Genomic DNA, 55,098 nt, shown 5'->3' on the forward strand with positions numbered 1-55,098 from the left:
CCAGCCCGCGATACGTGACGACGCGCGATCGCCCCTCAAGATCGAGCCGGGATGGCTGACACATACGACAAATCCGAATTTCGGTAAAGCGGAATATTTTTGAGGCGACGGATTGACAGCCTCGCAGCTGTTTTGCCCGACAGGCAATCCCGATCGGGATCAAGCCAGTGCGACCGCACAAACGGTGCCAGGCGGTGATTTGAATTTCAGAGAATGCCGTGGAAGCAAGGCGATCCAGACAACGCCGCCGCAAGACCTGGATCGCCCGCCCTTCCTTCCGTTCCTCAATCGAGTCGAATCCGACGTGACCTCTCGCGCGGCCGCGGAGCGGTCGCGCTGAACGCAGTCGAGCAGTCGTCGTCGTTCTCGCCGTCGAGCATCGGAGCACCACAGTGCCGGCACAGGCGTGCCGACATCGACGCCGCCTTGCCGCTCGTCATCGCCTGACGATAGTTCGCCAGATCAATGACGTTGCGGAGCGACGTTATGTGTTTTTCAACCATGGCTATTCCTCGCGGCTAACATGCTGCTTATCGCAGACAAGTTTCGCGCAAACGTTCAGCCCACCGCTCAAATTTTACCGGAGGAATTGGGGCAGCGGGCACACATCACCGCGCGGCCGCAATCCCGCTCTATTCTGCGACACCAACCATCGTGTCTCTGCGACCAGTGTAAGGTCTCGGTAGTATTACAGCCACTTCTTGAACTTGAAGATCCAGTAAGGGACGATGGCCGCGATCAGCATCATCACCAGCGCCATCGGATAGCCGTGGACCCATTCGAGTTCCGGCATCACCTTGAAGTTCATGCCGTAGATCGAGGCGATCAGGGTCGGCGGCATCAGGACAACGGCCATGACCGAAAACAGCTTGATGATGTTGTTCTGCTCGAGATTGACGACGCCGAGCATGGCGTCGAGCACGAAGGTGATCTTGCTGGAGAGATAGGAGGCGTGGTCGGTCAGTGAGGCCACGTCGCGCTGCATGGTCTTGAGCTGCTCGCGCATGTCCTTCGACCATTTCACGCCTTCGACCACCGCGGACAGGAACGTCACGACGCGGCCGATCGACACCAGGCTCTCGCGAACCTTGGAGGTCAGATCGCCCTTGCGGCCGATCGAGATCAGGATCTGGGAATATTGCTTGGCGTGGCCGTGGCGCTCGCTCTCGGGCTCGAAGATGTCGTGGCTGACCTGGTCGATCTCCATGCCGCAGCGTTCCAGAATGTCGGCGCAGCGGTCGATCACGGCGTCCAGGAGCTCCATCAGCACCATCTCGCCGGTGATCGCAGGGGTGCAGGACCGCGCCAGCTTGGCCTCGACCAGGGCGAACGGCTTGGGCTGGTCATAGCGCACCGTGACCAGGCGGTGGTCGCCGAGAATGAAGGTCACCGCCGTGGTCCGGGGCATGTCGGTATCGGAGTGGCACATCAGCGTCGCGGTCATATAGCGCGCGCTGTTCTCGATATAGAGGCGGCTGGAGATCTCGATCTCCTGCATGTCCTCCCTGGTCGGGATCGCGATCCCCAGCAGCCGTTCCACTGCCTTGTCCTCAGCCGCGGTCGGGTTGACCAGATCGACCCACACCGCGTGGTCGGGCACTGCAGAGAGATCGTCGACGACGGCCTTCTTCAGGGAGGAGTCGGTGGGAACGAACACAGAAAACATGAACAACTCCGGGAGAGGCCTGCGGCAGAATGACAGCCCTTAGAGCCTTTCCCGTCCCGATGAAATCGGAACGGGGCTCCAAGGTTCTTGTTTTGACGCGTTTTCTTGACGCGAACCGGTATCCACTTCGCTCGCAAACGCTCCTAGCGCGATTCTGACAAGTTCATGATGACAAGCACATTAACGGAGCGTTTGCATTTGTGGCGGCACTGTGGCCCGGAATCGACAGGTTCAGCCTGCTTTGCCTCGAAACCGGCTTTCGGCCGCAAAATTTGCGGCAAAAAAGCCACAGCTAGGGTCTCGCAGCGCGGGAGAAGCTCCGAAATGCTGGAATTGTGGCAGATTTCAACGATAATAGGCTCATCGGAATCGTGGTTTTGGGCTCGGCTCAAGCTCCACGAAAGCTTGCTGTTGTCGATTGGAACCAGATCATGTCGTCGCTGAAAGTTATGCTGGGTGTTTTGGCCGCGGGCCTGATGCTGTCGGGCTGCATGCAGGCCACGCATTTTGAGGCGACCGACACCAAGTCGTTCAAGCCGAAGGACAAGGAACTCCTCGCCAAGGTCCGCTACGAGAACACCCCGGTGGCCGAGCCGTTCCGCCGCGCCATCGTCGATTACCACCGCAAGGAAGCGCCGGGCTCGATCGTCGTCGATTCCGACAACCACTACCTCTATTACGTGATGGATGGCGGCAAGGCGATCCGCTACGGCATCACCGTCGGCGAAGAAGCCATGGCCTGGTCGGGCATTGCCAAGGTCGGCAGCATGACCGAATGGCCGGCCTGGCATCCGACCCCCGGCGAGATCTCGCGCCTTGGCGTTCCGACCTATGTCGCGCCGGGTCCGGACAATCCGATGGGCTCCCGCGCGATGTATCTCTACTCGGGCGGCAAAGACACGCTGTTCCGCATCCACGGCACCAATCAGCCGGAATATATCGGCGCCTCGATCTCGTCGGGCTGCATCCGCCTGACCAACGAGGACGCGATCGACCTCTACAGCCGCGTCAAGGTCGGCACGATCGTGGTCGTGCTCGAGCCGAAGCATGGCGACTCGCCCTACAATTCGCGCCTTGCGCTGCAAGGTGGCGGAACCGGCCAAGCGGGCAGCTACTGATCGCCCTGTCATCTCAGACATTCAAAAGCGCCGGTTTTACCGGCGCTTTTTTGTTGCCGGCTTGTGCGGCTGGGCCTTGTTGCCATCAGGCTTCTCCGCCGGCGCGGCGGACTTCTCCGTGGCCTCGTCCTCAGCGCCCTCTTTTGCTTCGGGCTTGGCCGCGACCTCGCGCGGCGGCGCCTCCTCGGGCCGTTCGGCCGGCAGGAGCGGCGCGACCTGCGGCAGGGGATCCCAGACGTTCCACTGGCAGATCCGGTAGTCGTTGCGCCGCTGCGCGAGATCGAGGTGGATGTGGTCCTCGTGGTACCAGTCCGAGCCGGGCCCGAGCACCGTGGAGAAGCGCGCGCAAACCGAATGCAGCACCCGCTCGCGCACGTCGCGCGACATGGTGCGGTCGGTCAGGCCAATCGACTGGCCGTTGGCGAGCTTGATGGCGCGGACGTCGAGCGCGTTGGCCTTGCCGTGCTCGGACAGCATCGCCCCGACCACACGGTTGCGACCGCGGCACTCGAAACTGTCGAAATTGTCGAGATCGCTGATGGTCGTGCCGAGGCTGGCGGCTAGCGGCACCATGTCCTTGCGCACCCAGTCGGCGATTGCAGAGGCCATGGGGCAGCGGAGGATCGCCGCGGGCTTGACCGCCACCTTGCGCTTGTCCGGCAGCACGATGGCCTCCAGCCGCACCAGATCCTCGCCACCGCAGGCGCCGGGGCCGCGGATGTCGGGGATCGACGGTGCGATCGCGATCTCCTCGGTGAGCGCAACGCGGCAGGCCGAAAGCTGCTTCTCCGGCGGCGGCGCGGCTTCGGCTGGCTTGCCGCCGTCGGGCTTGTTGTCTGCGGAAGGCTTCCCCTCAGCCTCCGGGGCGACCTCGTCCGTTGCTTTGGGAGCCTCCTCCGGGCGGGGCTTTGGTAGCGGTATCCTTGCGGAGTGAACCGTCGTGCGCGGCCGTGGTGTACCAAGACCAAAGATATCGAGCGGCGCAGCATGTTTTCGCGCCTCTGCCCGATCCGCGAGCACGAGCGAGAGCCCAAGCGCAGCGGTAACCATTGCCGCGCCCGTGGACATATAGCCGCGACAAGACCATTTGCGGCGAAAGTCCGGCAGGCTAAAAGTCATGACAATTCTTTGGCCCAACGCTGAGAGCGACAACCCGCCCAGCGAATTCTCGGAGGAACGTCGGAATGCTTGGTTTGATGCAAGACTGGCCCCTGCTCTGCCACCGGATCATCGAACACGCCGCCAGGATTCATGGCAAGCAGGAGGTCGTCACGCGATCGGTCGAAGGACCGATCCACCGCACCACCTATGGCGAAATCCACAAGCGCGCGCTCAAGGTCTCGCAGATGCTGGAGCGGGACGGCATCAAGCTCGGCGATCGCGTCGCGACGATCGCCTGGAACACCTGGCGCCATCTCGAAGTCTGGTACGGCATCATGGGCATCGGTGCCATCTGCCATACCGTCAATCCCCGCCTTTTCCCCGAGCAGATCGCCTGGATCATCAACCATGCGCAGGACCGCATCGTGATGACCGACCTCACCTTCGTTCCGATCCTGGAGAAGATCGCCGACAAGCTGCCAAGCGTGGAGCGCTACGTCGTGCTCACCGACAAGGCGCATATGCCCGAGACCACGCTCAAGAATGCGGTGGCCTACGAGGACTGGATCGCGCAGGCCGACGGCAAATTCAAATGGAAGGATTTTGACGAGAACACGGCGGCCGCGATGTGCTACACATCAGGTACCACGGGCGATCCGAAGGGTGTGCTGTATTCGCATCGCTCCAACGTGCTGCACGCGCTGATGGCCAACAATGTCGACGCGCTCGGCACCAGCGCCTCCGAGACAATGCTGCCGGTGGTTCCGCTGTTCCATGCCAACAGCTGGGGCATCGCCTTCTCCGCGCCTTCGCAGGGCACCAAGCTGGTGATGCCCGGCGCCAAGCTCGACGGCGCCTCGGTCTATGAGCTGCTCTCGACCGAGAAGGTGACGCACACCGCCGGCGTGCCCACGGTGTGGCTGATGCTGCTGCAGCACATGGCCGCCAATAACCTCAAGCTGCCGGACCTGAAGATGGTGATCTGCGGCGGCTCGGCGATGCCGCGCTCGATGATCAAGGCCTTCCTCGACATGGGCTCGAACGTGCGCCACGCCTGGGGCATGACCGAGATGAGCCCGATCGGCAGCGTCGCGGCGCTGAAGCCGCCGTTCCAGCACGCGACCGGCGAGGCCAGGCTCGACGTTCTCCAGATGCAGGGCTATGCGCCCTTCGCGGTCGAGATGAAGATCACCGACGATGCCGGCAAGGAGCTGCCCTGGGACGGCAAGACCTTCGGCCGCCTCAAGGTCTCCGGCCCCGCGGTCGCCAAGGCCTATTACCGCGTCGATGCCAATATCCTCGACGAGGAGGGCTTCTTCGACACCGGCGACGTCGCGACCATCGACGAGGCCGGCTACATGCGGATCACCGACCGCTCCAAGGACGTCATCAAGTCCGGCGGCGAGTGGATCTCCTCGATCGATCTCGAGAACCTTGCCGTCGGTCATCCCGCCGTGGCGGAGGCGGCCGTTATCGGCGTCTATCATCCCAAATGGGACGAACGGCCGCTGCTGATCGTGCAGCTCAAGCAGGGTCAACAGGCGAGCCGCGAGGACATCCTGAAATTCATGGACGGCAAGATCGCCAAATGGTGGATGCCCGACGACGTCGCATTCGTCGACGGCATCCCGCATACCGCCACGGGCAAGATCCTGAAGACGGCGCTGCGCGACCAGTTCAGAGATTATCGCTTCCCGAACGCGGCGGCGTAGGTCAGTCGTAACCAGACGTCATGCCCGGGCCTGTCCCGGGCATCCACGTCTCGGCCGCTGGGAAATAAAGGCGTGGATGGCCGGGTCAAGCCCGGCCATGACGGTCCCGGCTCTTTCGGAACTCTTGAATTTGCCCCCGGGCCGTGGTCTCAACGACCCATCGTCGCGCCAGATCGGCCGGCACCGCCCCAAAAGATTCCGGCAGAGCTCACCCGATGGCCCGCAGGTTTTCCGCTCCCTATCAGACGGAGCCCGTGTCCAGCCTCGCGAACTGGGCGCGCAATCTGGCGGTGTTCGCGGTGGTGGCGGTGGTGGTGTCGATCATCATCGTCCGCTTCGACTTCCTGGAGATGAAACCGGCGCTGGCCACCTTCTTCGGCGGGCTCGCCATTGCCGGCCTTTCCATCCTGTTCGGTCTGGCCGGCTTTGCCGCGATCTGGCAGAACGGCTCGCGCGGCATGGCGCGCATCCTGCTCGCCTTCCTGATCGACGGGGCCATCCTCGCCTATCCCGCGTATCAGGCCCTGCTCTACCGCAAGCTGCCTCATATCTACGACATCACCACCGACCCGATCGACCCGCCGCGCTTCGACGCGCTGTCGCGCCTGCGCACGGGCGACGGCACCAACACCGCGGTCTATGCCGGCCTCTATTCGGCCGAGCAGCAGCGCCAGTTCTATCCTGACATCGAGCCGATCGAACTGGAGATCCCCGTCGACCGCGCCTATGCAATCACGCGCCAGCTCGTCATCAAGCGCAAATGGACCGTCATCGACGAACGCGAGCCGCAGCCGCCGCGCCGCATCGGCCGTATCGAGGCGGTGGCACGCACGCCGATCATGGGTTTTCGCGAGGATATCTCGATCAGGGTCGTGCCTGACGGGGACGATTCCCGCGTCGATATCCGCTCCGCCTCGCGCTATTTCGACAGCGATCTCGGCAGCAATGCCGCGCGTGTGAAGAAATTCATCGACGACCTCAACACGGCGGCGGACGCCGATGCGCTGAAGCCAGTGAAGAAGACGCCGGTTGCGCCGCCGAAGGCGCCGGCGAAGACGGTAAAGAAGTGACGGCGGGCTAGGCGCCCGCCATCCGGTACGTCCCGCCGATTACGGGATCGCCGTCCGTCGCGACCACGCCGCGGGCGACCAGATCTTCCAGATGCGCCAGCACGGAATAGCCGGCGGCCGTGGTCAGGCGCGGGTCGATGCCGATATAGATCGCGCGCACCATGGTCGGGATGTCGGTTTCGCCCTTGGCGAGGCGGTGCAGGATCGAAGCCTCGCGCGCCTTGCGGTGGCGGATCAGGAAGCGCACGAAGCGCTGGCCCTCCGGGATCTCCGGGCCGTGGCCGGAGAAATAAAGGTCCTCCTCGCGCGCGGCGAGGCGGTCGAGCGAGTCCATGTAGTCGATCATCGAGCCGTCGGGCGGCGCCACGATCGAGGTCGACCAGCCCATCACGTGGTCGCCGACGAAGTTGAACTTCCGCTCGGGCCAGGCGAAGGCGAGATGGTTGGCGGTGTGGCCGGGCGTCGCCACGGCCTCCAGGCGCCAGCCGTCGCCTTCGACGACGTCGCCATGGGCGACCCTGATGTCGGGCACGAAGTCGCGGTCGGAGCCGGACTCCGGATTGTGCTTCTCGCTCTCGAAGCGGGGACGCGAGGCACGGTGCGGGCCTTCGGCATAGACCGGCGCGCCGGTCGCCTGCTTGATCCGCCCGGTATTCGGCGAATGATCGCGGTGGGTGTGGGTGACGAAGATGTGCGTGACGGTCTCACCGCGCACGGCGTCCAGCAGCACGGCCGCATGTGACGCATCGTCCGGACCGGGATCGATGATCGCGACCTTGCCGGTGCCGACGATGTAGCTGACCGTGCCGGTGAAGGTGAACGGGCTCGGATTGTTGCAGAGCACGCGCCGCACGCCGGGGCGGACTTCCTCGACGACGCCGGCTTTCAGCGGGAAATTGCGGTTGAACGGGACGTCGTCGTTGTCGGACATGGGACTTCCTGTGCACTGCCGCCCCCCTCACCGTCATACCCCGCGAAAGCGGGGTATCCAGTACGCCGCGGCGTCTGTGGCGAAGGCGAGGTCTCTGGGGTACTGGATCGTCCGCTCTAGTGCGCATTGCGCACAGGGCGGACGATGACAGCGGAGCAAAGCAACCGGCAGCGAAGCCGGCTCAGAAAAACGCCTGAATGCCCGTGATGGCGCGGCCGAGGATCAGGGCGTGGACGTCGTGGGTGCCCTCGTAGGTGTTGACCGTCTCGAGGTTATGGACGTGGCGCATGACGTGGAATTCGGCCGAGATGCCGTTGCCGCCGTGCATGTCACGCGCGGCGCGGGCGATGTCGAGGGCCTTGCCGCAATTGTTGCGCTTCATGATCGAGATCATCTCGGGCGCGAACTTGCCCTCGTCCATCAGGCGGCCGACGCGAAGCGAGCCCTGCAGGCCGAGCGCGATCTCGGTCTCCATGTCGGCGAGCTTCTTCTGCACCAATTGGGTCGCGGCGAGCGGCTTGCCGAACTGCTTGCGGTCGAGCGTGTACTGGCGGGCGCGGTGCATGCAGTCCTCGGCGGCGCCGATGGCGCCCCAGGAGATGCCGTAGCGGGCGCGGTTGAGGCAGCCGAACGGGCCCTTGAGGCCCGAAACGTTCGGCAGCAGCGCGCTTTCGGGCACCACGACGCCGTCCATCACGACCTCGCCGGTGATCGAGGCGCGAAGCGACAGCTTGCTGCCGATCTTCGGCGCGGAGAGGCCCTTCATGCCCTTCTCCAGCACGAAGCCGCGAATCTGGTTGTCGTGCGCGGCCGACTTGGCCCAGATCACGAATACGTCGGCTATCGGCGCGTTCGAGATCCACATCTTGCTGCCGGTCAGGCGGTAGCCGTCCGAGACCTTTTCCGCACGGGTCTTCATGCCGGCCGGGTCGGAACCGGCATCGGGCTCGGTGAGGCCGAAGCAGCCGACCCACTCGCCGCTGGCGAGCTTCGGCAGGTATTTCTTGCGCTGGTTCTCGTCGCCATAGGCGTAGATCGGATACATCACCAGCGAGGACTGCACCGAGTTCATCGAGCGATAGCCGGAATCGACCCGCTCGATCTCGCGCGCGACGAGGCCATAGGCGACGTAGCTCGCATTGGCGCAGCCATATTCCTCAGGCAGCGTGATGCCGATCAGGCCGAGTTCGCCCATCTCGTTGAAAATCTCGCGATCGGTGTTCTCTTCGAGATAGGCCTTGGTGACGCGCGGCAGCAGCTTGTCCTGGGCATAGGCGCGCGCGGTGTCGCGCACCATGCGCTCGTCTTCGGTCAGCTGCTCGTCCAGCAGGAACGGATCGTCCCACTGGAAAGAAGCCGCAGCCGGCTTGTCCTTGGCCTGAGGGCGCACGCTCATGAAACGTCCTTTCGTCTGGTTCCGTCTGAATTTGCCCGACAAACTAAAGCGCCGCGGCAACAAGTGCAATTGCGTTGCAGCCGTGGAGCCTTGCGTGAATTCCGGGGACACGTCTCGTGCCCCGGAATGACAAGCGCTAACTCTCGAGCTGCTCGTTGGCGACGATCTCGATGCCGAAGCCCGACAGGCCCTTGTAGTCATGCACCGAGGAGGTGAGATGGCGGATCGAGGTGACGCCGAGATCGCGCAGGATCTGCGCGCCGACGCCGACCTCGCGCCACTGGCGGTTGCGGTCGGCCTCCGTCGCCGTCTCGTCCGGCAATGCCGACACGGGAACGCCGGCCGCACCGTCGCGCAAATAGACCAGCACGCCGCGGCCGGACTTCTTGAAGTGCTCGAGCACCGCCGCCATGCGCTTGTGGCCGGTGAAGATGTCCTTGACGATGTTCGGCTTGTGGAAGCGCGTCAGCACGTTCTTGCCGTCGCCGACGCCGTTATAGACGAAGGCGACGTGGGCGATGGAATCGAACGGCGAGCGGTAGGCATAGCCCTGAAGCGGTCCGATCGGGCTCTCGGTGGTGAAGGTCGAGACCCGCTCGATCAGCTTTTCGCGCGCCTGGCGATAGGCGATCATGTCGGCGATGGTGACGTGCTTGAGCTTGTGCCTGGCCGCGAACTGCGCGACCTGCTCGCCCTTCATCACGCTGCCGTCGTCGTTCATCAGTTCGCTGATGACGCCGACCGGCGGCAGGCCGGAGAGCTTGCAGAGGTCGACCGCGGCCTCGGTATGGCCGGAACGCAGCAGCACGCCGCCGTCCTTGGCGATCAGCGGGAAGATGTGGCCGGGGCGGGCAAAATCGTTGGCGCCGGCATTCGGATTGGACAGCGCGCGGCAGCACGAGGCGCGCTCCTCGGCGGAGATGCCGGTGCCGCCGTCCGGCTTGTAGTCGATCGACACCGTGAAGGCGGTGGTGTGGGCGGAATCGTTATGGGCCACCATCGGATCGAGCCGCAGCCGGCGCGCGTCCTCGGTGGTCACGGGCGCACAGACGATGCCGGAGGTGTGGCGGATGATGAAGGCCATCTTCTCGGCGGTGCAGAGCGAGGCGGCGACGATCAGATCGCCCTCGCCCTCGCGATCATCGTCGTCGGTGACGACGACGAGTTCGCCTCTGGCAAAGGCCTGCAAGACTTCCTGGACGCTATCGGGCATGTCCCAATCTCTATCGGTTATGGCCGGGAGGCTTAGCCGGACTCTTGACGGGGCGCTAGTCTCCCTGGCGCAACCACATATGCCGGACCGCAGGCCCGCCAGAGGGCTTGCACCGGACATACCAGGGGATATAGGCGCGGGCGGCTCCGGAAGAAGGCTGCCGGCCCCTCAGGGCAGCACTTCCCGCCGTTCGCCGAGCCGCAGATCGAGCTCGGCCCGCTTGTCGGCCAAGAGGCCGGCCTGGGCGGCTTCAATCACGGTAAACAGCTCATGAGCGTCGCTGAGCCGGGTCACGGTGACATAGCTGGCGCCGGCCTCGTAGAGCTCGCTCACGTCCGAAAGAAGGTCAGCCGTGGCGACGATCATAGCGGTCGGGTTGAGGGTGCGGACGTGACGGACCAGCTTCTCGTTGCTGGCGCCCTTCAGCAGCGCATCCGGCACGCTGAGGATGATCATCTCGGACTTGCCGATGCCGGCATGGAGCAGCGTGTCGGCGCTGCTGATGTCGCCATAGATCACGTGCAGGCCGCGCGACAGCAGCGTCTGGTACACATTGGGGTTGAAGTCGATCACCGTGATCTGCTCGAGCAGCACCGGAGCCTGCCGTTCGATCTCGGCCAAGAGCGCACTCGCCGCGCGGAAAAAGCCGAGGATGACGATGCGGCGGGCCTCGCCATGGCCGCCCTCGTGCCCCTCCTCGGCATGGCCGTTGCCATGGTCGAGATCCTTCAGGCCGATCCGCTTCAACGGGCCGATTGCCCAGCGGGTGATCTCGTCGCTGCGGCTCATCGCGAAGGTCGAGAGCACCGCCAGCACCACGAAGGCGAAGGAGGCCGCATTGGCGGTCTCGGCCGCGATATGGTGATCGTTGACGCCGGTCTGGATCACTACGAGCGAGAATTCCGAGATTTGCGCGAGGTTCAGGGCCGGCAACAGGCTGGCGCGCAGGCCCTGCTTCATCAAATAGAGCGGGGTGAAGGTGGTGACGAGACGGCTCACCACCGTGAAGGCCGCGATCATCAGCGCGAGCCCGATCACGGAGAGACCGGGCACGGGAATGGTCATGCCCAGCGCCACGAAGAACAGCGTGATGAAGAAATCCCGCAGCGTCGTGACCTTGGCGGTGACGTCGAGCGCGTAGGGAAAGGTCGAGAGCGAGACGCCGGCGATCAGCGCGCCCATCTCGCGCGACAGCGACAGCCGCTCGGCGGTCTCGGCGACGAGGAAGCACCAGGCCAGCGCCCCGAGCAGGATCAGCTCGGGCCGCCGCGCGATCTGATGGAACAGGCGCGGCAGCACATAGCGGCTGACCAGCAGTGCCGCGGCGACCAGCACCGCGACGCGGCCGATCGAGAGCAGGATGACGCTCATTTGCAGATTGGCGAGGCTCGGCTGCACCGCCAGGAACAGGATGGCGAAGATATCCTGAAGCACCAGCACGCCGAGCGTGATGCGGCCGGGCAGCGTGTCGAGCTCGCGCTTCTCGTAGAGCACCTTGACGATGATGACGGTGCTCGACAGCGCACAGGCGACGCAGAGATAGACCGCGTCGAAATGCCCGCCACCGAGCGACAGGCCGATGCCGACGAAGAACGCTACGCCGAGCAGGCAGCCGCCGAGCAGCTGGCCGCCGGCCGCGAACAGGATCACCTTGCCGGCCCGCACGATCTTCTTCAGGTCGATCTCGAGGCCGATCATGAACAGCATGAAGATCAGGCCGAGCTCGGAGATAACGCTGATCGATTCCTGCGACTTGACCCAGCCGGCGCCGAATGGACCTATGCAAAAGCCGGCGATAAGGTAGGCCAGGATCAGGGGTTGCCGGGAGAAATGGGCCAAGAGGCCCAGCATCCAGGCAAACAGAATACAGAGAGTGATGTCGCGAATGAGCTCGTGCATGCCGAATTGGTCCGTTTTGCCGCACCCTAGTGACCGAGTGCGACGCGGCAAGCGAGCAATTCGTCACATGCGGATCGTGCTCTGGCTGATCATCCTGCTGGTCCCCCTCGCACTCGGACCGGTGGCTGCGCAGCCCAAGGTCAATATCGAACAAAGCTTTGCCGATTCGCTCACGGCGCTGCCGAAGGAGGAACTCACCGTGTCCGGCGGGTTCTACGTGCCGGCCTATTCCAGCGTTGCGATGAGCCAGGGCAAGCTGCGCGTCGACTTCTCGGTGACCTTGAGCGTGCACAACGCCTCGGAGACGCAAGCGCTGGTGCTCAAACGCATCGCCTATTTCGACACCGCAGGCAAGCAGGTCGAGAGCTATCTGAAGGCGCCGGTGGCGCTCAAGCCCCTCGCCACGGTCTCGATCTTCATCCCGACCGACGACGTGCGCGGCGGCACCGGCGCCAATTTCCTCGTCGACTGGGCTGCAACAGGCGAGATCGCCGAGCCCGTGGTCGAGGCCCTGATGGTTGGCGGCGTCGCCAATTCGCATTACGCTTTCATCAGCCAGGGCCGCCCGACCAGGACGGCCGGCAAGAAGTAAGGCCCGTCCGACCAAGTCGATCGGCAAGACGTAAGGCGGACCGGCGCAACGCCGGCTGCTCAACAAGAACAAAACGAGGAACGCTCCCATGACGTCCAGCTTCGATTTCGCGCCTCTGTTCCCCGCAGGGCTGCCGGCTCCGACTGCCCGCTGGACCGGGCTTGCCAAATACAGCTTTGTCGGCGGCAACAACGATCCTGAGCAAGTGCCGCTTGACGAGCTGATCGAGGCGGCCAACGCGGTGCTGCGGCGCGAAGGCCGCTCGCTCGCCACTTACGGGCTGGCACATGGTCCGCAAGGTTATCTGCCCCTGCGCGAATTCCTGGTGACCAAGCTGAAGCGCGATGCCGGCATCAATTGCACGGTCGACGATCTCCTGATCGTCTCCGGCTCGCTCCAGGCGCTCGACCTCGTCAACGCGACGCTGCTGACGCGCGGCGATACCGTGATCTTCGAGCAGGACAGCTATCAGGGCTCACTGACCCGCCTCGCGCGGCTCGGCGTCAACGTCACAGGCATCCCGCTCGACGAGGACGGCATGCGCGTGGACGCGCTGGCCTCGGCGCTGGCCGACCTCAAAAGCCACGGCATCCGTCCCAAATACATCTACACCATTCCGACCGTGCAGAACCCGACCGGCAGCATCATGCCCGAAAACCGCCGCGCCGAGCTGGTGCGCCTCGCGGGCGACTATGGCGTGCCCATCTTCGAGGACGATTGCTACGCCGACCTGGTCTGGTCAGGACAGCGCCCGCCCGCGATCTACGCGATGAGCCCGAACGGTGGGGTGATCCATATCGGCTCGTTCTCGAAATCGATCGCGCCGGCGCTGCGCGTCGGCTTCATCGTCGCGCCCTGGGATGTGATGTCGCGAATGCTGTCGCTGAAGACCGATGCCGGCTCCGGCGCGCTGGAGCAGATGGTGCTGGCGGCCTATTGCAAGGCGCATTTTGCGACCCACGTGCCGGCGCTGACGAAAGCGCTGCGCACCAAGCTCGACACGCTGATGGAGGCGCTGAACGAGCAGTTCGGGACGGCGGCCGAATTCGAGGAGCCCAAGGGCGGCATCTTCCTCTGGGTCAAGCTGCCCGACCAGGTCGATACGCTGAAGCTGTACCAGGCCGCGCTCGCCGCCGGCGTCTCGATCAATCCGGGGCCGGAATGGTCGACCAGCAAGCCCCATTCCAGCTCCCGGCTGCGACTGTGCTTTGCCAGCCCCTCGCATCAGCAGATTCGCGAGGGAGTCGCCGTGCTGGCCGAGGTCTGCCGCAAGGAGTTCGGCGTGCCGGCCCGCAGCGCCAACGTGGAGAAGCGGGCTTAGGGCGCGACGGAATCAGGCTCGATCGACGTGCGGGATCACCTCTCCCTGACAGGGAGAGGTGATCGAGCCCCGGCTGGCATTGATTTAACCAAGGCAGGTTTCGTATCAGCGGCACATCAAGCCGCTTGTGGCTGGCTGCCGTGAATCGCGGAGGCCAGCCGCAGCAGCAGCACGATCGAGACATTGCCCTTCCCGGCCTCGATCTGGGCGATATAGCGCTCGGATATCCCGGAGCGGCGGGCCAGCTCCCGGCGCGACAGGTCGCAGCGGGCACGCGAGGTCCTCAGGCGCTCGCCCAACTCGGCCAGAAACGCGGCCTCGGAATAGGGCGGCGCGGCACAGCTCCCCGGCAGCACTTCGCCCGCAAAATCCATGACTTGATTCAGCATCGCTCTATCCACGTTCGCCTTCGGGACCGTCATCCTACCCCTGATGCAGCCGGCCTCATTGACGCGGATCAAATTCGCGCGCGACCGGCGGCTGCCGTGGACGGCCACGGGCGGGATGCTACACTTTGGAATTCTTCGAGGCGGGGGTTCTTACGGATATGGTGCGTTGTCCAGGCCGCGGGATCGCGGCTGCGATGGTGTGGGTCGCGTTCACGTCCGCCGCCGGTGCCGAGACGCTTGCCGCGACGGTCGAGCAATGGGGCCTGCTCGGCTCATGGGCGGTCGACTGCTCCGCCCGGCCCGACCGCGACAAGGGCGCGCTGTTGACTTATGAAATCCGGAAGGACGGCCGCGTCATGTACGGGCGCAATTTCGGCGACGCCAAGGACGAGAACGAGGTGGTGTCTGCCACCGTCAATGCCGAAGGCCTGCTCAACGTGATGGTGTATTTCCCGTCGCTGCAGCAGACGCGTGAGTTCGGCCTGCTGCTCACGCAAGAAGGCAGCCTGCGCGCGATCTACAATCGCAACGAGCGCGGCGTGTACACGATCAAGGACGGCAAATACGTCGCGACCGGCGCGCCGACGCCGCCGCAGCAACGCTGCGATTAACGATCGCTGATTCTGAATGTCCATTCAGAATTCTCTTCGCGTTCCTCCGGAACGTTCATCCGAATGCGCGGTTTAGATTTGCATTCGATTGGAGGAGGACATCATGAAGAAACTTGGTTATGTCGTTGCCGCTCTGGGTGCGCTCGCGGTTGCGGCGCCGACGATGGCGAGTGCCGAGACGGTGGTGATCAAGCGTGGTCATCATCACGGCTACGGCGCCCGCGCCGAATTCCGCGAGCATCGCGACCACGGCTGGCATCGCGGCTGGCGCCATCACGACCGGGTCGTGGTGGTCAAGCGCGGCCATCACCACCACTGGGATTAATGCGCAACGCAACATGGAAATGGCCCCTCGCGGGCCATTTCTTTGCGCTCTCTTGTAGGGTGGGCAAAGCGAAGCGTGCCCACGAATTCTTTCCATCGCGAGAGATCGTGGGCACGGCGCGAAGGCGCGCCTTTGCCCACCTACGATTCTTTTCCTTCTCCCCTTGTGGGAGAAGGTGAAATAGCGCCCGCGTCGAAGTATCAATCCCAATCCGGCGCAAAAGCCGGATTGACGCAGCGCTTGTCCTTGGGCAGCGCGGCGATCTTGTTGCGGTCGGCATCGTCGAGCGTGATCTTCAGCGCATCGAGATTGGCCTGCTGGCTCTCGCGGCGCGAGGCCTTGGGGATCGCGGCGACGCCGTCCTGATCGAGCAGCCACTTCAGCGCGACTTGCGCGGCGCTCGCATTGTGCTTGGCGCCGATCTCGGCCAGCACCGGATCTGACGCCACGCGTCCCTGCGCCAGCGGACAATAGGCGACCAGCGGGATCGACTTGGCGTTCAGATAAGCCAGCATCTTCGATTGATCGAGCATGGCGTGATATTCGATCTGGTTGCAGGCGATCGGCGCCTTGATGTCCTCGACGGCGATCTTGAGCAGCGCGGTGGTGAAATTGGCAACGCCAATGGCCCGCGTCCGCCCCTCCTCCTTCAGCTTCATGAGGGTCTCGAACACCGCGCCCCAGTTCGCCGACTTCGACGGCCAATGCACGAGATAGAGGTCGACATGGTCGAGCCTGAGCTTGGTCAGGCTGGCGTCGAAGGCACGGCGAATCGCATCAGGGGCCAGGTTCTCGTGCCAGACCTTCGTGGTGACGTGTAGCTCGCCGCGCGGCAAGCGGGCCGCGGCGAGCGCAGAGCCGATGGCCTCCTCGTTGGCGTACATCTCGGCGGTGTCGATGTGGCGATAGCCGATCGACAGCGCGCTCTCGACCGCGGCGCGGCAGGCATCGCCCTGCATGCGGAAGGTGCCGAGGCCGAGCTTGGGCATGCTGATGCCCTGCGTCTTCAGATGATCCATGGCTCAACTCCTGACGTATCTCATATAGCCGAACACGCGGTGGGGCCGCGAAGGCAGGCTCGTTGGTGATGGAAAAGAAGTGGCGGGAAAGATCAATATAGCGCGAATGGCGCAGGGCCGCCAATCAAGATCGGGTTAGGTTTGGGACGCACGATGCATCCCCATCGTCATGGCCGGGCCTGTCCCGGCCATCCACGCCTGGCGGCACGAAGATCGTGGATGCTCGGGACAAGCCCGGGCATGACAACGGAGAGACCGCCGTCCCTCACGAATGCTGCGCCACCACGGCCGGGCCGGGCCTGCGGCTGCGGCACGATGTCGACCGACCAGAGGTCGCGGTTGTCGACGTCCTTCAGGGTGACCGTCATCACGCCACTGCGGCCGTCGATATCGACGCGGCCGAAGAACTGAAGGCCGAAGCACGGCGCGAGGTTCTCGCCCTGCGCGGCGCTGCATCCGTTCTGATACATCGCGACCGGCCCAAAGGTGTTGTCGAGCTCGCCCGGGCCCCAGGTGCCGGCATGCAGCGGGCCGGAGACGAACTCCCAGAACGGCTCGAACTCCTGAAACTGTGCCTGGTTCGGGTCGTAATAATGCGCGGCGGTGTAGTGCATGTCGGCGGTGAGCCAGACGATGTTGCGCACGCCTGCGCGCTTGATCGAGCCGAGCAGATCGGCGATCTCGTGCTCGCGCCGGTCCGGTGCGCCGTTGCCGAGCGCGACGGCGTCCAGGCTGACGAGGCCGATCGGCAGGTCGGCCGCGATCACCTTCCAGGTCGCGCGCGAAGCCGCGAGCTCCCGTTTCAGCCAGGCGAGCTGCTCGGCCCCGAGGATCCAGCCGCGGTGGTCGTCGCCCTTGTTCCAGCTGTCATCGCGATAGCTGCGCATGTCGATCATGAAGACGTCGAGCAGCGGACCGTAGGCGATCTTGCGATAGACCCGGCCCTGCCGGGCGCCGAGATCGCGGATCGGCATGAATTCGAAAAAGGCGCGGCGGGCGCGCGCGACCAGGCGCGGGGTGCCGTCGTCCTCATAGCCGGCCTCGTCGTAGCTGGCGATCGGCGACCAGTCATTGGTGACCTCGTGGTCGTCCCATTGCGCGAGCATCGGCACCTCCGCGTGGAACGCACGAAAGTGCTCGTCGAGATGGTTGTATTTGTAGTTGCCGCGAAACTGCGCCAGCGTGTGCGCGACCTCGGCCTTCTCCTCGGTCACGAGGTTGCGCCAGGTCTCGCCGTTCGGCAGCGTCTGCTCGTACGGGATCGTGCAGTCGGCGTAGATATGATCGCCGGAGTGGATGAAGAAGTCCGGGCGATTGTCGAGCATGGTGCGATAGCTGCGGTAGCCGCCACGCGCGAGGTCGATGCCCCAGCCCTGACCTGCCACGTCGCCCGACCACAGGAACGAGATCGACTGGCCGGCCGACGGCGCGGTGCGGAAATGACCGACGCGGCTTTCGCCGGCAATGCCGGTCGCGATGTCGTCGAAGCGCACGCGGTAAAAGATGTCCTGCCCCGGCGGCAGATCGTCGAGCTGCAGCTTTGCGGTGAAGTCGGCCTCGGGCAGCGCGTCGCGCGATGCCGATGCAATGATGGTCTTGAAGCTTTCGACGGTCGAATACTCGACCTGCATCCGTGCAGGCCGGTCGGCGCGGGCCCAGACCATTGCGGAGCGATCCGAGACATCGCCGGACTGGATGCCGCCTGCGATCTGCGGGCGGGCGGCGGCACGGCTGATGTACGGCGTTGCGAACGTGCCTAGCGAAGCAACGGCAAGGCTGGAGGTCGAGCGGACCAGGAACTGTCGCCGGGTCCATGCGCGCGTGGCGCGGAGCGATACCATTCAGGATACCTTCGTCGAATCGCGACGGAAGGTGCCTGCGCCGTTTGACTCCTATCCTTACGGTTTCTTGACCCGGGGCCTACGGTTTTGCGACGTGGGGATGACGAGCAAGACCGCAGCCGCGGGGAAGGTGCGCTCCCTCGCCCCGCTTGCGAGGCCGCGACGAGCTCCGCTCGCGCTGAGAGGGTTGGGGTGAAGGGCCTCTATCCGCGCGTGAGATCGTCGAGGGACCTGTACCCCCTCACCCGCCGCGCTTTGCGCGTCGACCTCTCCCCGCAAGCGGGGCGAGGTAAAGGAAGCGCGTCGTGTCGCTCAGCGCTTCCAGTTGCAGATGCCGCCTGTGCGGCACGGCCAGGTCTGGATACGCGTGTCCATCGCCTGCGCGTCGAGCGGGTTGCCGTGGCGATGGGCAAGCTTCGCACGTGCGGCGCCGCGCGGCTGCGCGGGCTTGACGTGTGCGACCTTCGGCTCGGCTACGCGCACGCGCTCAGCGGCGACCTTCTTCGGCACGTCGACCGGCTCGGCACGGGCCTGCGCCTCGTTGCCACCGCGTGCCTCGAGTGCAACCGGCGCGAACTGCGTTTCAGGGCCGAGCCGCTTCGGCGACAGCACCGCCTTGGAGAGATCGAGGCCGAGATATTCGTCAGGCTTGTAGTCGTCAGCGCGCGCGATACCGCCGCATGCGAGTACGAGGGCGACGGCAACTGCGAAATGAACGCTCTTCAGGACCACGGACGCCTCCTGAAATGGATTATCAAAGGGGTAATTTATCCCTATTTAGGAGGCGTCGCGCGCAATTCCAGCGGTCAGTTCCCGCATTGGTTAAGAAGTTTGGCGGTGTCAGGCGACCTTTTTCGCCATCGCCGCTCCATCGAGGAACCCCATGAGGCGGCTGCGGATGATGGTTTCCGCCTCGCCCATGATGCGATCGATGAGTTCCTTGCAGGTGGGGATGTCGTGGATCAGGCCGGCGACCATGCCGCAGCTCCAGGCGCCCGCATCCATTTGGCCATCCAGCATGACCCTGGGATAGACGCCCGCGACCTGGTCGTGGATGTCGTCGATGGTCAGCTTCGCGCCCTTCTCGCGCTCGATCTCGAGCAGGCGATCGACATTGGCGTTCTTCAGCACGCGCTCGGTGTTGCGCAGCGCGCGCATGATGAGGCGGGTGTCGAGTTCGGTCGCGGCAACGAGGGCATTCTTCACGTTCTGATGGACCGGCGCTTCCTTGGTGGCGATGAAGCGCGTGCCCATGTTCATGCCGGCCGCCCCCAACGATAGCGCCGCGACGAGGCTGCGCCCGTCGGCCATGCCGCCGGAAGCGACGAACGGGATCTTCAGCTCCTCCGCCGCGCGCGGCAGCAGGATCATGTTGGGAATGTCGTCCTCGCCGGGATGACCGCCGCACTCGAAGCCGTCGACGCTGACGGCGTCGCAGCCGATCCGCTCGGCCTTGAGGGAGTGGCGCACCGACGTGCATTTGTGGATCACCTTGATGCCGGCAGCCTTGAGCGCGGGCATATAGGCTTCCGGACTTCTGCCCGCGGTCTCCACCGCCTTGATGCCGCCTTCGACGATGGCTGCGATGTATTCCGGATAAGGCGGCGCCGAGAAGGTCGGCAGGAAGGTGAGGTTCACGCCGAACGGCTTGTCGGTCATGTCGCGGCAGCGCGCGATTTCTTTTGCGAGCAGCTCCGGCGTCTTCTGCGTGAGACCGGTGATGATGCCGAGCCCGCCGGCATTGGAGACGGCAGCCGCCAGTTCGGCAAAGCCGACGAAATGCATGCCGCCCTGGATGATGGGATGCTCGATGCCGAATAGTTCGGTGATCGCGGTCTTCACGTCAGCTTCCTCCGGGATTTTCGGTTTGTATGGGAATCAGTCTAGCCGCAGTCTTGAGCCGCGGTCACCATTTCTCTCCGAACGGGCGGATCTCCATCTCGAAGGTCCAGGCGCTTTTGGGCTGCTGGTAGAGCTGCCAATAGGAGTCGGCCACAGCCGACGGCGGCATCAGCAGATCGGGGTTGTCGAGCGCATTGGGTCCAAGCGCTTCGAGCCGGCGCTGACGCACCCATTCGGTGTCGACGCCGGAATCGATGATGAGATGGGCGACATGAATGTTCTTCGGACCAAGCTCGCGCGCCATCGCCTGCGCGACGGCACGGAGACCGAACTTGGCGCTGGCAAAAGCGGCAAAGCCGCTGCCACCGCGCAAGCTCGCGGTCGCGCCGGTAAAGAAGATGTTGCCGCCGCCGCGCGGCAGCATCAGCCGCGCCGCCTCACGGCCGGCGAGGAAGCCGGAATAGCACGCCATCTCCCAGACTTTTCGGAACACGCGCTCGGTGGTGTCGAGGATCGGGAAGTTGACGTTGGCACCGACGTTGAAGATGCAGACTTGCAGCGGTGCGTGCTTGTCGGCGTCATTGAGGAAGGCGATGACCTCTTCCTCCTTGCGCGCATCGAGGGAGCGCGCGTGGATCTCGCCGCCGGCAGCCTCGATGTCCTTCACCAGCGGCGCCAGCTTGTCGCCGTTGCGGCGGCCGGCGTAGATCGAAAAACCCTCCGCGGCGAATTTCTTGGCGATCTCCGAGCCGATGAAATCGCCGGCCCCGATCACGGCCGCTGTCGCGTTTCGCTTGGGCAAGGTCTCCTCCTCCGCGGTGATCCGCTTCCTGATATGATGACCGTCAGGCTATAACGGGGGGATGGCGCTGTCAAAGCACCCGGCGATCACCAGGTGTTGCGACGTTGCAGTCCGGACAAGGCCTCAATGCCCCCGCGCCGGCGCGCCCAGCTTGATCGGACGCAGCACCGCTGCCGTGGGGATCATCAGCACCGCGATGATCGCCAGCGTCCAGAACACGTCGATATAGGCGAGGAAATCGACCTGCTGCTGCAAGGTGCGGCCGACCCAGGCGACTGCCTGCGCCGCGGCGTCACTGGCATTCGAGCCCTGCGCCTGGAAGTAGCGCGTCATCGCGTCGATGGTCTGCTGATAGCCGAGATCGGACGGCGCGGCGTGCTCGACCAGGCGGCTCTGATGGAATTGCTGGCGCTGCGCAAGAATCGTCTGCGCCAGCGCGACGCCCATCGAGCCGCCAATATTGCGGGCGACGTTGATCAAGGCGGAAGCCTGGTTGGTCTTGTCGGGCGGCACGCCGTCATAGGACGCGGTCGTCACCGGCAGGAACAGGAACGGCAGACCGAGCGCCAGGAATATGCGCGCCCAAGCGGCGTAGCCGTACGTGATGTCGCCGGTGAGCCCGGTGAGATGCCACATCGAGAACGCGACAATGGCGGCGCCGAACATGATGAGGTATTTCGGTTGCACCGAGCCGACGAGGCGGCCGACCACCGGCATCAGCATCAGCGTTGCGATGCCGCCGGGCGACAACGCAAGGCCGGCCAGCATGGCCGTGTAGTTCAGCTCGGTCTGCAGCAGCTGCGGCAGGAGCTGCGTCGTCGAGATCAGCACCGCGCCGGTGCCGAGCATCACCAGGAAGCAGGCCGCGAACTGGCGGCGTCCGAGCAGACGCAGATCGACGATGGGATCCTCGCGCGTCAGCTCCCACGGGATCAGCGCGAGCAGGGAGACGCCCGACATCACCGCGAATACGACGATCATGTTGGAGCCGAACCAGTCGTTGCGCTGGCCTTCGTCGAGCACGTATTCGAGCGAGCCGAGGCCGATCGCGACCAGCAGGAAGCCGACATAGTCCACCCGCAGGCCCTTGCTCAGCAGTTTCTCCCGCTCCTCCTCGGCGCCCGACGGCTCCTTGACCAGCGTGCCGACCAGGAACAGCGACAGCAGGCCCATCGGCACGTTGATCAGGAACACCCAGTGCCAGGTGTAGGTGTCGGTGATCCAGCCGCCGAGTGTCGGGCCGATGACGGGCGCGACGACGACGGCGACGCCGTAGATGGCAAAAGCCTGGCCTCGCTTGTGCGGCGGAAAGGAGTCGGCGAGGATCGCTTGCTCGCTCGTCGCCATGCCACCCCCGCCCAAACCCTGAATGATGCGGAAGAGCACCAGTGACTGCAAATTCCAGGCGAAGCCGCAAAGCAGCGAGGCGAATGTGAAGGTCGCCACGCACATCATGTAGAAACGCTTGCGGCCGATCACGGTCGAGAGCCAGCCCGAGATCGACAGCACGATGGCGTTGGCGACGAGATAGCTGGTGATGACATAGGTGCTCTCGTCGATGCCGACGGCGAGGCTGCCTGCGATGTGGCGTAGCGCGACGTTGGCGATGGTGGTGTCGAGCACCTCCATGAAGGTCGCGATCGAAACGACGAAGGCGATCAGATAGGGATTGTGCCCGCCAGCCGCCGAGCGCTCCGGCGACCAGCCGGATGCGCCGTCTTGTGTCGCATCCGTCATCGCACTTTGGTCCAGGGCACGACCGACATGCCGGGACCGACCGGCAGATCGGCCGGCCAGCTGTCGACCACGATCTTCACCGGCACGCGCTGGACCACCTTGACGTAATTGCCGGTGGCATTCTCCGCGGGCAGAAGACTGAAGGCCGTGCCCGAGCCGGGCTGCACGGAATCGACGCGGCCGGTCAGCTTGCGCCCGGGATAGGCATCGATGCGGATCTCGACCGGCTGGCCGGGCCGCATGTCATTGAGCTGGGTTTCTTTGTAATTGGCGACGATCCAGACCTCGTCCGGCACGAACATCATCAGGCTCTGTCCGGCCGTGACGAAAGTGCCTTTGGCGCCCGAGAGCTTGACGACGCGGCCGGATTGGGCCGCGACGACATTGGTGTACTGTAGATTGAGCTTGGCCTGATCGAGCTGCGCCCGCGATTGCGCGAGTTGCGCCCTGGCGCCTTCGAGCTGCGCCTGCAGCGTCTTGATGCCGACCTGTGCGGCGCTGACCGCCGTCTTCGCGCGCTCGGTGTTGGCCTGCTGCGCCTGAAGATCGGAACGGGTCTGCTGCTGGCGCTGCACGGTGCCGGCGCCCTTTTGGACCAGATCCTCGGCGCGATTGAACTCCTCCTGCGCGAACTGGAGCTGGGCCTGCGCCTGTTCGAGCTGGGCCTCGGCCTGCTTGATCTGCTCCTGTTGCGAGACGATCTGGGCTTCGACGTTGTCGATGTTGGCCTGCGAGACCGCGACCTGCGCGTTGGCTTGGTCGACGGCGATGCGATAGTCGCGTTCGTCGATCTTGGCGATGAGATCGCCGGCATTGACATGCTGGTTGTCCGTGACAGGCACGTCCGTCACATAGCCGCCGACCTTCGAAGCCACGGAGAAGCTGCGCGCCGCGATGAAGGCATCGTCGGTGGATTCATAGTGCCGGACCTCGAGCCAATAGAGCAGGCCGCCGACCAACGCTGCGACCAGCGCGATAGCGCCGACGGTTGCGAGCAGCCAGTGCTCGGCAAGCCGCTCGCGCAATGTCGGAGTTTTGTCCGGCTTCCCGCGCTGGTCCTTCGCGTCGTGATTGGGATCTGGCGACTTCTTTGGAGCTTCCACCCGCTGCGGCTGCTCCGCGGACGGCCCACGCTCCCGGGTTTGAGCATCCACTGCCAACACCTCGATCAGGATTACGGCTACGGCGAATGGCTTTCAGCCCCGCACGCATGCCGGGAGCCTAACCACAGCACCGGAGCATGGTTCCCAGAGACGGGAGCACGGCTGTCATTCGTGACTGCATCGCGCAAAAATGAAGCGCGGCCCTGGCGGTACTGCGCTTCACGCAAGGCTTGCGCAAGTGGTCAGTGCGTCTTCGTCTCGTGCCACTTCTCCAGATCGGGCTTCACCTTGTCCGACCCTTGTTCTTTTTCCGGTGTGCCCTTCCAGGGCGTATCCGTCTGCCTGTGCGAACCCCAGTCGGTCTGATTCCGGGGATCGTCGGTCGGCCGTTCCTTGCTCATCGATGACCCTTTCTGCAAACGCTCAAGCGAAGGGAACACCGTAATAGGCATTGATGCCGCGCATGGCGGCCTCGTCGCCCCAGTTCCAATCGCTGCGCTCGCCGTATTTCGGCGCGCCTTCCAGTGCCTTCGCGGTGATCCCGGTGACATAGCCGCCGAGCTCGGTGTCGTATTTCAACGACTGCCACGGCAGCGGGTAGTGATCGTTGCCGAGCCCTAAAAATCCGCCGAAGCCGAGTACGGCGTAGGACACGCGCCCGCTGATCTTGTCGATCATCAACCGCTCGATCGAGCCGATCTTGTTGCGGTCGGCACCATAGACCGATGTTCCCTCGACCTTGTCGCTGCCGATCAGGCGGCCCATCTCGTCGCGGTCCAGTTCGCCTTGATTCAACATCGCTATTCTCCACTCAGCCGATGTACAGACCAACCTCTTCCGATCGTGATCGTTCCAGATGACGTCCGGCAGAGCCTTCAGGAACATCGCTGGAATCGCGCGGTTCTCCAGTTCTCGACAGCAGAAAGCCGGAGCCACCCTCAATGTCCCAAACCGTTTCCGATTTCATCGTCGAGCGTCTGCATCAATGGGGCGTGCGCCACATTTTCGGCTACCCCGGCGACGGCATTAACGGCGTGTTCGGCGCGATGAACCGGGCCGACGGCAAGATCGGTTTCGTGCAGGCGCGGCACGAGGAGATGGCGGCCTTCATGGCGAGCGCCTACGCGAAATTCTCTGGGCAGCTCGGCGTCTGCATCGCCACCTCCGGCCCCGGCGCCTCGCATCTCGTCACCGGCCTCTATGACGCCCTGCTCGACCACCAGCCGGTGCTCGCGATCGTCGGTCAGCAGGCGCGCAATGCACTCGGAGGAAGCTATCAACAGGAACTCGACCTCACCTCGATGTTCAAGGACGTCGCCGGCGCCTATGTCGTGCAGGCCTCTTCGCCCGCGCAAGTGCGCCACCTGATCGATCGCGCGGTGCGGACCGCGCTTGCGCGGCGAACCCCGACTGCAATCATCCTGCCCAACGATCTCCAGGAAGAGCCTTACGAAAGCCCGCCCCGCGCGCACGGCACGCTCCATTCCGGGGTCGGCTACAGCGCTCCGCGTATCACGCCGCGCGAGAGCGAGCTCGACCGGGCCGCGGAGGTGCTCAACGCCGGCAAGAAGGTCGCAATCCTCGTCGGCGCCGGAGCGCTGCAGGCCACCGACGAAGTGATCGCCGTCGCCGATCGGCTGTCGGCCGGCTGCGCCAAGGCGCTGCTGGGCAAGGCGGTCCTTCCCGATGATCTGACGTGGGTCACGGGCTCGATCGGCCTGCTCGGCACCGAGCCCAGCTACGACATGATGATGGATTGCGACACGCTGCTGATGATCGGCTCTGCCTTTCCCTATGCCGAATTCCTGCCGAAGGAAGGAAGCTGCCGCGGCGTGCAGATCGACATCGATGCCAGCATGATGTCGCTCCGCTTTCCCATGGAGGTCGGTCTCGTCGGCGACGCTGCCGAGACATTGCGTGCGCTGTTGCCGCGTCTCGCCCCCAAGGCAGACGGCGCCTGGCGCAAGGGTATCGAAGATGGCGTCGCCAAATGGTGGAAGACGCTGGATGATCGCGCGCACCAACCGGCCGCGCCCGTCAATCCGCAGCTCGTCGCCTGGGAATTGTCGCCCCGCCTGCCCGACCGTGCCGTGATCGCCAGCGATTCCGGCTCCTGCGCCAATTGGTTTGCGCGCGACCTGAAGATCCGCCGCGGCATGACGGCCTCGCTCTCCGGCGGCCTCGCCTCGATGGGCGCTGCGGTGCCCTATGCGCTTGCCGCGAAATATGCCCAGCCGGACCGGCCGGTGATCGCATTGGTCGGCGACGGTGCCATGCAGATGAACAACATGGCCGAGCTGATCACGGCCGCGAAATACTGGCGCGACTGGCGCGATCCGCGCTTCATTGTCTGCGTTTTCAACAATGAGGACCTCAACCAGGTCACGTGGGAGCAGCGCATCATCAACGGCGATCCCAAGTTCGAGGCGTCGCAGCGCATTCCGAACGTGTCCTATTCACGTTTTGCCGAGCTGATCGGCCTGCGCGGCATCTATGTCGACAGCCCCCAATCGCTCGGATCGGCCTGGGAGCAGGCGCTCGCGAGCGAAATGCCCGTGGTGCTCGAGGTGAAGACCGACCCCGAGGTGCCACCGCTGCCGCCGCATATCACCTTGCAGCAGGCCAGGAACTTCTCGCTGGCGCTGATGAAGGGCGATCCGAACGCGAGCAGCGTCATCAAGGGCGCAGCACGGCAGGTGCTGGAATCGATCCTGCCTGGAAAGGAGTGAACCATGAGCGATTTCCGGGATACCCAACATGGTGTCAACGATCCCGTCGACGGGGTCGACGTAAAACGGCACTTCAACGACAGCAAGACACCGCACGAGCGCGCGCAACGTCATGCCGATGTGCGCGCTGAGCCGTCCGCCTCGCCCGACGAGCCGTTCCTGCCGGAGCGACTTCGGCGCAGACCGACCGATCCGATCAACCCGCGCACGGGCCGTCATCCGACGGATTAGGAACATCGGACCCTCGCCTGTGTTGGTTGGCGCAAGACCGCGCGGCAAGCGGCCGCGCCGCCAATTCAGAGGGACCGAACCATGAAACGTACCGCTATCGCCATTGCCTGCGTGCTGCTTGCAGGCCCCGCACTCGCCCAGTCGCTGGGCGAAAAGACCGGTGTCAATTCGGCGCTGGGCGTCGCGCCCGCCACGGCCGATTTCGTCAAGGAGGTCGCGATTAGCGACATGTTCGAGATCGAGTCGAGCAAGCTCGCCCAGCAGAAGGGCAACGCGCAGGAGAAGAGCTTTGCGCAGCAGATGATCACCGATCACACCAAGACCAGCACCGAGCTCAAGGGCCTGGTCGGGGAGAAGAAGATCCAGGCAACGCTCCCGACGGAGCTCGACAGCGCGCACCAAAGCAAGCTCGACAAGCTCAAGAACGCGAACGGCAAGGATTTCAGCTCGGACTACAATTCCTATCAGGTCAGCGCCCATGAGGACGCCGTTTCGCTGTTCGAGCGTTACGCCAACGGCGGCGACAATGCCGAGCTGAAAAATTGGGCCGGCAAGACGCTGCCCGCGCTCAAGCACCATCTCGACATGGCCAAGGAGCTCGGCAAGGCCCCGAGCGTCGGCCAATCCAACAAGTAACGTATTGCTGAAGGACGCCGGCCTGCCCGGCGTCCTTCGCTTAGCAACATCGATCGTCTCTGCGGATTGAATCGCAAACGCGGAGATCATCATGGCACAGCACGACAAAACCACTCTCACCCGCCGGCACGTCGTCCACGCCGCGAGCGCCACGCTCGCGGCGGCTTCGCTGGCGTCGTCAACAGCGAAGGGAGACACCCCGATGGCCGAGCAGACGCTGATCGACCCCGTCAGCCGCTATCCGAAGCCGCCGTTCAAGAAGCAGTCGCAGCCCTGGCCGGGCCTTGCCAACAAGATGGAGCCGCCGCCGGACCACGGTGAAACCAGCTACAGGGGCTCCGGCCGCCTCGCCGGCCGCAAGGCGCTGATCACCGGCGGCGATTCAGGCATGGGCCGCGCCGCCGCGATCGCCTATGCGCGTGAGGGCGCAGACGTCGCCATCAACTATTTCCCGACAGAGGAGCCTGATGCGCAGGAGGTGATTGCGCTGATCCAAAAGGAAGGACGCACCGGCCTCGCCATTCCTGGTGATCTCCGCGACGAAGCTTTCTGCAGGCAGCTGGTCGAAAGGGCCATCCAAGGGTTGGGCGGTCTCGACATCGTGGTCTGCAACGCCGCGCGACAGCAGAGCCGCGAGTCGATCCTCGACGTCTCCTCCGAGGATTTCGACGCGACGATGAAGACAAACATCTACGCCCCGTTCTGGATCATCAAGGCGGCGCTGCCGCATCTGAAACCGGGCTCCTGCATCATCGGCACGACGTCCGAACAGGCTTACGATCCGTCTCCGGAGCTCTATGATTACGCGCAGACCAAGGCTGCGACGATGAACTACGTCAAGTCGCTCGCCAAGCAGCTGGGTCCGAAAGGCATCCGCGTCAACGGCGTTGCGCCTGGTCCGATCTGGACGCCGCTTCAGGTGTCAGGCGGTGCCTCCATGGAGAAGCTGGAGAAGTTCGGCGGCATGACACCGCTCAAGCGCCCCGGCCAGCCTGCCGAGCTCGCTTCGATCTACGTGCAGCTCGCCGCGGCTGATGCCAGCTATGCGACCGGCCAAGTGTACGGCTCGTCCGGCGGATCGGGACAGCCGTAAACTCATCGCGCTTGGGAACCCGACCGGGTTCCCAAGCTTTACAAAACTGTTATGGAGAACCCTTTCGCCGACCCCGAACCGATGGCGCCCGTAACAGTCAAACCGACACGGATCGATACGGCGATTGCCGATGAGATCGCAGCCCACACAAACTCCGGGCTCGAGGATGCCGCAGAAGCGCTGACCTGGGGCGCAGATGAGCACGTGCTCCTCGCGCTCGCCGCGGCGGGCTGGCTATATGTCCGGCTTCGGCGGCCGCAGAAGCTGCCAATGGCCAACCACATTCTGGCGGTTTCGCTGACGACGGCAGTGTTGCCGCATTTTCTTAAGTCTGTCTTTGACCAGACCCGGCCCGACCGGCTGACGATCATCGGCCATGGACGTGGCATCCCCGTCTCAGGAAAGTCTCGCGATGCCTTTCCGTCAGGTCATGCCGTCCACATGGGGGCGCTGGCGTCCGCTGCCGGCCTGCTGCCGCCGGGGCGACGTCGCGCGGTACGCTCGATCGCGGTGGCACTTTCGCTGACGCGCGTGGCGCTGCTTGCGCATTGGGCCAGCGATGTCGTCGCCGGCTTCGCTCTCGGCGCCGCAATTGAGCGATTCTTGCGCCCATGGACGTTGACCAGATCAGAGCGCAGGCCACAGGCGACACGATGAGCGAGTATATCCTGCGCTTCATCGCCGGCGGTGCAATCGTCTCGGTGTTTTCGATCCTCGGCGACATGCTCAGGCCCAAGAGCTTCGCAGGTCTCTTGGGCGCGGCACCTTCGGTCGCCCTCGCCACGCTAGGCATCGCCGTGGTCCAGCACGGCCCCGCCTATGCCGCGGCCGACAGCTGGACCATGATCTACGGCGCCATCGCGCTCGCCTGCTATAGCGTGGTTGTCTGCCACTTGCTGATAAGGCTCCACTTCGCCGCATTGCCAGCCACGGTCGTTGCGCTCGTCGCGTGGCTTGCCGTTGCTTTCGGCCTGCTCGCGATCTTCGGTGGAGCCGCCTAATGCTGGTCAAACTGTCACCATCTGCCCTGAAGCAAACGCGCTGGTATGAATACGGCGTTCGCTTCATGCTCGGCGGATTAGCGACGGTATTCGCCGGGCTTATGGGCTCGCGCTTGGGGGTCTCGATCGGCGGGCTCTTCCTCGCCCTACCCGCGATCTTCTGTGCCAGTGCAACGCTGATCGAAAGCCACGAGCGTCGGCGCAAGGAGAAGGCCGGGCTCAGCGGCACGCGACGTGGGCAAGAGGCAGCTGCGCTCGACGCCGCGGGCGCAGCATTGGGAAGCGTCGGACTTGCGGCGTTCGCAGCCGTTTTCTACGTCACCGTCCGGACAAGCATCGGCGGAGCATTCATTGCCGCGATCGCAGCATGGACGATCGTCTCTGTCGCGGCGTGGTGGCTGAGGCGAAAGTTTCGGATCGTCTCCCGTCACCCACGACGCTGACGCGATCCCTGATCAGCGAGGCGCCGGAGTCCCCCTTAGCTTCAGAAATTCGAACATCTCGGCGGCGGACTGGAGCTGCTCGATGCGGGCCGCGACGGACTCGCGCTGCGCGCCGACCGGGAGGCTCGCCAGCTCATGCTCCAGCCGCAACCGCTGCTCGTCGAGACGCTGTTCGAATGTGTGGGGCTCAGATCGTCTTCGCATCATCCGTCCTCGGGGGCTTCCTTGGGGGTTGCAGGCCCGGGCTGTTGGCCCAGCGCTCGACCTGGTCGATGATCTTCTGGTGGCTCGGCCGAACCGGCTTGGGCGCCTCGGGTTCTTCGGAAAGCTTGCGGGGTAACCTGACGTCGTCTGTCATGGCCAATCTCCCTTTGAAGAAGAATGCGCCAATGGCCGAGTCGTTTCAACAATAACTTACTGATTTTGTTCAGTATTTTTACTCATTTGGCTGACCTTCAGATTCTTGTGGAACCCACGTCGAGTTGGCCCGTTGAGTAATTTACTCAAACCACTCAATCGCGTGATCGACATGAACGACCTTCGCGCCGAGCGGCTTCAGGTCATGCTCTCGCCGGAAGAGTTGGCCGCCGTTGACGATTTCCGGTTCAAGCATCGCATGCCGACACGGGCGGCAGCGGTTCGAGAGTTGCTCAAATTCGGACTGGCAGCCGCCGACGTCGATGCCGGTGCCGGCCTGAAGTCGAGCAGCTTCGGCGTGTTCGGCCGCGGGCCGGATGGACACGTTCAGGGGGACCCTGAAAGCGGCAATGAAGGCTGATCCCAACGCGCGTCCCACAAAGCAAACGACCCCGGCACAGGGGGGTGCCAGGGCCGTCCTTGGAGATTGCTTCCGGATCACCGGGGGCATGACTACCGGAAGCAATCTGTCGACTCCTCGCGATGAGAATCGTTCCTCGCGAGAACTAAAGCGCGATGAGATTGGGATGAATCGTCATAGCGCTTTAGGTTGTTGTTTGAGCATGATCTTTTCGGAAAACCGCTTCGCATTTTTCCGGATCATGCTTTAGCCCGTCGGGGCATCGCCGGAATCGTCCGGCATCACGCCGGAGCCCGGTGTTTTGTTGTGGTCGTTGAGCTTGGGATCGCGCGTCGCCTCACGCGACGGCGAACCTTTCTCATCGGTCTTGTGCACCGTCTGAGCACGCTGCTTGTCGCGCGGCTGATCTTCGCCCCGCTTGTCCCTGACAATGCCTTGGTCAGAATTCGCCATAATGTCCTCTCGCCTCTCCGATCGTGTCGAGGCGGTTACGCGCCGGCGCAACGAATGTTCCAGTGCGCAAGGGGCACAGCGCTAACTATGCGCTGCGTGAATGGTGGCCGGAGCATTTTCCAGATGTACCTGGCGAACCGTCGTCACGGTCGCAAACGCGACCGAGATACCGAACGCAACAATGAGTGAGAGAAGAGCCAGACGTGGAGCCATCGCAAAACCTCCTTCTGGAAAAATGAGCGATCGACTATTCTATTCCTCGATGATCCCTGATTGGTCGCTCACCTTCCGTGAGCGGTCTCACACGCAAATTCTCCAACCGACAGCGTTACGCGTCCTGCGTTTGAAGGACGCGAATCCTGACGGGCGGGATTTCGCCGTCCAGCCAGTCCTGCTCGGTCGCCAATGCCGTCCAGGCGTCCGCCATGCGCGAATAGCGCTTGTGAGCGGGTTTCCCGTCCGCGCGCTCGGCGAGCTGCAGGCAGTTGTCGGCGTTGTCTCTCAAAATGTCAGACTGTTTCATCCATCAAACGTGGGGACGGAACTCTTCCGTCGCAACGGCCCTTACCGGATCTTAACGTTGAGGGAACTTCGCACGCCATCGGTCATTGAGAACCCATGCGACTCCTTGCGGCGATCGTCCTGACCTTAGTGCTTGCGCTCAGCAGCGCGGCGTCTGCCGACAGCGCCGGCGAGCGCACACGAGGCGAGCGCGCCCCGACGGCAACCGATGTCATTACCGGCCTCTACACGTTCAGCCGCTTCCAGCAGAGCTTGCTCGAAAGCACCGACATCAAGGGCAACGCGGAGGTGAAGAACCTCGCCGCCTTGCGCGCCGAAGAGGCCTCCAAGCGTGACAAGGCGCTGAAGCAGATCCAGGACGCCATCGGGACGGAGCCGCGGACAGGCAAGACGACATCGGTGAGCGCGAGCCTCGTCGAGCCCGAGAACTCTGACGGCCCGACTTACATCAAAAGCTTCTATGCGGCGCAAATTCCCGAATATGAAGCTGCGATCAACCTGATGGAGCGTTACCTGAAATCGCCCGACAATGCGGCGCTCGCCGCCTTTGCGCGCGAGCAATTGCCGGTGCTGCGCTCGCAGGTCAAAGACGCCGAGCGCACCATGGCGGATAAATAGCAGCCTTACTTGTCATGCGGATGATGCTGCTGGTCCATCGGCCGCACCGTACGATCGCTATCGGGCATCTTGTCCTGGCCCGCATCGCCATTGGCATCCTTCCCGCCCGAACTTGAGGTGCCGCTGCCGCTCGGGTTCGATTTGGCTGCGGTCCCGGTGGTCTGTGACCCCGCCTGCGGAGTGGCGGAGCTCGCGGCCGGATCGCCCGTCACGGCCCCGCGCCCGCTCGGCGCACCAGACTGTGCCCAGGCCGACCCGGCGGCCAGTAATGTCGCTATCATGACGGCAAATCCCGCTCTCATGTCCAGTCTCCCTTTGTCTTCTGCTCAACCTCAGGGGCTGGTGGAGCGTTCCTAAGGCCCGAGCTGCCAGGCCCGAGCCGCCGCGGGTTTCCAAATGGGACGCAGCTTTCCAAGCGATTGAAACTTTTCGGAAACCGGATGGAACCATCGGCAGTCTCCACAGTTGGTTTGGCCGGGCTGAGCAAGACAGGTTCCAATTCCTCGCGCCGCACCTTGGTGCTTGATTTCGAATTTGGCTGACGCTCTATTTTGACCAGTCGCGTCACGCCGTGGATTCGGCCGACGCTTGCGGGGGAATCAGTATGAGCGACCTCGATCCCGGAACTTCACGCTCCGGTCGTCGCATCCCAAAACCCAAACCCAACGGCACGTCGGAGCCGGATTCGCGAGCGGAGTTGCTCCTCGCGCTGCAGGCCATGCGCAGTGGCGATTTCTCGGTGCGCATGAGTGGCGACTATCTCGGCATCGACGGCAAGATCGCCGACACGTTTAACGAAATCATCGCTGCCAACCAGCGCATGGCGCAGCAGCTCGAGCTGGTCGGCCAGGTGGTGGGTCGCGAAGGCAAGACCCGCCAGCGCGTCAAGTTCGGCCTCGCCTCCGGCTCCTGGGCCGACATGGAAGGCTCCGTCAACACCCTGATCGACGATTTGCTGTGGCCAACGCGTGAGGTGACGCGTGCGGTGGCCGCCGTGGCGCAGGGCGACCTGCTCCAGACCGTCAAGCTCGACGTCGAGGGCCGCCCCCTGCGCGGCGAATTCCTGCAATCGGCGACCATCGTCAACACGATGATCAAGCAGCTCGGCGTATTCACCTCCGAGGTGACGCGCGTCGCTCGCGAGGTCGGCACCGACGGCAAGCTCGGCGGCCAGGCCCAGGTGCCGGAGATGACCGGCGTCTGGAAGGACCTGACCGAGAGCGTCAACTCGATGGCGAACAACCTGACCAACCAGGTCCGCAACATCGCCGAGGTGACGATCGCGGTGGCCAACGGCGACTTGTCGAAGAAGATCACAGTCGACGTGCGCGGCGAGATTCTCCAGCTCAAGGAAGCCATCAATACGATGGTGGACCAGCTGCGCTCCTTCGCCTCCGAAGTGACGCGCGTGGCGCGCGAGGTCGGCACCGACGGCAAGCTCGGCGGCCAAGCCATCGTGCCCGGCGTCGCCGGCACCTGGAAAGACCTGACGGACTCCGTCAACGCCATGTGCGGCAACCTCACCGCACAGGTCCGCAACATCGCCAACGTGACCACCGCCGTGGCGCGCGGCGACCTCTCGCGCAAGATCACCGTGGACGTGCGCGGCGAAATCCTGGAACTGAAGGACACCATCAATACGATGGTGGACCAGCTCAACGGCTTCGCCTCGGAAGTGACGCGCGTCGCGCGCGAAGTCGGCACCGAAGGCAAGCTCGGCGGTCAGGCCCAGGTGCCCGGTGTGGCCGGCACCTGGAAGGACCTCACCGACAACGTCAACTTCATGGCGTCGAACCTGACCGCGCAGGTCCGCAACATCGCCGACGTTGCCACCGCGATCGCCGGCGGCGACTTGTCCAAGAAGATCACGGTGAACGTCTCAGGCGAGATCCTTCAGCTGAAGGAAACGCTCAACACCATGGTCGACCAGCTCAACGCCTTCGCCGGCGAAGTCACGCGCGTCGCGCGCGAAGTCGGCACCGAGGGCCGGCTCGGCGGTCAAGCCAACGTGCTCGGCGTCGCTGGCACCTGGAAGGACCTGACGGAAAGCGTCAACTCGATGGCCTCGAACCTGACGGCGCAGGTCCGTAACATCGCCGAGGTGACGACGGCGGTCGCCGGCGGCGACCTGTCCAAGAAGATCACCGTGGACGTGCGCGGCGAAATTCTCGAGCTGAAAGACACGATCAATACGATGGTGGACCAGCTCAACGCCTTCGCCGGCGAAGTCACCCGCGTCGCGCGCGAAGTCGGCACCGAAGGCAAGCTCGGCGGCCAGGCCCAGGTGCGCGGCGTCGCCGGCACCTGGAAGGATTTGACGGACTCGGTCAACTCGATGGCGTCCAACCTGACCGGCCAGGTCCGCAACATCGCCGAGGTCGCGACCGCGGTGGCCAAGGGCGACCTCTCCAAGAAGATCACCGTCAACGTGTCGGGCGAAATCCTTCAGTTGAAGGAGACGCTCAACACCATGGTGGACCAGCTCAACGCCTTCGCCGGCGAAGTCACCCGCGTCGCGCGCGAGGTCGGCACCGAAGGCAAGCTCGGTGGCCAGGCGCAGGTGACGGGCGTTGCCGGCACCTGGAAGGATCTCACCGACAACGTCAACTCGATGGCGGGCAACCTCACCGCCCAGGTCCGCAACATCGCCGAGGTCGCGACCGCCATCGCCGGCGGCGACCTGTCGCGCAAGATCACGGTGGACGTCCGCGGCGAGATCCTTCAGCTGAAGGACACGCTGAACACGATGGTCGACCAGCTCAACCGCTTCGCGGGCGAGGTGACACGCGTGGCGCGCGAGGTCGGCACCGAAGGACGCCTGGGCGGTCAGGCGAACGTGCCTGGGGTTGCCGGCACCTGGAAAGACCTCACCGACAGCGTCAACTCGATGGCGGGCAACCTGACTGCGCAGGTCCGCAACATCGCCGAAGTGACCACCGCCGTGGCGCGCGGCGACTTGTCGCGCAAGATCACCGTGGACGTGAAGGGCGAAATCCTCGAGCTGAAAAACACCATCAACACCATGGTGGACCAGCTCAACGGCTTTGCCGGCGAAGTGACGCGCGTGGCGCGCGAGGTCGGCACCGAGGGCAAGCTCGGCGGCCAGGCCGAGGTGCCCGGCGTTGCCGGCACCTGGAAGGACCTCACCGACAACGTCAACTTCATGGCCTCGAACCTGACGGCCCAGGTCCGCAACATCGCCGAGGTCGCGACCGCAATCGCCGGCGGCGACCTCTCCAAGAAGATCACGGTGGACGTGCGCGGCGAGATCCTGCTGCTCAAGGACACCCTCAACACGATGGTGGAGCAGCTGCGTTCCTTCGCCGCCGAAGTGACGCGCGTCGCGCGCGAGGTCGGCACCGAAGGCCGGCTCGGCGGTCAGGCTGTCGTGCCCGGCGTCGGCGGCACCTGGAAGGATCTCACCGACAACGTCAACCTGCTGGCGGCGAACCTCACCACCCAAGTCCGCAACATCGCCGAGGTCACCACCGCCGTGGCGCGCGGCGACTTGTCCCGCAAGATCACCGTGGACGTGAAGGGCGAAATCCTCGAGCTGAAAAACACCATCAACACCATGGTGGACCAGCTCAACGCCTTCGCCGGCGAAGTCACGCGCGTTGCGCGCGAAGTCGGCACCGAGGGCGAGCTCGGCGGCCAGGCCCAGGTGCCAGGCGTCGCCGGCACCTGGAAGGACCTCACCGACACCGTCAACTTCATGGCGGCGAACCTCACCGAGCAGGTCCGCGGCATCGTCAAGGTGGTGACCGCGGTCGCCAACGGCGACCTCAAGCAGAAGCTCACCGTGAAATCGAAAGGTGAGGTCGCGGCCCTCGCCGATACCATCAACAACATGACCGAGACGCTCGCGACCTTCGCCGATCAGGTGTCGTCGGTGGCGCGCGAGGTCGGCGTCGAGGGCCGCCTCGGCGGTCAGGCCGACGTGCCCGGCGCGGCCGGCACCTGGAAGGACCTCACCGGCAACGTCAACCTGCTGGCCGCCAACCTCACCTCGCAGGTGCGCGCGATCGCGGAAGTCGCGACAGCCGTGACCAAGGGCGACCTCACCCCGTCGATCCAGGTCGATGCCCGCGGCGAGCTCGCCGAGCTGAAAGACAACATCAATACGATGATCACGAACCTCCGTCTCACGACGGAGCTCAACACCGAGCAGGACTGGCTCAAGACCAACCTCGCCAAATTCACCAACATGCTCCAGGGCCAGCGCGACCTCGCCACCGTCGGCCGGCTGCTGCTGACCGAATTGTCGCCGCTGGTGAACGCGCATACCGGCGTGATCTACCAGGTCGAGAGTGAGGACAATCCGCAACTGCTCCTGCTCGCCTCCTATGCTGGCGATGGCGTCTATCCCTACCAACGTGTGGTTCAGTTCGGCGACGGTCTGGTCGGCCAATGCGCCGTCGACCGGCGACCGCGCGTCGTCGCCGATATTCCCTCTGACGTGGTCCCGATCAACTCGGCCCTGTTGCGCGTCGCGCCCAAAAACCTCGTGGTGCTGCCGGTGCTGTTCGAAGGCCAGGTTAAGGCGGTGATCGAACTCGCCTCGCTCACCTCGTTCACGACCTCGCAGATGACCTTCCTGGAGCAGCTCACCGACTCCATCGGCATCGTGCTCAACTCGATCGAAGCGACGATGCAGACCGAGGGTCTGCTGAAGCAATCGCAGCAGCTCGCCGGCGAGCTCCAGACCCAGCAGCGCGAATTGCAGCAGACCAACGACCAGCTCGAGCAGAAGGCCCAGCAGCTCGCCGAGCGCAACGTCGAGGTCGAGCGCAAGAACCAGGAAATCGAGCAAGCCCGCCGCGCGCTGGAAGAAAAGGCGACCGAGCTGGCGCTGACCTCGAAGTACAAGTCCGAATTCCTTGCCAATATGAGCCACGAGCTGCGGACGCCGCTGAACTCGATCCTGATCCTGGGACAGCAGCTCACCGACAACCCCGACGGCAACCTCACCGGCAAGCAGGTCGAATTCGCCCGCACCATCCACGGCGCCGGCACCGACCTCTTGAACCTCATCAGCGACATCCTCGATCTCTCCAAGATCGAGTCCGGCACGGTGACCGTCGACGCCGAGGAGATTCTGACCGCGAACCTGCTCGAGACCGTCGGGCGGCCGTTCCGGCACGAGGCTGAGAACCGCGGCCTGTCGTTCAAGATCGACGTCGATCCGAACCTTGCGCGCAGCATCGTCACCGACTCCAAGCGCTTGCAGCAGGTTCTCAAGAACCTGCTCTCCAACGCCTTCAAGTTCACGGCGGAGGGCGAAGTGCGCCTGAAGGTCGGCGGCGCGCTCGGCGGCTGGGGCACCGATCACCCGGTGCTGAACTCCGCGCCGGCCGTGATCGCTTTCGAGGTCTCCGATACCGGCATCGGTATTCCCCTGGAGAAGCAGAAGCTGATCTTCGAGGCGTTCCAGCAGGCGGATGCCGGCACCAGCCGCAAATATGGCGGCACCGGCCTTGGCCTTGCCATCAGCCGCGAGCTCGCGAGCCTGCTCGGCGGCGAGATCCATCTGCGCAGCGCGCCCGGCAAGGGCTCCACCTTCACGCTCTATCTGCCGCTGAAATATTCCGGCCCGACACTGGCGCCACGCGCCACGCCGGCGCCGCAAGCCCACAATCAGCCGCCGGCGCTCCAGCCGGCCGCGCCCGAACAACAGCGCGTCATCGATCAGCTGCCGGACGACAGACTCAATCTGGAACCCGGCGACACCATCCTGCTGATCGTCGAAGACGATCCGCACTACGCGCGCGTCCTGGTCGACCTCGCCCGCGACAAGGGCTTCAAGGTCCTGGTCGCCGCGCGCGGAGCCGAGGCGCTCGAGCTTGCCAAGCAATACCAGCCGCGCGCCGTCTCGCTCGACGTGTTCCTGCCGGACATGCTGGGCTGGACCGTGCTGAGCCAGCTCAAGCACAATCCACTGACGCGCCACATCCCCGTGCAGATCATCACGCTCGACGAGGATCGCCAGCACGCGCTGGCGCGCGGCGCCTTCTCGTTCGTCAACAAGCCGACGACCACCGAGGGCGTCGCCGCTGCGCTGACGCAGATCAAGGAATATGCGCGTCCGAGGCGCAAGCGGCTGCTGATCGTCGAGGACAATGAGGCCGAACAGCTCTCGATCCGCGAGCTGCTGCATCACGACGACATCGAAATCGTGACGACCGATACCGGCGCCGGCGCGCTCTCGACGCTGCGCGAGGCGCCTTGCGACTGCGTGGTGCTCGACCTCAGGCTGCCCGACATGAGCGGCTTCGAGGTGCTGGACCAGATCCGCAATGATGAAGCGCTGTCGAACGTCCCGGTTGTGGTCTTTACCGGCCGCGAGCTTTCGGCCGAGGAGGACGCGGAACTCCACACCATGGCGCGCAGCATCGTGGTCAAGGGCGTGGAATCGCCGGAGCGCCTGCTCGACGAAACCGCGCTTTTCCTGCATCGCGTGATCACGGAACTTCCGATCGAGAAGCAGCGCATGCTGGAGAAGCTCAACAGTTCCGACGAGGACCTGATCGGCAAGACCGCCCTGCTCGTCGACGATGACGCCCGCAACATCTTCGCGCTGTCGAGCGTGCTGGAGCGGCGCGGCATGAAGGTGTTGACGGCGACCACCGGCCGCGAGGCGGTGACGCTGGTCGAGTCCAATCCGGAAATCGCCATCGTGCTGATGGACATCATGATGCCGCAGATGGACGGTTATCAGACCATCGGCGTCATTCGCGAGAACCCGGCCTTCGCGCGCCTGCCGATCATCGCGCTCACCGCCAAGGCGATGAAGGGCGACCGTGAGAAATGCCTGGAAGCCGGCGCGTCCGACTACCTCGCCAAACCCGTCAACACCGACCAATTGCTGCTTGCTATCCGCATGTGGCTGCACCGTTGAGTTTGGATCCGAGAATGGACCACGAAAAGGTCAATATCCTCCTCGTCGACGACCAGCCCGCCAAGCTGCTCGCCTATGAGGTGATCCTGAAGGAGCTCGGCGAAAACCTCGTGATCGCCTCGTCCGGCCGCGAGGCGCTGGAGGTGCTGCTCAAGACCGAGATCGCGGTGATCCTGGTCGACGTCTGCATGCCCGAGCTCGACGGCTTCGAGCTCGCCGCGATGATCCGCGAGCATCCGCGGTTCCAGAAGACCGCGATGATCTTCATCTCAGCGATTCAGGTCAGCGACATCGACCGGCTGCGCGGCTACGAGATGGGGGCGGTCGACTACGTGCCGGTGCCGGTCGTGCCGGAGGTGCTGCGCGCCAAGGTCAAGGTGTTTGCCGAGCTCTATCGCAAGACGCGCGAGCTCGAGCGGCTGAACCAGGATCTCGAGGATCGCGTTCGCGCCCGCACGGCGGAACTGGAGAATTCCACCGCAAAGCTGCGCGAGAGCGAAGAGCGGCGCAGCATGGCGATCGCGGCCGGCAAGATGGGGTCCTGGGATTGGGACTGGGTCAACGGCGACTGGATGTGGGACGAAGGCCAGTACCGCATTTTTGGCGTCAGCCCCGAGAGCTTCGAGGTCAACCCGGCCAACGTCCAGGCCCTGTTGCATCCCGACGACGTCGATCAGCTGCGCAAGGCCATCGCCGAGTTCAGCAAGGGCACGTCCGCCTATGAGACGGAGTTCCGCATCGTGCGGCCCGACGGCGATGTGCGCTGGTGCGTCGGCACGGCCGCCGCCACGGCCGACGACAGCGGCCGCGTGATCCGCGTGAGTGGCGTCACCGTCGACATCACCGAGCGCAAGCGCGCTGAAGAGCGACAAAATCTGCTGGCGCGCGAGGTCGATCATCGCGCCAAGAACGCGCTGGCGCTGGCGCAATCGATCGTACGCCTGACCCGTGCCGACGAGGTCAAGGCCTACGTCAACGCGGTCGAGGGGCGCATCAACGCGCTGGCCCGCGTGCACACGATCCTGTCGCTGTCGAGCTGGCAGGGCGCCGAACTGTCTAAGCTGATCGAGGAGGAGCTCGCGCCCTATTCGCTCGGCGGCCAGATCAAACTCTCGGGCCCCGAGGTTCAGCTGCTGCCCGCGACCGCCCAGACGCTCGCGCTGGCGCTGCACGAGCTCTTCACCAACTCGGCCAAATATGGCGCCCTCTCGACGCGCGCGGGTCGCCTCTTGATCGGCTGGCAGGTCGAGGAGGATCACCTCACGCTGAGCTGGGAGGAATCCGGCGGGCCGCTGGTGCGGACTCCGAAATCGCGCGGCTTCGGCACGCGGAGCCTGCTTGCAAGCGTCGAATCCCAGCTCGGCGGTCGGGCGCAATTTGATTGGCGCGCCGAAGGCCTGCTGTGCCGGCTGGAGGTGCCGCTGACCCGTAAGACCGCAGCAACAGCCACACCAGCTAAATTCGACGCTCCCACTCCCGCCGAGCTGCAGCGCGCCTCCGGTTAGCCAGACGCAGCCATCGTGACGTGCTCGGACGACCGCGGTTCAATAGCGACCCGGCCTTCGAGCCAGGCTTCCGTTCGCGCCAGATCACGCAGCGCCTTGGCATAGCGGCGTGCCGCACTGCGCTCGGCCCCGCGCGGCAGCTTGCGCGCCTTGCGCAGCATGTCCGCGGCCGCGTTGCGATAGGCCAGCGAGCGGTAAAGAAAAACGACCTTACCCATATCCGATGTTCCCGTGTTGATGCCGTTCATCCTCGCAAAGGCGGCATGAACGTCGGATGAAGCGGCAGATGACAATTCCTTCATGCGGAAGGAACCTGCGTGCATAGCGCGCGTTTGCCTGCTGAATCGAGGGTCGGTTCCATGCGTGCGAACAAGTCGCCCAAGAAGTCGCAGAGACTGATCTCTCCCACCGGCATCATCAAGCTCGTGACGCATACGATGATGGGCGCGGCGCTCGGGCTCACGTTCGGTCTCGCGCTCACTTTGTCGAATCCGGCGGTCGCCGATCTGCTCAATCACGGCGGAAGCCAGGCCGTCCTCGTTTTCACGCTCACATTGGTGACGACATTCGCGATCGGGGCAACGCTCACGGGCGTGGTGTTCATCCTTGCGGATGACGAGGAATCTTGAAGCGCGCGTGAAGCACGGCCCTTGCTTTGTCTGGAACTCTTGCGGCGGACAGCGGTTGGCTGCCTGCGTCAATTTAACCCAGGGAGTTCCACCGCATGAAGACGACCAAGCTCGCTCTCGCCGTGATGTTGGCAACCGGCCTCGCCGCCGCCCCGTTCGCCGCGCAGGCGAAGTCGCACAAGGCGAAACATGGATCGGCGATGTCATCGTCGCAGACCACCGGCGCAAACACCAAGTCCTCCAAGGGCGCCGATCCGTCCGGCCAAGGTGGCTCCGGTCCCGGCTCCGATCAGGGCGGCACCATGACGAACAACAAGAGCGGCATGAGCAACACCAAGTAAGCTCGCAAACGTACCGAAGGCCCCGCGATCGCGGGGCCTTCTTGCCTTGGTGTTCGATACAATCCTTCAAGCGCGACATCGTTGGCGCCCATCAACTCCGTTGGACGCCAAGGCCGCGGGCCGCAGAGGTCACCTTCACGAGATGGTCCAGCTGCGCGCGCTTGCGTGCGATCAGAAGCTGCGCCGCGGCATCGTCGAGGCCCTCGCGCTGCAATTGCCTGATGGCAGAGCCCAGTTCGAGAATCTCGGCGCGCAGCTTCAGGATCCGGTACGTGTCCGGGTCTTCCTCCACCGCGCGCCTCCAAAGCTCTCAGCGGCGCGTGATCGCGCGCAAGGAACTCCCGACTTGATGGCCCGACGTCTTCACCGGCGAAGCCGTACCCGGTCACGGACATCCGGCAGCACGTCGCCGCCGCCGGCCGCCTTCCATTCGCCGATCAGCAGATTGATTTTCTGGCGGAGATCCATCTGCGCCAGGGCCTTCTCCGTGCAGTCGCGGTCGCGATTGACGAGGTCGCGGACGGACGCCTCGATATCGGCCATCTCAAGCCTCAAGGCGCTGATTTTACGTCGAATTTCATTAATTCTGTTGTCCATGGCTTGTTAGAACAAAATAAGAACATATAGTCAAGTCACGATTTCAGAACGGAGAGGCCAGATGCAGGTTCAGGGTAAATACGACGCCAGGGTTTTCCTCAGCGAGCAGATGACGCGGGCGCAACGCCTGAGGCTGAAGCGGTTGAGCGAGGAGGCCTATCAGCCCGCACAGTACAATCGCGATCTGTCCTTCACTGAAGCCGCGCGCCGCATTCAGGTGCTGGAAGCCGAGATCGAGCTGGCGAACTCGTTCTGAGGGAGCGCAGCACGCGCTTGGGAACGATGAGTCAGCAATACGGTTCTTTCCCTGAGCCAAGGGAGAGAGCTGATGGCACGCAAGGCAAAGAAGCGCCGCTATTCGCGCAGCGCCGGCAACGATGTCGAGCGCGAGATGCGACGTTACAAGAAGGGCACCGCAAAAAGCGGCCCCGGCGGTCGTGGCGGGCGCGTGAAGAGCCGCAAGCAGGCGATCGCGATCGGTCTGTCGGAAGCGCGCGCGAAGGGCAAGAAGGTCCCAAAGAAGGCTTCGAAGCGAAAGAGCTCCAAGAAGACGGCCAAGAAGAAAACGACGAAGAAGAGAACGACCAAGAAAACCAAGACGGCAAGGAAGAGCGCGAAGCGCAAATCCAGCAAGCGGTGACGCTTAGCCGGCGTCAGATCATGCTGCCCGGCATGAAGCAGCGGATCGAAATCCCAAACGCGGTCTTCACCGGCCAAACCATGGTGCGCCCTGCCCGGTTCGGCTCGGTGATCACGGCTTCATCCGGCACATCCACCCATTGCCCGTCGAGCCGGACGCGATAGTGCCCCTCATGCGATTCCCAGTCGGGATCCGAGACGGCAAATCCGTCGGCGTCGGAACAGCACGGGCCGAGGTGGCTGCGCAGGCTGTCGAACCAGGGTTTCAGGGGTGAGTTGGCGTAGCGACCATCGTCGCGCCCGAGGGCGCTTCCGGTCGTCAGCACGATCGGCGCCGCCAGCAGCGCATATCTCAGCGAGAGCTTCAATCGATCCATGTCGGCACCGATCAATGCGAACCCCGGTTCCACAAGCCGACCGGACGTTCGAAGTTCCACTCCAGCGACTGGGCGTCCTCATTGACGCCAAAGCCCTAAACGCGATTCCGAACTGTGACGGGCGAACGCGGCTTTTTCGGACGAACCCGTCATCAATGCTGCCGTTAACGAGAATGTTATCGGCCCCTGGGGGTATCTTCCAGACGCGCACGAAAAAGGCGGCCCCCGGGCCGCCTTTTGAGCCTGCCGTCGAAAGCGAGCCGCTTACGCCAGCGGCACCGCGACGAACCGGGTCGCGTCCGCGTTCTTGACCTGCAGCAGCACGCTGTTCTTGCCGGACGATTTGGCCTGCGCCAGTTCGGTACGGACATCCGCGACATTGGCAACGGGCTTGCCGCCGACATTGAGGATGACGTCGCCAGCCTGGATGCCGCGCTGCGCGGCGGGTCCTTCCGGATCGACCTGGGTCACAACAACGCCCTTCTGACCGGCGCCCTGCACCTCGCCAGCCGGCGCCAGAGCGAGGCCGAGGCGCGGCGTACCCGCATTCGACTGCGTCTTGCCCTCGTCAGCTTTCGCTTGCCGCTCGTTCGGCAGTTCGCCGAGCGCGAGCGTCACCGTCCTGGTTCCGCCCTTGTGGACAATGTCGAGCTTCACGGAGCTGCCCGGCGCCAGCGTAGCGATGGTGCGAGCGAGATCGCGGGAGTCCTTGATCGCGGTCCCGTTGACGGCCGTGATGACGTCTCCGGCTTCGATGCCGGCCTTCGCCGCGGGGCTGCCATCCTGCGGATTGTCGACGATCGCGCCGCGCGCCTCCTTCAGGCCGAGGCTGTCCGCGATCTCCGCCGTCACCGGCTGCACCTGCACGCCGAGCCAACCGCGGGTGACCGCGCCCTTGTCCTTCAACTGCGCGACGACGAGCTTTGCGGTCGTGGACGGGATGTCGAAGCCGATGCCGACCGAGCCGCCGGACGGCGAGAAGATGGCGGTGTTCACGCCGATCACGTTGCCGTTCATGTCGAAGGCCGGGCCGCCGGAATTGCCTTTGTTGATCGGCGCGTCGATCTGGATGAAATCGTCATAAGGCCCGTTGCCGATGTCGCGGCCGCTGGCCGAGACGATGCCGGCGGTCACGGTGCCGCCGAGGCCGAAGGGGTTGCCGACCGCGACGACCCAGTCGCCGATCCGCGGCTTCTGGTCGGCGAACTTGACGAAGGGAAAGTCCTTCTTGCCGTCGACCTTGATCAGCGCGAGATCGGTCTTCGGATCGGTGCCGACCACCTTCGCGGTGTAGACCGTGCCGTCATCCATCGTCACCTGCACGGACTCGGCGTGGTCGACGACGTGATTGTTGGTCACGGCATAGCCGTCGGCCGAGATGAAGAAGCCGGAGCCCTCGCCCGTGATCACCTGGTGGCGCTGGCGCGGCATGCCGTTCATGCCACCCGGGCCGCGGAAGCCGAACTGACGCGAGAACTGGTCGAACGGGGAATCCTCGTCCTGATCCATCCGGTTCTGTTGCAGCATTGCGCTCTTGTCGTTGTCCTGGTCGATCTTGACCCGCACCGAGATGACGGCGGGTTTGACCTTGGCGACGAGATCGCCGAAGCCCGGCGGCGTCGCGGCGCTTTCCGCAGCCTGGGCCGGCGCGATGAAGGAGGTCAGGCCGAGCGGCGAAGACGCGGGAGAAGCAGCCAGCACGGCCACGCCAAGCGCGGCCACAGTGCCGAGCAGCGCCAGCCGGCGAGGCCTCAGGATCTTGCGGGACGTTGTGGTGTCGGAATTGACGCGGTCATTCATGTCGAAATGTCCATGTTGGGTAAGGTGTCGCCTTGCACCCAACATGGACATCGCCACCTTACGACGTCCCGTCCGTCCGATTAAAACTTGGCAAAGGTGCCTCGGCCGACGCTGCATGTTTGATGCAGCTCAACGCGGCCCCTGCGCGCAGTGAAAGACTGCGGCCATCGGATGATGTCCAGCGGAGGCGCGGCCATGTACAACGACATTCTCGTCCACATCCCGACCGAGCGGGCGATGCGTCCCGTGATCGACGGCTCGATCTCGCTGGCAGCGCATCTCAACGCCCATATCGACGCGGTCGCGGTCGGCTATGTCGCAACCAGTGCAGCTTACATCATGGAGGGCGGCGCCGCGGTCGCGGCCGTGTTCGAGATGGAACGCGAGCGCGCGGTGGAAAGAGCCGAGGCGGCCCTCGCGGTCTTCAGAAGCGAGGCGGCCAATGCCGGCATTTCCTACGATTGCCACCCGCTCGGCGCGCTCCCGGCCGATGCCGCCGGCTCGCTCGGCGAGATGGCGCGGCTGCACGACCTCAGCATCGTGCTCCAGCCCGATCCAGCGCAGGGTTCATTCGACAACGATGTGCCGGGCGAGATCCTGTTCCGGTCGGGCGGCCCGGTGCTGTTCCTGCCCTACACCTTCCGCGGCGCCTTCAGCGCGAAGCGGATCGGCATCTGCTGGGACGGCAGCCGGCTCGCCGCGCGCGCGATGCGCGACGCAACGTCGTTCCTCGCCCGCGCCGAGGAGATCGTGATCATCACCATCAACGAGGCCGACGCAGCGTCCGGCGAAGTGTCGGCGACCAACCTGGCCAGACATCTCGGCCGCCGCGGGCTTTCGACCCGCATCGCCGGCCTGCCCGCAGCGCGCTCCGACATCCAGCCGACCATCCTGTCGCTGGCCGCCGACGAGAACCTGGACCTGCTGGTGATGGGCGGCTACGGCCATTCGCGATTGCAGGAGCGCATCCTCGGCGGCGTCACCCGCGCCATGCTGGAAGCCATGACGGTGCCGACGCTGATGTCGCACTAGCCGCCTGACGCTCTCACGCCGCGGCGGGGGCCTCCCATGCTGCGGCCGCGAGGATGTCATCGTCGCGTTGCGCATTGCACGCGTCGAAATGCGCCTTCAGCGCAAGCTCGGCGAGATGCTCGAAATGTTCGGCCTGGCCGAGGAGTTCCCAGGTCTGCAGCGGCCGGTAGGCCGCCTGCTGACGACAGAGGGACGCCAGCGCGCGGTAGCGACGTACGTTCTCCATGAGACCCTCCCTCGCATTCACAGGGCTTATTACCCTGATTTGCGTCAGGCCGATGGCGCTTGTGCAAAACATTTATGCGCGCACAGCCCGGCTGATCGCCGTTAACTTTTGAGAAATGCGCGCGTGCATTTTAGTTCCAAACGCGCTGGTCTGCACGCGGAACTTGGCAGGCAGCCTAGGCGTAAAGCCGCCGCACCACGGCGACGCCGATCAGGTCGAGATAGCGCTCGATCAGGTCAGGGCGGCCGACGAGATAGCCCTGCATCTCCTCGCAGGCCTCCTGTTCCAGGAAGGCACGCTGCGCCTCGGTCTCCACGCCCTCGGCGACGACCGGAATGTTCAGCGCGTGCGCCAGGCTGAGGACGGCGCGGACGATCTCGGCCGATTGCGGCGTCGCCTCGAGATTGGAGATGAAGCTGCGGTCGATCTTGATCTTGTCGAACGGAAACGACTGGAGATAGGACAGCGAGGAATAGCCGGTGCCGAAATCGTCCATCGCGATGCGGATGCCGAGCGCCTTCAGCCGCCGCAGCAGATTGAGCGCGCGAGTAAAATCGCCGATCAGCACACCCTCGGTGATCTCGACCTCGAGCCGCGTCGGTGCGAGCCCGGTCTCCAGCAGGATCTGGTGGATCGAGCGCTCGAGATCGCCGGCCTGGAACTGGATCGGCGACAGATTGACCGCGACCTGCAACGGCCGCGGCCAGGATGCTGCCTCGCGGCAGGCCTCGCGCAGCACCCATTCGCCGATCTGGATGATCAGCCCGTTCTCCTCCGCGAGCGGAATGAACCGGTCCGGCGGCACGAAGCCGCGCGTCGGGTGCTTCCACCGCAGCAGCGCCTCGAAGCCGATCACCTCGCCATCCATCCGCGCCTGCGGCTGGAAGTAGACCAGCAACTGGTTCTGCTCCAGCGCGTGGCGCAGATCGTGCTGTAACAGCCTGCGGTCGCGCAGCTCCTGGTCCATCTCGGATTCGAAGAAGCAGACCCGGCCCCTGCCCTCGCGCTTGGCGCGATAGAGCGCGGAATCGGCGTTGGCGAGAAGGGTTGCGGCGTCGACGCCGTCATCGGGATAGACGGCGATACCGACGCTGACGCCCACCTGGGAGAGATAGTCGTCGACCTCGAGTTCCTTGCCGATGACCTCGACCAGGCGCTCGCCGAGCGTCAACGCCTCCTCGCGCCTGGCCTGCTCGGGCATCAGGATCATGAACTCGTCGCCTCCGATGCGCGCGACGAAGGTGCCGTCGGCCTCCGCGGCGAGACGATCCGCCGCCGCCCGCAGCAGCATGTCGCCGACCGGGTGGCCGAACACGTCGTTGACCTCCTTGAAGCGGTCGAGATCGAGACTGAGCACCGCAAAGCTGGTGGAAGCTTCCTGTGCTCGCTCCAGCCGTTCATCCAGCGCGGCGTTGAACGCGCTGCGGTTCGGCAGGTCGGTCAGGGCGTCGTGATGGGCAAGGTGGCTGATCCGGGCCTCGTTGGTGATCCGCTCGGTCACGTCTTCGATGACGCCGACGACATATTGCGGCGCGCCGTTGCTGTCGCAGACCAGCAGCTTGCGGGAATTGACCAGGCGGTCATGACCGTTGACGCCGACCTCCAGCAGGTGCCCCTCCTGGAACATCGGCGTGCCGCTGTCGACGACGCGACGATCCTGCTCGCTGACGACGCGGGCGATCTCCTTCGGAAAGATCTGTTCGGGCGTCTTACCGAGCATCTCTTCGCGCGGCATGCCATAATACTCTTCGCCGGCGCGATTGAGCAGGACGTAGCGGGAGTCCTTGGCGTCCTTGGCGAACACCGCGATCGGGATGTTCTCGATGATGCTGTCGAGGAATTCGCGCGCCCGCAGCAGATCCTGCTCGGCACGCCTGTGGGTCTGCTCGAGCTCCTCGATCATCAGCTTGATCGCACGATCGGTGCGGCGGCGGTCGCGGTCGCTCTCCTCATAGGCCGCGCTGACGAGCTCACCGAGCCTGGTCAGATCGACCTTCCCGGATTCGTCGGTGGCCTGGCGTATCTGTCTTGCCAGCAAACGATGCGTGGTCACGCAGCCGCCTCCGCGATGACGGTCACGGTCATGGTCTGGTTGTGCAGCTCGCAGCGGCCGGACGCGGACGGGGGCGCAATCTCGCCGTAGGAGTAGAAGCCGATGCGCACGACGTCGTCGCCGAGCTCGGCGGCAACCGCATCCAGCTCGTCCTGCGTGCGCTGGCCCATCACCCTGCGACGGCCGGTGCAGCTCACCAGGATCGCGAGCTTGTCGCCCTCGATCCCGTCCGCGAGCGCGCTGCGCGCCTGCCGGCCCGCTTCGCCCGCGCCGGCGGCGAGGCTGTCGAAATTGGCACGCATCAGCTGCGCGGTGCATCCTTGCGGAATATCGGCGGCGAAAGTCAGCGTCCCGGCGTCGCGATCCACCGCGAAGACCGAACGCACGATCTGCCGGTGCGGCTCGGCCTCATCGTGGATGCGCAAGGGAAAGGCCAGGCCCGAGCCCGGCATCGCCGCGGCCTCTTCATCGCCGAGATAACGGGTGTAGAGATCCAGCGGCGGCTCGCCGTCGAGCTCGATTACCACGGGGCCTTCCGACTTCGTCACCTTGCGGCGCGGACCGAACACGTCCCAGCCCCCGGCGCAGCCATGGGCGAAACGGAAGGCCTCGCCATAGAAGCCGATCGCGGCAACGCGGTTCGGCGCTGGCTCACCATCGGCTCCGACCAATGTCTGCTCGAACTGGGTACCGTCGCCGGCAAGCCCACCGGTGACATGCAGGTCCGATCCCAGTACCTCGGTAATCCCGGCAAGCAGCTCGCCGCCGTTCACGGACAGTCCGTCCGAGAGCACGAACAGCCCCGCGAGATCCGCCGCGCTGGCCTGACGCGCAAGACGCACCCCGCAGGCGCGCGATCCCTCACGGGATTCAATGACCTCATTCACCACCCGCACCCGCGTTCGCGCGAAGCGCAAGGCAACGGCGACGACCTCGTCGTCGCTGATATCGTCACCGTGGATCTGTCCGCCGGTGCTGCAACCGATGACGTGACTATCGGGATAGCGATCGCGCAGTTCGCGATAACGCGCGCCGCCGGCCAGTCCTTCCCGATTGCCGAAATAGAGCACGAGCTGAGCGGGCTCGCGTGGGGCGTTCGCTCCGCGCCAGCCATGGGCAGCATTCCAGTGAAGATATTGAATGTGCATCCCACGCGCTCTCTGCGGTCTTTGAACCACAGATTGTGGCGCGGCGCATTGCGTCGCCGTTAATCGGGCGCCTGCTTCATGACCGTTGGTTACCCCGGCATGAAGGCGGCGATGGATTCGCGATCAATTCCCCGTAGCAGCCCGGAGAAACGCCGCGCCCGCCTGCTGCGCCTCCGTAATCTACCGGAGCCGCACCGCTTCGCCGGCGCGCCTCGGTGGCGCGGAGCTTTGTTGCGGTTTTGGAGCTCTCGCAGCTTCCGCAGCGACACGAATGGCCGCGATGTTGCCGGCATAATCGCTGCCCTTGCCGCGGAACAACGCGGACCCCGCGACCAGCGTATCGGCGCCGGCGGCAGCCACCACGGCAGCGTTGTCGCGCGTGACTCCGCCATCGACTTCGAGCCGGATCGACCGATCGCCGATCATGCCGCGAATGCGTCCGATTTTTTCGAGCTGGGACTCGAGGAACGACTGCCCTCCGAAGCCCGGGTTGACCGTCATCACCAGCACGAGGTCGAGACGGTCGAGCAAATATTCAATCGTGCTCTCTGGGGTGGAGGGACACAGGCTGACGCCCGCCTTCTTGCCGAGCGCGCGGATCGCCTGGAGCGAACGATCGAGATGCGGGCCGGCCTCGGCATGAATCGTGATGACATCCGCACCCGCCTTGGCGAAGGCATCGAGATAGGGATCGACGGGTGCGATCATCAGATGCACGTCGAAGACTTTCTTCGTCAGCGGCCGGATCGCCTTGATGATATCGGGGCCGAAGCTGATGTTTGGAACGAAATGCCCGTCCATGACGTCGCAATGGATCCAGTCGGCGCCGGCTGCATCGATCGCTGCGATCTCCTCGCCGAGACGCGCGAAGTCCGCCGCCAGGATCGACGGGGCAATGATGATCTCCCTGGTCATGGGTTGGCACTCCGCGCGTCGGCGCCGCCGCTGAAGACGCGGCTCGCCAGCACATCCGCCGGGTCGATCGTTTCGAGATCAGCGACATCGAGCATGCGGTCCAGATCGGACACCAGACGATCGGCCTGCCGCAGCCGGATGCGATCCACCGCATTGCGGATCGAGCGGGCATTGGAGAAGAACGGCTGGCTCCGACGCAACTCGATATATTTCTCGAACGCTTCGCGCGCTGCCGCCGAAAAGCGATAGCCGCGCTCCTTCAGCATCAATTCGGCGATGACCAGCAGCTCGGCTTCTGCATAATCCGGGAATTCGATGTGATGGGCGATGCGCGAGCGGAATCCGGGATTGGAGGCGAAGAAGCTCGTCATGCGCTCGCCATAGCCGGCGAGGATGACGACGAGGTCCTCGCGCTGGTTCTCCATCACCTGGAGCAGGATCTCGATCGATTCCTGGCCGTAGTCACGCTCGTTGTCGGGGCGATGCAGATAATAGGCCTCGTCGATGAAGAGCACGCCGCCCATTGCCTTCTTCAAGATCTCCTTCGTCTTTGGCGCGGTGTGGCCGATATATTGCCCGACGAGATCGTCGCGTGTCACCGAGATCACCTGCCCCCGCCGCACGAAGCCGAGCCCGTGCAGAATCTTGGCCATGCGCAGCGCGACCGTGGTCTTGCCGGTGCCGGGATTTCCGGTGAACGACATGTGCAGCGTCGGCGGCGCTGAGGCGAGGCCAGCGCGCTGCCGGATGCGCTCGATCAGCAGCAGCGAAGCGATCTGGCGCACGCCGTTCTTCACCGGCTTGAGCCCGATCAACTCTTGATCCAGCTGCTGCAGCGTGTCGGTGATCCCGGCCGCCTCGGCCTCCTTGCGGAGATCGAAGCTTGTCTCGCCCGGCTCGTCGGTCGTTGGGTGGGGAACATCCAGCATGGCTACCTCGAAGAAAAGAGCTTCGCCGCGGGGGGGAAGCGGCGAAGCAGTGGTCCGCCAAGGAAACGGAGCAGGGAGTGCTCCGTGCGGAGGGAGAACGGTTATTGAGCGGCGTGCGCGGCCGGCTTTCGCACGGTGGTGTAGCGGATCGCGCGTCCCCCCACCTCCTGCCGCACCAGCTCGAACTCGGCCTCCTGCGGTGGCCGGTTGACGATGAAGGAGATCCGCACCGATTCCCAACCGTGGCTGGAGTCGAAGCCGCTGACGCGGATGTAGCGGTCGCCATAGACCCGGCGGCACTCCGCGAGCTCCATCATCACGCCGGCAGCGTCCTGGAGATCGAACATCGGCAGGCCCCACATCTCCCAATAGGTGTTGCGGGGATGCGGATCGTCGGTGAACTCGATGTTCACCGCCCAGCCGTTGGCAAGGCAATATTGCACCTGCTTGGTGATCTGGTCATCGGTGAGTTCAGGCAGGAACGAGAAGCAGCCCTGGGTTAGCTTCATTTTCACAACTCCTCAGACGGTTTCCAGCGCCGTTGGCACGAAGTCCGGCGTGTCGGTCGATTGATAGTTGAAGGTGACGTCCTTCCAGACATCGAGCGCCGATTTCAGCGGCGTACAGGTTTGCGCTGCCTTGGCCAGGATCTCCGGGCCTTCGTGGACATAGTCGCGGCCCTCGTTGCGGGCGAGGATCATCGCTTCCAGCGCCACGCGGTTGGCGATCGCGCCGGCTGCGATGCCCATGGGATGGCCGATGGTGCCGCCGCCGAATTGCAGCACGACGTCCTCGCCGAGCAGATCGAGCAATTGGTGCATCTGGCCGGCATGGATGCCGCCGGACGCCACCGGCATCATCTTGTTCAGGCTCGCCCAGGACTGATCGAAGAAAATACCGTGCTCGAGCCTGGCCGGGTTGAAATCCTCGCGGCAGACATCGTAATAGCCGCGCGTGGTGTTGGGATCGCCTTCGAGCTTGCCGACCACCGTACCGGCATGGATGTGGTCGACGCCCGCGAGCCGCATCCATTTGGCGATGACGCGGAACGACACGCCGTGGCTCTTCTGCCGCGTATAGGTCGAATGACCGGCGCGATGCAGATGCAGGATCATGTCGTTGCGCCGCGCCCATTTCGCCATGGACTGGATCGCGGTGTAGCCGATCACGAGGTCGATCATGACGATGCACGAGCCGAGCTCCTTCGCGAACTCTGCGCGTTCGTACATGTCCTCCATCGTGCCTGCAGTGACGTTCAGATACGTGCCCTTCACCTCACCCGAAGCCGCCTGCGCCCGGTTCACGGCCTCCATGCAATAGAGGAAACGATCACGCCAGTGCATGAAGGGCTGCGAGTTGATGTTTTCGTCGTCCTTGGTGAAGTCGAGCCCACCCTTCAGCGCCTCGTAGACGACGCGGCCGTAATTGCGGCCCGAGAGGCCGAGCTTCGGCTTCACGGTCGCGCCGAGCAGCGGCCGCCCGAACTTGTCGAGCCGCTCGCGCTCGACCACGATGCCGGTCGCCGGCCCTTGGAACGTTTTCACATAAGCGACCGGGAAACGCATGTCCTCCAGACGCAGGGCCTTCAGCGGCTTGAAGCCGAAGACGTTGCCGATGATCGAGGCCGACAGGTTGGCGATCGAGCCCGGTTCGAACAGGTCGAGGTCATAGGCGATATAGGCGAAATAAGAGCCCGGCGAGCCCGGGACCGGATCGACGCGGTAGCACTTCGCGCGGTACTTTTCGGCGGCGGTCAGGCGATCCGTCCACACCACGGTCCAGGTCGCAGTCGAGGATTCACCGGCGACCGCGGCGGACGCCTCGATCGGATCGACGCCTTCCTGCGGCGTGACGCGGAACAGCGCGATGACGTCCGTGTCCTTCGGCGTGTAGTCGGGCTCCCAATAGCCCATGCGCTTGTATTCCATCACGCCCGAGCGATAGCGTTCTTTGCCGCGGACGGTTCCAGCATGTGCATTCATGGCTCTCTCCTGCTCTTCTCTCTCTGAATGACTAGGCGGCGACGGGTTCGCGGGCGCCGACGCGCGGATCGAGCTCGCCGGCACGGTAACGCCGCGCCATCTCACTCAAGGGAATGACCTTGATCTTGCTGGCATGGCCCGCGGTGCCGAACTGCTCGAAACGATCGCGGCAGAGCTCGCGCATCGCATCCATTGCGGGCTTGAGGAATTTGCGCGGATCGAACTCGCTACGACTTTGCGCGGCCACCTTGCGGAACACCGCGGTCATGGCGAGGCGGCAATCGGTATCGATATTGACCTTGCGCACGCCGCTCTTGATGCCTCGGACGATCTCCTCCACCGGCACGCCCCAGGTCTGCGGCATCTCGCCGCCGAACTGGTTGAACATGTCCTGCAGCGGCTGCGGCACCGACGAGGAGCCGTGCATCACCAGATGCGTGTTCGGCAGAAGACGATGGATCTCCTCGACCACCCGCATTGCCAGGATGTCGCCATCCGGTTTGCGGCTGAACTTGTAGGCGCCGTGCGAGGTGCCCATCGCGATCGCCAGCGCATCGACCTTGGTGGCGCGAACGAAATCGACCGCCTGATCGGGATCGGTCAGCAACTGGTCGTGGCTAACCTTGCCCTCGACGCCATGACCATCCTCCTGCTCGCCGCCGCCATGCTCGAGCGAGCCGAGCACGCCGAGCTCGCCCTCGACGGAGGCGCCGACCCAATGGGCGAGATCGACGACGCGGCGGGTGATCGCGACGTTGTAGTCGTAGTCGGCCGCAGTCTTGGCGTCGGCCTTCAGCGAGCCGTCCATCATCACCGAGGTGAAGCCGTGAGCGATGGCGGAGGCGCAAGTCGCCTCGTCATTGCCGTGATCCTGGTGCATGCAGAGCGGAATGTCCGGATAGGTGCGCTCCAGCGCGTCGATCATGTGCGAGAGCATGAGATCGCCGGCATAGCTGCGTGCACCGCGCGAGGCCTGGATGATGACGGGCGCATCGACCTCGGCCGCCGCCTGCATGATCGCGATGCCCTGCTCCATGTTGTTGATGTTGAACGCCGGCACCGCGTAGCCATGGCTTGCGGCATGATCGAGCAGTTGGCGAAGAGTGATACGGGCCATGGACTTCCTCCTGTTATTCCTTGCGAGCGCGGGCGATCGCCCGGCGCGCGGCTTCGGCCACGCTTTGCGGCGTGATCCCGAATTCGCGGTAGAGCACCGGCGCGGGCGCCGAGGCGCCGAAGCCGCGCATGCCGACGAACTCACCGTCCTCGCCAATCCAGCGATGCCAGTCGCCGGCGACCGCCGCCTCGACAGCAACACGCGGTGCGGCGCCGAGCACGGAGGCGCGGTAATCGTCCGGCTGCTCCTCGAACAAGGCGAAGCAGGGCGCGGAGACGACGGCCGCGCGGATGTGCTCAGTCGCGAGCAGGCGGGCGGCTTCCAGCGCGATCGAGACCTCCGAGCCGGTCGCGATCAGCGTCACGTCGCGGCCGCCATCCGGCGAAACGACGAGATAGGCGCCGCGGGCGACACGGTTCTTGCCGCGCGCATCGCTGCGGAAGGTCGGCAAGGCCTGCCGCGACAGGCACAGCACGGATGGACGATCTTCGCTCGCGAGCGCGCAGTCCCAGGCTTCCAGCGTCTCGACCGCATCGGCGGGGCGGAACACAAGCAGGTTCGGAATCACGCGCAACGCCGCGAGATGCTCAACCGGCTGATGCGTCGGCCCATCCTCGCCGAGCCCGATGGAATCGTGCGTCATCACATGAATGACGCGCAGCCGCATCAGCGCCGCAAGGCGGATGGCCGGTCGGCTGTAATCGGAGAAGGCGAGGAA

At 64.5% G+C, this 55,098-nt stretch carries 56 protein-coding genes and 2 pseudogenes (1 of these 58 only partly in view); 23 read left to right on the forward strand and 35 right to left on the reverse strand.

Features of this window, described 5'->3' with window-relative positions:
• Positions 1–284: 284 nt before the first annotated feature.
• Positions 285–503, reverse strand: a complete 219-nt coding sequence (locus tag HYH08_RS35155) for a hypothetical protein (protein WP_220014397.1) — start codon at positions 501–503, stop codon at positions 285–287.
• Positions 504–688: 185 nt separating this feature from the next.
• Positions 689–1,666: a magnesium transporter CorA family protein gene (locus HYH08_RS35160; protein ID WP_220014398.1), complete on the reverse strand. Its 978-nt coding sequence runs from the start codon at positions 1,664–1,666 to the stop codon at positions 689–691.
• Between the two features lie 431 nt (positions 1,667–2,097).
• Here HYH08_RS35160 and HYH08_RS35165 point away from each other — a divergent pair, with 431 nt between their 5' ends.
• Entirely contained in the window at positions 2,098–2,784 is a 687-nt protein-coding gene (locus HYH08_RS35165) for a L,D-transpeptidase (protein ID WP_220014399.1), read from the forward strand.
• 36 nt (positions 2,785–2,820) lie between these two features.
• On the opposite strand, the gene HYH08_RS35170 is transcribed toward HYH08_RS35165, so the two are convergent.
• A complete protein-coding gene (locus HYH08_RS35170; protein ID WP_220014400.1) occupies positions 2,821–3,903 on the reverse strand; it encodes an extensin family protein in 1,083 nt (360 codons plus the stop codon).
• Between the two features lie 65 nt (positions 3,904–3,968).
• On the opposite strand from HYH08_RS35170, the gene HYH08_RS35175 reads away from it, so the two are divergent.
• On the forward strand, positions 3,969–5,597 hold the full coding sequence (locus HYH08_RS35175; protein ID WP_220014401.1) for a fatty-acid--CoA ligase: 1,629 nt from the start codon (positions 3,969–3,971) through the stop codon (positions 5,595–5,597).
• 215 nt (positions 5,598–5,812) lie between these two features.
• Positions 5,813–6,667 carry a DUF1499 domain-containing protein gene (locus HYH08_RS35180; protein ID WP_220014402.1) on the forward strand — a complete coding sequence of 285 codons (855 nt, stop codon included), beginning with the start codon at positions 5,813–5,815 and terminating at the stop codon, positions 6,665–6,667.
• A 7-nt stretch (positions 6,668–6,674) separates the two neighbouring features.
• On the opposite strand, the gene HYH08_RS35185 is transcribed toward HYH08_RS35180, so the two are convergent.
• The 4 genes from HYH08_RS35185 to HYH08_RS35200 form a co-directional block, all read right to left on the reverse strand.
• The gene (locus HYH08_RS35185; RefSeq protein WP_220014403.1) at positions 6,675–7,598 is read right to left on the reverse strand and encodes an MBL fold metallo-hydrolase; all 924 of its coding nucleotides are present in this window, start codon (positions 7,596–7,598) and stop codon (positions 6,675–6,677) included.
• A 181-nt stretch (positions 7,599–7,779) separates the two neighbouring features.
• Complete coding sequence (locus tag HYH08_RS35190) at positions 7,780–8,994, reverse strand: acyl-CoA dehydrogenase (RefSeq protein ID WP_220014404.1); 1,215 nt, start codon at positions 8,992–8,994, stop codon at positions 7,780–7,782.
• Between the two features lie 136 nt (positions 8,995–9,130).
• On the reverse strand, positions 9,131–10,207 hold the full coding sequence (ribB, locus tag HYH08_RS35195) for a 3,4-dihydroxy-2-butanone-4-phosphate synthase (protein WP_220014405.1): 1,077 nt from the start codon (positions 10,205–10,207) through the stop codon (positions 9,131–9,133).
• Between the two features lie 168 nt (positions 10,208–10,375).
• On the reverse strand, positions 10,376–12,106 hold the full coding sequence (locus HYH08_RS35200) for a cation:proton antiporter domain-containing protein (protein ID WP_220014406.1): 1,731 nt from the start codon (positions 12,104–12,106) through the stop codon (positions 10,376–10,378).
• 67 nt (positions 12,107–12,173) lie between these two features.
• Here HYH08_RS35200 and HYH08_RS35205 point away from each other — a divergent pair, with 67 nt between their 5' ends.
• Both HYH08_RS35205 and HYH08_RS35210 read left to right on the forward strand, forming a co-directional pair.
• On the forward strand, positions 12,174–12,698 hold the full coding sequence (locus HYH08_RS35205; RefSeq protein WP_220014407.1) for a DUF3124 domain-containing protein: 525 nt from the start codon (positions 12,174–12,176) through the stop codon (positions 12,696–12,698).
• Positions 12,699–12,786: 88 nt separating this feature from the next.
• Entirely contained in the window at positions 12,787–14,019 is a 1,233-nt protein-coding gene (locus HYH08_RS35210; RefSeq protein ID WP_220014408.1) for an aminotransferase-like domain-containing protein, read from the forward strand.
• A 116-nt stretch (positions 14,020–14,135) separates the two neighbouring features.
• Here HYH08_RS35210 and HYH08_RS35215 read toward each other — a convergent pair whose 3' ends face one another.
• A complete protein-coding gene (locus tag HYH08_RS35215) occupies positions 14,136–14,408 on the reverse strand; it encodes a helix-turn-helix domain-containing protein (protein ID WP_220014409.1) in 273 nt (90 codons plus the stop codon).
• A 158-nt stretch (positions 14,409–14,566) separates the two neighbouring features.
• Here HYH08_RS35215 and HYH08_RS35220 point away from each other — a divergent pair, with 158 nt between their 5' ends.
• Together HYH08_RS35220 and HYH08_RS35225 are read left to right on the forward strand one after the other, a co-directional pair.
• The gene (locus HYH08_RS35220; RefSeq protein ID WP_220014410.1) at positions 14,567–15,019 is read left to right on the forward strand and encodes a hypothetical protein; all 453 of its coding nucleotides are present in this window, start codon (positions 14,567–14,569) and stop codon (positions 15,017–15,019) included.
• A 103-nt stretch (positions 15,020–15,122) separates the two neighbouring features.
• Positions 15,123–15,344, forward strand: a complete 222-nt coding sequence (locus tag HYH08_RS35225) for a hypothetical protein (RefSeq protein WP_220014411.1) — start codon at positions 15,123–15,125, stop codon at positions 15,342–15,344.
• Positions 15,345–15,544: 200 nt separating this feature from the next.
• On the opposite strand, the gene HYH08_RS35230 is transcribed toward HYH08_RS35225, so the two are convergent.
• The 9 genes and pseudogenes from HYH08_RS35230 to HYH08_RS35270 all read right to left on the reverse strand — a co-directional run bounded on the left by HYH08_RS35230 (position 15,545) and on the right by HYH08_RS35270 (position 24,486).
• Positions 15,545–16,363, reverse strand: a complete 819-nt coding sequence (locus HYH08_RS35230) for an aldo/keto reductase (RefSeq protein WP_220014412.1) — start codon at positions 16,361–16,363, stop codon at positions 15,545–15,547.
• Positions 16,364–16,628: 265 nt separating this feature from the next.
• Positions 16,629–18,204, reverse strand: a pseudogene (locus HYH08_RS35235) (alkaline phosphatase D family protein).
• A gap of 312 nt (positions 18,205–18,516) precedes the next feature.
• Positions 18,517–18,936, reverse strand: coding sequence for a hypothetical protein (locus HYH08_RS35240; protein WP_220014414.1), 420 nt, complete (start codon positions 18,934–18,936; stop codon positions 18,517–18,519).
• Positions 18,937–19,044: 108 nt separating this feature from the next.
• On the reverse strand, positions 19,045–20,046 hold the full coding sequence (locus HYH08_RS35245; RefSeq protein WP_220014415.1) for an NAD(P)H-dependent flavin oxidoreductase: 1,002 nt from the start codon (positions 20,044–20,046) through the stop codon (positions 19,045–19,047).
• A gap of 64 nt (positions 20,047–20,110) precedes the next feature.
• Positions 20,111–20,848, reverse strand: a complete 738-nt coding sequence (locus tag HYH08_RS35250) for an SDR family oxidoreductase (protein WP_220014416.1) — start codon at positions 20,846–20,848, stop codon at positions 20,111–20,113.
• A 123-nt stretch (positions 20,849–20,971) separates the two neighbouring features.
• Positions 20,972–22,585: a DHA2 family efflux MFS transporter permease subunit gene (locus HYH08_RS35255; protein ID WP_220014417.1), complete on the reverse strand. Its 1,614-nt coding sequence runs from the start codon at positions 22,583–22,585 to the stop codon at positions 20,972–20,974.
• A complete protein-coding gene (locus HYH08_RS35260; protein ID WP_220014418.1) occupies positions 22,582–23,739 on the reverse strand; it encodes an HlyD family secretion protein in 1,158 nt (385 codons plus the stop codon). Before HYH08_RS35260 ends, HYH08_RS35255 begins: the two co-directional genes overlap by 4 nt.
• Positions 23,740–23,930: 191 nt before the next feature.
• Positions 23,931–24,089, reverse strand: coding sequence for a hypothetical protein (locus HYH08_RS35265; protein WP_220014419.1), 159 nt, complete (start codon positions 24,087–24,089; stop codon positions 23,931–23,933).
• Positions 24,090–24,111: 22 nt separating this feature from the next.
• The gene (locus HYH08_RS35270; protein ID WP_220014420.1) at positions 24,112–24,486 is read right to left on the reverse strand and encodes a PRC-barrel domain-containing protein; all 375 of its coding nucleotides are present in this window, start codon (positions 24,484–24,486) and stop codon (positions 24,112–24,114) included.
• Positions 24,487–24,629: 143 nt separating this feature from the next.
• Here HYH08_RS35270 and HYH08_RS35275 point away from each other — a divergent pair, with 143 nt between their 5' ends.
• The 7 genes from HYH08_RS35275 (at position 24,630) to HYH08_RS35305 (ending at position 29,821) form a co-directional block, all read left to right on the forward strand.
• Entirely contained in the window at positions 24,630–26,417 is a 1,788-nt protein-coding gene (locus tag HYH08_RS35275; RefSeq protein ID WP_220014421.1) for a thiamine pyrophosphate-requiring protein, read from the forward strand.
• Positions 26,418–26,420: 3 nt separating this feature from the next.
• Positions 26,421–26,648: a hypothetical protein gene (locus HYH08_RS35280; protein WP_220014422.1), complete on the forward strand. Its 228-nt coding sequence runs from the start codon at positions 26,421–26,423 to the stop codon at positions 26,646–26,648.
• 81 nt (positions 26,649–26,729) lie between these two features.
• Positions 26,730–27,284 carry a DUF4142 domain-containing protein gene (locus HYH08_RS35285; RefSeq protein WP_220014423.1) on the forward strand — a complete coding sequence of 185 codons (555 nt, stop codon included), beginning with the start codon at positions 26,730–26,732 and terminating at the stop codon, positions 27,282–27,284.
• 202 nt (positions 27,285–27,486) lie between these two features.
• Complete coding sequence (locus HYH08_RS35290) at positions 27,487–28,377, forward strand: SDR family oxidoreductase (RefSeq protein ID WP_220014459.1); 891 nt, start codon at positions 27,487–27,489, stop codon at positions 28,375–28,377.
• Positions 28,378–28,458: 81 nt separating this feature from the next.
• Positions 28,459–29,034: a phosphatase PAP2 family protein gene (locus tag HYH08_RS35295; RefSeq protein ID WP_220014460.1), complete on the forward strand. Its 576-nt coding sequence runs from the start codon at positions 28,459–28,461 to the stop codon at positions 29,032–29,034.
• Positions 29,031–29,378, forward strand: a complete 348-nt coding sequence (locus HYH08_RS35300) for a DUF3147 family protein (protein WP_220014424.1) — start codon at positions 29,031–29,033, stop codon at positions 29,376–29,378. The genes HYH08_RS35295 and HYH08_RS35300 overlap by 4 nt, the downstream gene beginning before the upstream one ends.
• Positions 29,378–29,821 (forward strand): DUF3147 family protein, encoded by a 444-nt coding sequence (locus tag HYH08_RS35305; protein WP_220014425.1) that lies wholly within the window; start codon positions 29,378–29,380, stop codon positions 29,819–29,821. The genes HYH08_RS35300 and HYH08_RS35305 overlap by 1 nt, the downstream gene beginning before the upstream one ends.
• 187 nt (positions 29,822–30,008) lie before the next feature.
• Here the strand turns inward: HYH08_RS35305 and HYH08_RS35310 are convergent, their stop codons facing one another.
• On the reverse strand, positions 30,009–30,179 hold the full coding sequence (locus HYH08_RS35310; RefSeq protein ID WP_220014426.1) for a hypothetical protein: 171 nt from the start codon (positions 30,177–30,179) through the stop codon (positions 30,009–30,011).
• A 171-nt stretch (positions 30,180–30,350) separates the two neighbouring features.
• Here HYH08_RS35310 and HYH08_RS35315 point away from each other — a divergent pair, with 171 nt between their 5' ends.
• Positions 30,351–30,599, forward strand: coding sequence for a hypothetical protein (locus HYH08_RS35315; RefSeq protein ID WP_220014461.1), 249 nt, complete (start codon positions 30,351–30,353; stop codon positions 30,597–30,599).
• Positions 30,600–30,845: 246 nt separating this feature from the next.
• On the opposite strand, the gene HYH08_RS35320 is transcribed toward HYH08_RS35315, so the two are convergent.
• Together HYH08_RS35320 and HYH08_RS35325 are read right to left on the reverse strand one after the other, a co-directional pair.
• The gene (locus tag HYH08_RS35320) at positions 30,846–31,052 is read right to left on the reverse strand and encodes a hypothetical protein (protein WP_220014427.1); all 207 of its coding nucleotides are present in this window, start codon (positions 31,050–31,052) and stop codon (positions 30,846–30,848) included.
• A gap of 328 nt (positions 31,053–31,380) precedes the next feature.
• Positions 31,381–31,575 carry a hypothetical protein gene (locus tag HYH08_RS35325; RefSeq protein ID WP_220014428.1) on the reverse strand — a complete coding sequence of 65 codons (195 nt, stop codon included), beginning with the start codon at positions 31,573–31,575 and terminating at the stop codon, positions 31,381–31,383.
• Between the two features lie 95 nt (positions 31,576–31,670).
• Between HYH08_RS35325 and HYH08_RS35330 the strand changes: the two genes are divergently transcribed.
• The gene (locus tag HYH08_RS35330) at positions 31,671–32,192 is read left to right on the forward strand and encodes a DUF4142 domain-containing protein (protein ID WP_220014429.1); all 522 of its coding nucleotides are present in this window, start codon (positions 31,671–31,673) and stop codon (positions 32,190–32,192) included.
• Positions 32,193–32,197: 5 nt separating this feature from the next.
• On the opposite strand, the gene HYH08_RS35335 is transcribed toward HYH08_RS35330, so the two are convergent.
• Positions 32,198–32,473, reverse strand: coding sequence for a hypothetical protein (locus HYH08_RS35335; protein WP_228748290.1), 276 nt, complete (start codon positions 32,471–32,473; stop codon positions 32,198–32,200).
• Positions 32,474–32,796: 323 nt separating this feature from the next.
• Here HYH08_RS35335 and HYH08_RS35340 point away from each other — a divergent pair, with 323 nt between their 5' ends.
• Positions 32,797–39,090 carry a HAMP domain-containing protein gene (locus HYH08_RS35340; protein WP_220014431.1) on the forward strand — a complete coding sequence of 2,098 codons (6,294 nt, stop codon included), beginning with the start codon at positions 32,797–32,799 and terminating at the stop codon, positions 39,088–39,090.
• A gap of 14 nt (positions 39,091–39,104) precedes the next feature.
• Positions 39,105–40,595, forward strand: a complete 1,491-nt coding sequence (locus HYH08_RS35345; RefSeq protein ID WP_220014432.1) for an HWE histidine kinase domain-containing protein — start codon at positions 39,105–39,107, stop codon at positions 40,593–40,595.
• On the opposite strand, the gene HYH08_RS35350 is transcribed toward HYH08_RS35345, so the two are convergent.
• On the reverse strand, positions 40,592–40,813 hold the full coding sequence (locus tag HYH08_RS35350; protein WP_220014433.1) for a hypothetical protein: 222 nt from the start codon (positions 40,811–40,813) through the stop codon (positions 40,592–40,594). The two genes, HYH08_RS35345 and HYH08_RS35350, sit on opposite strands and share 4 nt — an antisense overlap.
• Before the next feature lie 141 nt (positions 40,814–40,954).
• Between HYH08_RS35350 and HYH08_RS35355 the strand changes: the two genes are divergently transcribed.
• Together HYH08_RS35355 and HYH08_RS35360 are read left to right on the forward strand one after the other, a co-directional pair.
• On the forward strand, positions 40,955–41,224 hold the full coding sequence (locus HYH08_RS35355; protein WP_220014434.1) for a hypothetical protein: 270 nt from the start codon (positions 40,955–40,957) through the stop codon (positions 41,222–41,224).
• A 95-nt stretch (positions 41,225–41,319) separates the two neighbouring features.
• Positions 41,320–41,565, forward strand: coding sequence for a hypothetical protein (locus tag HYH08_RS35360; RefSeq protein WP_220014435.1), 246 nt, complete (start codon positions 41,320–41,322; stop codon positions 41,563–41,565).
• Between the two features lie 91 nt (positions 41,566–41,656).
• Here the strand turns inward: HYH08_RS35360 and HYH08_RS35365 are convergent, their stop codons facing one another.
• Positions 41,657–41,857 carry a hypothetical protein gene (locus tag HYH08_RS35365; protein ID WP_220014436.1) on the reverse strand — a complete coding sequence of 67 codons (201 nt, stop codon included), beginning with the start codon at positions 41,855–41,857 and terminating at the stop codon, positions 41,657–41,659.
• An 18-nt stretch (positions 41,858–41,875) separates the two neighbouring features.
• Positions 41,876–42,108: pseudogene (locus HYH08_RS35370) on the reverse strand (hypothetical protein).
• 115 nt (positions 42,109–42,223) lie between these two features.
• On the opposite strand from HYH08_RS35370, the gene HYH08_RS35375 reads away from it, so the two are divergent.
• Entirely contained in the window at positions 42,224–42,418 is a 195-nt protein-coding gene (locus HYH08_RS35375; protein ID WP_220014438.1) for a DUF3072 domain-containing protein, read from the forward strand.
• Positions 42,419–42,490: 72 nt separating this feature from the next.
• Positions 42,491–42,802: a DUF6496 domain-containing protein gene (locus HYH08_RS35380; RefSeq protein ID WP_220014439.1), complete on the forward strand. Its 312-nt coding sequence runs from the start codon at positions 42,491–42,493 to the stop codon at positions 42,800–42,802.
• Positions 42,803–42,815: 13 nt separating this feature from the next.
• Here HYH08_RS35380 and HYH08_RS35385 read toward each other — a convergent pair whose 3' ends face one another.
• Positions 42,816–43,178, reverse strand: coding sequence for a hypothetical protein (locus HYH08_RS35385; protein ID WP_220014440.1), 363 nt, complete (start codon positions 43,176–43,178; stop codon positions 42,816–42,818).
• Between the two features lie 264 nt (positions 43,179–43,442).
• Complete coding sequence (locus HYH08_RS35390) at positions 43,443–44,978, reverse strand: Do family serine endopeptidase (protein ID WP_220014441.1); 1,536 nt, start codon at positions 44,976–44,978, stop codon at positions 43,443–43,445.
• 195 nt (positions 44,979–45,173) lie between these two features.
• Here HYH08_RS35390 and HYH08_RS35395 point away from each other — a divergent pair, with 195 nt between their 5' ends.
• Positions 45,174–46,010 (forward strand): universal stress protein, encoded by an 837-nt coding sequence (locus HYH08_RS35395; protein ID WP_220014442.1) that lies wholly within the window; start codon positions 45,174–45,176, stop codon positions 46,008–46,010.
• A 13-nt stretch (positions 46,011–46,023) separates the two neighbouring features.
• Here the strand turns inward: HYH08_RS35395 and HYH08_RS35400 are convergent, their stop codons facing one another.
• The 9 genes from HYH08_RS35400 to tkt all read right to left on the reverse strand — a co-directional run.
• A complete protein-coding gene (locus HYH08_RS35400; protein WP_220014443.1) occupies positions 46,024–46,236 on the reverse strand; it encodes a hypothetical protein in 213 nt (70 codons plus the stop codon).
• A gap of 175 nt (positions 46,237–46,411) precedes the next feature.
• Positions 46,412–48,289, reverse strand: a complete 1,878-nt coding sequence (locus HYH08_RS35405) for a putative bifunctional diguanylate cyclase/phosphodiesterase (protein WP_220014444.1) — start codon at positions 48,287–48,289, stop codon at positions 46,412–46,414.
• Positions 48,286–49,437, reverse strand: a complete 1,152-nt coding sequence (locus tag HYH08_RS35410) for an FIST signal transduction protein (RefSeq protein ID WP_220014445.1) — start codon at positions 49,435–49,437, stop codon at positions 48,286–48,288. The genes HYH08_RS35405 and HYH08_RS35410 overlap by 4 nt, the downstream gene beginning before the upstream one ends.
• 180 nt (positions 49,438–49,617) lie before the next feature.
• On the reverse strand, positions 49,618–50,352 hold the full coding sequence (gene rpe / locus HYH08_RS35415; RefSeq protein WP_220014446.1) for a ribulose-phosphate 3-epimerase: 735 nt from the start codon (positions 50,350–50,352) through the stop codon (positions 49,618–49,620).
• A complete protein-coding gene (cbbX, locus tag HYH08_RS35420; protein WP_220014447.1) occupies positions 50,349–51,281 on the reverse strand; it encodes a CbbX protein in 933 nt (310 codons plus the stop codon). The genes rpe and cbbX overlap by 4 nt, the downstream gene beginning before the upstream one ends.
• A 101-nt stretch (positions 51,282–51,382) precedes the next feature.
• A complete protein-coding gene (locus tag HYH08_RS35425) occupies positions 51,383–51,790 on the reverse strand; it encodes a ribulose bisphosphate carboxylase small subunit (RefSeq protein WP_220014448.1) in 408 nt (135 codons plus the stop codon).
• A 12-nt stretch (positions 51,791–51,802) separates the two neighbouring features.
• Complete coding sequence (locus tag HYH08_RS35430) at positions 51,803–53,263, reverse strand: form I ribulose bisphosphate carboxylase large subunit (RefSeq protein ID WP_220014449.1); 1,461 nt, start codon at positions 53,261–53,263, stop codon at positions 51,803–51,805.
• A 31-nt stretch (positions 53,264–53,294) separates the two neighbouring features.
• On the reverse strand, positions 53,295–54,380 hold the full coding sequence (gene fba / locus HYH08_RS35435; protein WP_220014450.1) for a class II fructose-bisphosphate aldolase: 1,086 nt from the start codon (positions 54,378–54,380) through the stop codon (positions 53,295–53,297).
• Positions 54,381–54,393: 13 nt separating this feature from the next.
• Positions 54,394–55,098, reverse strand: the end of a protein-coding gene (tkt, locus tag HYH08_RS35440) for a transketolase (protein WP_220014451.1). Its footprint extends 1,317 nt past the window's final position; the window shows 705 of its 2,022 coding nt (coding positions 1,318–2,022); the start codon falls outside the window, past its right edge — the gene reads right to left on this strand; it ends in the stop codon at positions 54,394–54,396.

Source organism: Bradyrhizobium sp. BR 10289 (genome assembly GCF_019455385.1).
Lineage (GTDB): Bacteria > Pseudomonadota > Alphaproteobacteria > Rhizobiales > Xanthobacteraceae > Bradyrhizobium.

What these genes read in the sequence shown, in the direction of transcription:
- HYH08_RS35215 (WP_220014409.1), bottom strand. Translation starts at nt 14,408, where the DNA reads ATGCTGAATCAAGTCATGGATTTTGCGGGCGAAGTGCTGCCGGGGAGC.
- HYH08_RS35300 (WP_220014424.1), top strand. Translation starts at nt 29,031, where the DNA reads ATGAGCGAGTATATCCTGCGCTTCATCGCCGGCGGTGCAATCGTCTCG.
- HYH08_RS35325 (WP_220014428.1), bottom strand. Translation starts at nt 31,575, where the DNA reads ATGAAACAGTCTGACATTTTGAGAGACAACGCCGACAACTGCCTGCAG.
- HYH08_RS35380 (WP_220014439.1), top strand. Translation starts at nt 42,491, where the DNA reads ATGGCACGCAAGGCAAAGAAGCGCCGCTATTCGCGCAGCGCCGGCAAC.
- rpe (WP_220014446.1), bottom strand. Translation starts at nt 50,352, where the DNA reads ATGACCAGGGAGATCATCATTGCCCCGTCGATCCTGGCGGCGGACTTC.
- HYH08_RS35315 (WP_220014461.1), top strand. Translation starts at nt 30,351, where the DNA reads ATGAACGACCTTCGCGCCGAGCGGCTTCAGGTCATGCTCTCGCCGGAA.
- HYH08_RS35330 (WP_220014429.1), top strand. Translation starts at nt 31,671, where the DNA reads ATGCGACTCCTTGCGGCGATCGTCCTGACCTTAGTGCTTGCGCTCAGC.
- HYH08_RS35295 (WP_220014460.1), top strand. Translation starts at nt 28,459, where the DNA reads ATGGCGCCCGTAACAGTCAAACCGACACGGATCGATACGGCGATTGCC.
- HYH08_RS35400 (WP_220014443.1), bottom strand. Translation starts at nt 46,236, where the DNA reads ATGGAGAACGTACGTCGCTACCGCGCGCTGGCGTCCCTCTGTCGTCAG.
- HYH08_RS35230 (WP_220014412.1), bottom strand. Translation starts at nt 16,363, where the DNA reads ATGGATCATCTGAAGACGCAGGGCATCAGCATGCCCAAGCTCGGCCTC.
- HYH08_RS35395 (WP_220014442.1), top strand. Translation starts at nt 45,174, where the DNA reads ATGTACAACGACATTCTCGTCCACATCCCGACCGAGCGGGCGATGCGT.
- HYH08_RS35165 (WP_220014399.1), top strand. Translation starts at nt 2,098, where the DNA reads ATGTCGTCGCTGAAAGTTATGCTGGGTGTTTTGGCCGCGGGCCTGATG.
- fba (WP_220014450.1), bottom strand. Translation starts at nt 54,380, where the DNA reads ATGGCCCGTATCACTCTTCGCCAACTGCTCGATCATGCCGCAAGCCAT.
- HYH08_RS35280 (WP_220014422.1), top strand. Translation starts at nt 26,421, where the DNA reads ATGAGCGATTTCCGGGATACCCAACATGGTGTCAACGATCCCGTCGAC.
- HYH08_RS35155 (WP_220014397.1), bottom strand. Translation starts at nt 503, where the DNA reads ATGGTTGAAAAACACATAACGTCGCTCCGCAACGTCATTGATCTGGCG.
- cbbX (WP_220014447.1), bottom strand. Translation starts at nt 51,281, where the DNA reads ATGCTGGATGTTCCCCACCCAACGACCGACGAGCCGGGCGAGACAAGC.
- HYH08_RS35390 (WP_220014441.1), bottom strand. Translation starts at nt 44,978, where the DNA reads ATGAATGACCGCGTCAATTCCGACACCACAACGTCCCGCAAGATCCTG.
- HYH08_RS35200 (WP_220014406.1), bottom strand. Translation starts at nt 12,106, where the DNA reads ATGCACGAGCTCATTCGCGACATCACTCTCTGTATTCTGTTTGCCTGG.
- HYH08_RS35310 (WP_220014426.1), bottom strand. Translation starts at nt 30,179, where the DNA reads ATGACAGACGACGTCAGGTTACCCCGCAAGCTTTCCGAAGAACCCGAG.
- HYH08_RS35350 (WP_220014433.1), bottom strand. Translation starts at nt 40,813, where the DNA reads ATGGGTAAGGTCGTTTTTCTTTACCGCTCGCTGGCCTATCGCAACGCG.
- HYH08_RS35290 (WP_220014459.1), top strand. Translation starts at nt 27,487, where the DNA reads ATGGCCGAGCAGACGCTGATCGACCCCGTCAGCCGCTATCCGAAGCCG.
- HYH08_RS35175 (WP_220014401.1), top strand. Translation starts at nt 3,969, where the DNA reads ATGCTTGGTTTGATGCAAGACTGGCCCCTGCTCTGCCACCGGATCATC.
- HYH08_RS35205 (WP_220014407.1), top strand. Translation starts at nt 12,174, where the DNA reads ATGCGGATCGTGCTCTGGCTGATCATCCTGCTGGTCCCCCTCGCACTC.
- HYH08_RS35285 (WP_220014423.1), top strand. Translation starts at nt 26,730, where the DNA reads ATGAAACGTACCGCTATCGCCATTGCCTGCGTGCTGCTTGCAGGCCCC.
- HYH08_RS35220 (WP_220014410.1), top strand. Translation starts at nt 14,567, where the DNA reads ATGGTGCGTTGTCCAGGCCGCGGGATCGCGGCTGCGATGGTGTGGGTC.
- ribB (WP_220014405.1), bottom strand. Translation starts at nt 10,207, where the DNA reads ATGCCCGATAGCGTCCAGGAAGTCTTGCAGGCCTTTGCCAGAGGCGAA.
- HYH08_RS35185 (WP_220014403.1), bottom strand. Translation starts at nt 7,598, where the DNA reads ATGTCCGACAACGACGACGTCCCGTTCAACCGCAATTTCCCGCTGAAA.
- HYH08_RS35210 (WP_220014408.1), top strand. Translation starts at nt 12,787, where the DNA reads ATGACGTCCAGCTTCGATTTCGCGCCTCTGTTCCCCGCAGGGCTGCCG.
- HYH08_RS35270 (WP_220014420.1), bottom strand. Translation starts at nt 24,486, where the DNA reads ATGTTGAATCAAGGCGAACTGGACCGCGACGAGATGGGCCGCCTGATC.
- HYH08_RS35190 (WP_220014404.1), bottom strand. Translation starts at nt 8,994, where the DNA reads ATGAGCGTGCGCCCTCAGGCCAAGGACAAGCCGGCTGCGGCTTCTTTC.
- HYH08_RS35385 (WP_220014440.1), bottom strand. Translation starts at nt 43,178, where the DNA reads ATGGATCGATTGAAGCTCTCGCTGAGATATGCGCTGCTGGCGGCGCCG.
- HYH08_RS35180 (WP_220014402.1), top strand. Translation starts at nt 5,813, where the DNA reads ATGGCCCGCAGGTTTTCCGCTCCCTATCAGACGGAGCCCGTGTCCAGC.
- HYH08_RS35275 (WP_220014421.1), top strand. Translation starts at nt 24,630, where the DNA reads ATGTCCCAAACCGTTTCCGATTTCATCGTCGAGCGTCTGCATCAATGG.
- HYH08_RS35160 (WP_220014398.1), bottom strand. Translation starts at nt 1,666, where the DNA reads ATGTTTTCTGTGTTCGTTCCCACCGACTCCTCCCTGAAGAAGGCCGTC.
- HYH08_RS35360 (WP_220014435.1), top strand. Translation starts at nt 41,320, where the DNA reads ATGAAGACGACCAAGCTCGCTCTCGCCGTGATGTTGGCAACCGGCCTC.
- HYH08_RS35225 (WP_220014411.1), top strand. Translation starts at nt 15,123, where the DNA reads ATGAAGAAACTTGGTTATGTCGTTGCCGCTCTGGGTGCGCTCGCGGTT.
- HYH08_RS35265 (WP_220014419.1), bottom strand. Translation starts at nt 24,089, where the DNA reads ATGAGCAAGGAACGGCCGACCGACGATCCCCGGAATCAGACCGACTGG.
- HYH08_RS35305 (WP_220014425.1), top strand. Translation starts at nt 29,378, where the DNA reads ATGCTGGTCAAACTGTCACCATCTGCCCTGAAGCAAACGCGCTGGTAT.
- HYH08_RS35320 (WP_220014427.1), bottom strand. Translation starts at nt 31,052, where the DNA reads ATGGCGAATTCTGACCAAGGCATTGTCAGGGACAAGCGGGGCGAAGAT.
- HYH08_RS35345 (WP_220014432.1), top strand. Translation starts at nt 39,105, where the DNA reads ATGGACCACGAAAAGGTCAATATCCTCCTCGTCGACGACCAGCCCGCC.
- HYH08_RS35335 (WP_228748290.1), bottom strand. Translation starts at nt 32,473, where the DNA reads ATGATAGCGACATTACTGGCCGCCGGGTCGGCCTGGGCACAGTCTGGT.
- HYH08_RS35430 (WP_220014449.1), bottom strand. Translation starts at nt 53,263, where the DNA reads ATGAATGCACATGCTGGAACCGTCCGCGGCAAAGAACGCTATCGCTCG.
- HYH08_RS35170 (WP_220014400.1), bottom strand. Translation starts at nt 3,903, where the DNA reads ATGACTTTTAGCCTGCCGGACTTTCGCCGCAAATGGTCTTGTCGCGGC.
- HYH08_RS35425 (WP_220014448.1), bottom strand. Translation starts at nt 51,790, where the DNA reads ATGAAGCTAACCCAGGGCTGCTTCTCGTTCCTGCCTGAACTCACCGAT.
- HYH08_RS35255 (WP_220014417.1), bottom strand. Translation starts at nt 22,585, where the DNA reads ATGACGGATGCGACACAAGACGGCGCATCCGGCTGGTCGCCGGAGCGC.
- HYH08_RS35340 (WP_220014431.1), top strand. Translation starts at nt 32,797, where the DNA reads ATGAGCGACCTCGATCCCGGAACTTCACGCTCCGGTCGTCGCATCCCA.
- HYH08_RS35355 (WP_220014434.1), top strand. Translation starts at nt 40,955, where the DNA reads ATGCGTGCGAACAAGTCGCCCAAGAAGTCGCAGAGACTGATCTCTCCC.
- HYH08_RS35410 (WP_220014445.1), bottom strand. Translation starts at nt 49,437, where the DNA reads ATGCACATTCAATATCTTCACTGGAATGCTGCCCATGGCTGGCGCGGA.
- HYH08_RS35375 (WP_220014438.1), top strand. Translation starts at nt 42,224, where the DNA reads ATGCAGGTTCAGGGTAAATACGACGCCAGGGTTTTCCTCAGCGAGCAG.